The organism is Tunturiibacter psychrotolerans, assembly GCF_051013365.1.
Classification (GTDB): Bacteria; Acidobacteriota; Terriglobia; order Terriglobales; family Acidobacteriaceae; genus Edaphobacter; species Edaphobacter psychrotolerans_A.
This window is the reverse complement of the sequence record NZ_CP132941.1, coordinates 2705731-2763401: the sequence shown is the minus strand read 5'-3', so window position 1 is coordinate 2763401 and position 57671 is coordinate 2705731. Positions and strand designations below refer to the sequence as shown.

Annotated in this window: 49 protein-coding genes (2 of these 49 only partly in view); 28 read left to right on the top strand and 21 right to left on the bottom strand. The window is 58.7% G+C overall.

Annotation, left to right across the window (positions count from 1 at the left end):
- A protein-coding gene (locus tag RBB76_RS11690; RefSeq protein WP_429632703.1) for a substrate-binding domain-containing protein crosses the window boundary here: on the bottom strand, positions 1 to 421 show its start. The gene continues 572 nt to the left of window position 1, outside the view; the window shows 421 of its 993 coding nt (coding positions 1-421); the start codon lies at positions 419 to 421; its stop codon lies beyond the left edge, outside the window.
- A 231-nt stretch (positions 422 to 652) separates the two neighbouring features.
- On the opposite strand from RBB76_RS11690, the gene RBB76_RS11685 reads away from it, so the two are divergent.
- Together RBB76_RS11685 and mfd are read left to right on the top strand one after the other, a co-directional pair.
- On the top strand, positions 653 to 1969 hold the full coding sequence (locus RBB76_RS11685) for a glycoside hydrolase family 18 protein (RefSeq protein ID WP_429632701.1): 1317 nt from the start codon (positions 653 to 655) through the stop codon (positions 1967 to 1969).
- Between the two features lie 12 nt (positions 1970 to 1981).
- The gene (gene mfd, locus RBB76_RS11680; RefSeq protein ID WP_429632699.1) at positions 1982 to 5701 is read left to right on the top strand and encodes a transcription-repair coupling factor; all 3720 of its coding nucleotides are present in this window, start codon (positions 1982 to 1984) and stop codon (positions 5699 to 5701) included.
- Here mfd and RBB76_RS11675 read toward each other — a convergent pair.
- Complete coding sequence (locus RBB76_RS11675) at positions 5691 to 6551, bottom strand: hypothetical protein (RefSeq protein WP_429632697.1); 861 nt, start codon at positions 6549 to 6551, stop codon at positions 5691 to 5693. The genes mfd and RBB76_RS11675 overlap by 11 nt on opposite strands.
- A gap of 321 nt (positions 6552 to 6872) precedes the next feature.
- Between RBB76_RS11675 and RBB76_RS11670 the strand changes: the two genes are divergently transcribed.
- The 5 genes from RBB76_RS11670 (at position 6873) to RBB76_RS11650 (ending at position 11273) form a co-directional block, all read left to right on the top strand.
- Positions 6873 to 7346, top strand: coding sequence for a cupin domain-containing protein (locus RBB76_RS11670; protein ID WP_429632695.1), 474 nt, complete (start codon positions 6873 to 6875; stop codon positions 7344 to 7346).
- Between the two features lie 14 nt (positions 7347 to 7360).
- On the top strand, positions 7361 to 9139 hold the full coding sequence (locus RBB76_RS11665; RefSeq protein WP_429632693.1) for a DUF885 domain-containing protein: 1779 nt from the start codon (positions 7361 to 7363) through the stop codon (positions 9137 to 9139).
- Between the two features lie 165 nt (positions 9140 to 9304).
- Entirely contained in the window at positions 9305 to 10192 is an 888-nt protein-coding gene (galU, locus tag RBB76_RS11660; RefSeq protein WP_429632691.1) for a UTP--glucose-1-phosphate uridylyltransferase GalU, read from the top strand.
- A 235-nt stretch (positions 10193 to 10427) separates the two neighbouring features.
- A complete protein-coding gene (locus RBB76_RS11655) occupies positions 10428 to 10907 on the top strand; it encodes a ferritin-like domain-containing protein (protein ID WP_429632689.1) in 480 nt (159 codons plus the stop codon).
- Between the two features lie 123 nt (positions 10908 to 11030).
- Positions 11031 to 11273: a hypothetical protein gene (locus RBB76_RS11650; RefSeq protein WP_429632687.1), complete on the top strand. Its 243-nt coding sequence runs from the start codon at positions 11031 to 11033 to the stop codon at positions 11271 to 11273.
- A 49-nt stretch (positions 11274 to 11322) separates the two neighbouring features.
- Here RBB76_RS11650 and RBB76_RS11645 read toward each other — a convergent pair whose 3' ends face one another.
- The gene (locus RBB76_RS11645) at positions 11323 to 11709 is read right to left on the bottom strand and encodes a carboxypeptidase-like regulatory domain-containing protein (protein WP_429632685.1); all 387 of its coding nucleotides are present in this window, start codon (positions 11707 to 11709) and stop codon (positions 11323 to 11325) included.
- 39 nt (positions 11710 to 11748) lie between these two features.
- The gene (locus tag RBB76_RS11640) at positions 11749 to 11949 is read right to left on the bottom strand and encodes a hypothetical protein (RefSeq protein WP_429632683.1); all 201 of its coding nucleotides are present in this window, start codon (positions 11947 to 11949) and stop codon (positions 11749 to 11751) included.
- Positions 11950 to 12104: 155 nt separating this feature from the next.
- On the opposite strand from RBB76_RS11640, the gene RBB76_RS11635 reads away from it, so the two are divergent.
- Together RBB76_RS11635 and RBB76_RS11630 are read left to right on the top strand one after the other, a co-directional pair.
- Positions 12105 to 13679, top strand: a complete 1575-nt coding sequence (locus RBB76_RS11635; protein ID WP_429632681.1) for a M28 family metallopeptidase — start codon at positions 12105 to 12107, stop codon at positions 13677 to 13679.
- Positions 13680 to 13989: 310 nt separating this feature from the next.
- Positions 13990 to 14817, top strand: coding sequence for a rhomboid family intramembrane serine protease (locus RBB76_RS11630; RefSeq protein WP_429632679.1), 828 nt, complete (start codon positions 13990 to 13992; stop codon positions 14815 to 14817).
- 348 nt (positions 14818 to 15165) lie between these two features.
- Here the strand turns inward: RBB76_RS11630 and RBB76_RS11625 are convergent, their stop codons facing one another.
- Together RBB76_RS11625 and RBB76_RS11620 are read right to left on the bottom strand one after the other, a co-directional pair.
- Positions 15166 to 15741 (bottom strand): hypothetical protein, encoded by a 576-nt coding sequence (locus RBB76_RS11625; protein WP_429632677.1) that lies wholly within the window; start codon positions 15739 to 15741, stop codon positions 15166 to 15168.
- Positions 15742 to 15899: 158 nt separating this feature from the next.
- A complete protein-coding gene (locus RBB76_RS11620) occupies positions 15900 to 18677 on the bottom strand; it encodes an MGH1-like glycoside hydrolase domain-containing protein (protein ID WP_429632675.1) in 2778 nt (925 codons plus the stop codon).
- A gap of 515 nt (positions 18678 to 19192) precedes the next feature.
- Between RBB76_RS11620 and RBB76_RS11615 the strand changes: the two genes are divergently transcribed.
- The gene (locus tag RBB76_RS11615) at positions 19193 to 19672 is read left to right on the top strand and encodes a hypothetical protein (RefSeq protein WP_429632673.1); all 480 of its coding nucleotides are present in this window, start codon (positions 19193 to 19195) and stop codon (positions 19670 to 19672) included.
- Between the two features lie 158 nt (positions 19673 to 19830).
- On the opposite strand, the gene aspS is transcribed toward RBB76_RS11615, so the two are convergent.
- From aspS to RBB76_RS11600, 3 genes are read right to left on the bottom strand one after another with little or no spacing between them, the layout of a single operon-like run.
- Positions 19831 to 21687 (bottom strand): aspartate--tRNA ligase, encoded by a 1857-nt coding sequence (gene aspS / locus RBB76_RS11610; protein WP_429632671.1) that lies wholly within the window; start codon positions 21685 to 21687, stop codon positions 19831 to 19833.
- Between the two features lie 59 nt (positions 21688 to 21746).
- Positions 21747 to 23039 carry a histidine--tRNA ligase gene (gene hisS, locus RBB76_RS11605; RefSeq protein ID WP_429632669.1) on the bottom strand — a complete coding sequence of 431 codons (1293 nt, stop codon included), beginning with the start codon at positions 23037 to 23039 and terminating at the stop codon, positions 21747 to 21749.
- A gap of 30 nt (positions 23040 to 23069) precedes the next feature.
- A complete protein-coding gene (locus RBB76_RS11600; RefSeq protein ID WP_429632667.1) occupies positions 23070 to 23480 on the bottom strand; it encodes a gamma carbonic anhydrase family protein in 411 nt (136 codons plus the stop codon).
- 264 nt (positions 23481 to 23744) lie between these two features.
- Here RBB76_RS11600 and rpsU point away from each other — a divergent pair, with 264 nt between their 5' ends.
- Both rpsU and RBB76_RS11590 read left to right on the top strand, forming a co-directional pair.
- A complete protein-coding gene (gene rpsU / locus RBB76_RS11595) occupies positions 23745 to 23942 on the top strand; it encodes a 30S ribosomal protein S21 (protein WP_014267628.1) in 198 nt (65 codons plus the stop codon).
- 285 nt (positions 23943 to 24227) lie between these two features.
- Positions 24228 to 24641 (top strand): zinc-ribbon domain containing protein, encoded by a 414-nt coding sequence (locus tag RBB76_RS11590; RefSeq protein WP_429632664.1) that lies wholly within the window; start codon positions 24228 to 24230, stop codon positions 24639 to 24641.
- Between the two features lie 179 nt (positions 24642 to 24820).
- On the opposite strand, the gene rpmA is transcribed toward RBB76_RS11590, so the two are convergent.
- From rpmA to RBB76_RS11575, 3 genes are all read right to left on the bottom strand, one after another.
- On the bottom strand, positions 24821 to 25096 hold the full coding sequence (rpmA, locus tag RBB76_RS11585) for a 50S ribosomal protein L27 (RefSeq protein WP_179580270.1): 276 nt from the start codon (positions 25094 to 25096) through the stop codon (positions 24821 to 24823).
- A gap of 85 nt (positions 25097 to 25181) precedes the next feature.
- Positions 25182 to 25508, bottom strand: coding sequence for a 50S ribosomal protein L21 (rplU, locus tag RBB76_RS11580; RefSeq protein WP_183974659.1), 327 nt, complete (start codon positions 25506 to 25508; stop codon positions 25182 to 25184).
- Positions 25509 to 26201: 693 nt separating this feature from the next.
- A complete protein-coding gene (locus RBB76_RS11575) occupies positions 26202 to 26453 on the bottom strand; it encodes a hypothetical protein (protein WP_429632662.1) in 252 nt (83 codons plus the stop codon).
- A 111-nt stretch (positions 26454 to 26564) separates the two neighbouring features.
- Here RBB76_RS11575 and RBB76_RS11570 point away from each other — a divergent pair, with 111 nt between their 5' ends.
- Positions 26565 to 27335 (top strand): SDR family NAD(P)-dependent oxidoreductase, encoded by a 771-nt coding sequence (locus RBB76_RS11570; RefSeq protein ID WP_429632660.1) that lies wholly within the window; start codon positions 26565 to 26567, stop codon positions 27333 to 27335.
- Positions 27336 to 27547: 212 nt separating this feature from the next.
- Here RBB76_RS11570 and RBB76_RS11565 read toward each other — a convergent pair whose 3' ends face one another.
- On the bottom strand, positions 27548 to 28009 hold the full coding sequence (locus RBB76_RS11565; RefSeq protein ID WP_429632658.1) for a hypothetical protein: 462 nt from the start codon (positions 28007 to 28009) through the stop codon (positions 27548 to 27550).
- A 218-nt stretch (positions 28010 to 28227) separates the two neighbouring features.
- On the opposite strand from RBB76_RS11565, the gene dut reads away from it, so the two are divergent.
- The 5 genes from dut to RBB76_RS11540 all read left to right on the top strand — a co-directional run bounded on the left by dut (position 28228) and on the right by RBB76_RS11540 (position 34401).
- Positions 28228 to 28680, top strand: a complete 453-nt coding sequence (dut, locus tag RBB76_RS11560) for a dUTP diphosphatase (RefSeq protein ID WP_429632656.1) — start codon at positions 28228 to 28230, stop codon at positions 28678 to 28680.
- A 50-nt stretch (positions 28681 to 28730) separates the two neighbouring features.
- Positions 28731 to 29627, top strand: a complete 897-nt coding sequence (locus RBB76_RS11555; protein ID WP_429632654.1) for a DUF5996 family protein — start codon at positions 28731 to 28733, stop codon at positions 29625 to 29627.
- 44 nt (positions 29628 to 29671) lie between these two features.
- On the top strand, positions 29672 to 32191 hold the full coding sequence (gene purL / locus RBB76_RS11550; RefSeq protein ID WP_429632652.1) for a phosphoribosylformylglycinamidine synthase subunit PurL: 2520 nt from the start codon (positions 29672 to 29674) through the stop codon (positions 32189 to 32191).
- 257 nt (positions 32192 to 32448) lie between these two features.
- Positions 32449 to 33852: an amidophosphoribosyltransferase gene (purF, locus tag RBB76_RS11545; RefSeq protein WP_429632757.1), complete on the top strand. Its 1404-nt coding sequence runs from the start codon at positions 32449 to 32451 to the stop codon at positions 33850 to 33852.
- Positions 33853 to 33975: 123 nt separating this feature from the next.
- Positions 33976 to 34401, top strand: a complete 426-nt coding sequence (locus RBB76_RS11540) for a MerC domain-containing protein (protein WP_429632650.1) — start codon at positions 33976 to 33978, stop codon at positions 34399 to 34401.
- A gap of 15 nt (positions 34402 to 34416) precedes the next feature.
- Here RBB76_RS11540 and RBB76_RS11535 read toward each other — a convergent pair whose 3' ends face one another.
- From RBB76_RS11535 to purD, 5 genes are all read right to left on the bottom strand, one after another.
- A complete protein-coding gene (locus tag RBB76_RS11535; protein WP_429632648.1) occupies positions 34417 to 35277 on the bottom strand; it encodes a sugar phosphate isomerase/epimerase family protein in 861 nt (286 codons plus the stop codon).
- Positions 35278 to 35314: 37 nt separating this feature from the next.
- Positions 35315 to 36226 (bottom strand): VOC family protein, encoded by a 912-nt coding sequence (locus tag RBB76_RS11530; protein ID WP_429632646.1) that lies wholly within the window; start codon positions 36224 to 36226, stop codon positions 35315 to 35317.
- A 50-nt stretch (positions 36227 to 36276) separates the two neighbouring features.
- Positions 36277 to 36771 carry a DinB family protein gene (locus RBB76_RS11525; RefSeq protein ID WP_429632644.1) on the bottom strand — a complete coding sequence of 165 codons (495 nt, stop codon included), beginning with the start codon at positions 36769 to 36771 and terminating at the stop codon, positions 36277 to 36279.
- Between the two features lie 136 nt (positions 36772 to 36907).
- On the bottom strand, positions 36908 to 37858 hold the full coding sequence (locus RBB76_RS11520; RefSeq protein WP_429632642.1) for an aldo/keto reductase: 951 nt from the start codon (positions 37856 to 37858) through the stop codon (positions 36908 to 36910).
- Positions 37859 to 37932: 74 nt separating this feature from the next.
- Positions 37933 to 39222, bottom strand: coding sequence for a phosphoribosylamine--glycine ligase (gene purD, locus RBB76_RS11515; RefSeq protein WP_429632640.1), 1290 nt, complete (start codon positions 39220 to 39222; stop codon positions 37933 to 37935).
- Between the two features lie 126 nt (positions 39223 to 39348).
- On the opposite strand from purD, the gene RBB76_RS11510 reads away from it, so the two are divergent.
- Positions 39349 to 39951 carry a hypothetical protein gene (locus RBB76_RS11510; RefSeq protein WP_429632638.1) on the top strand — a complete coding sequence of 201 codons (603 nt, stop codon included), beginning with the start codon at positions 39349 to 39351 and terminating at the stop codon, positions 39949 to 39951.
- Positions 39952 to 40018: 67 nt separating this feature from the next.
- On the opposite strand, the gene RBB76_RS11505 is transcribed toward RBB76_RS11510, so the two are convergent.
- On the bottom strand, positions 40019 to 41701 hold the full coding sequence (locus RBB76_RS11505; RefSeq protein ID WP_429632636.1) for a hypothetical protein: 1683 nt from the start codon (positions 41699 to 41701) through the stop codon (positions 40019 to 40021).
- A 418-nt stretch (positions 41702 to 42119) separates the two neighbouring features.
- Here RBB76_RS11505 and RBB76_RS11500 point away from each other — a divergent pair, with 418 nt between their 5' ends.
- Positions 42120 to 45026: an aconitate hydratase gene (locus tag RBB76_RS11500; protein ID WP_429632634.1), complete on the top strand. Its 2907-nt coding sequence runs from the start codon at positions 42120 to 42122 to the stop codon at positions 45024 to 45026.
- Positions 45027 to 45134: 108 nt separating this feature from the next.
- On the opposite strand, the gene RBB76_RS11495 is transcribed toward RBB76_RS11500, so the two are convergent.
- Positions 45135 to 46919, bottom strand: coding sequence for a carboxypeptidase regulatory-like domain-containing protein (locus RBB76_RS11495; RefSeq protein WP_429632632.1), 1785 nt, complete (start codon positions 46917 to 46919; stop codon positions 45135 to 45137).
- A 228-nt stretch (positions 46920 to 47147) separates the two neighbouring features.
- Complete coding sequence (locus tag RBB76_RS11490) at positions 47148 to 47558, bottom strand: TOBE domain-containing protein (RefSeq protein WP_429632630.1); 411 nt, start codon at positions 47556 to 47558, stop codon at positions 47148 to 47150.
- Positions 47559 to 47786: 228 nt separating this feature from the next.
- Between RBB76_RS11490 and RBB76_RS11485 the strand changes: the two genes are divergently transcribed.
- The 8 genes from RBB76_RS11485 to RBB76_RS11450 form a co-directional block, all read left to right on the top strand.
- Positions 47787 to 49187, top strand: a complete 1401-nt coding sequence (locus RBB76_RS11485; protein WP_429632628.1) for a sensor histidine kinase — start codon at positions 47787 to 47789, stop codon at positions 49185 to 49187.
- A 132-nt stretch (positions 49188 to 49319) separates the two neighbouring features.
- On the top strand, positions 49320 to 51800 hold the full coding sequence (locus tag RBB76_RS11480; protein ID WP_429632626.1) for a RelA/SpoT family protein: 2481 nt from the start codon (positions 49320 to 49322) through the stop codon (positions 51798 to 51800).
- 238 nt (positions 51801 to 52038) lie between these two features.
- Complete coding sequence (gene trpB / locus RBB76_RS11475) at positions 52039 to 53277, top strand: tryptophan synthase subunit beta (RefSeq protein WP_429632624.1); 1239 nt, start codon at positions 52039 to 52041, stop codon at positions 53275 to 53277.
- Positions 53278 to 53287: 10 nt separating this feature from the next.
- Positions 53288 to 54049 carry a tryptophan synthase subunit alpha gene (gene trpA, locus RBB76_RS11470; protein ID WP_429632622.1) on the top strand — a complete coding sequence of 254 codons (762 nt, stop codon included), beginning with the start codon at positions 53288 to 53290 and terminating at the stop codon, positions 54047 to 54049.
- A gap of 130 nt (positions 54050 to 54179) precedes the next feature.
- Positions 54180 to 54443: a chorismate mutase gene (locus RBB76_RS11465; protein ID WP_429632621.1), complete on the top strand. Its 264-nt coding sequence runs from the start codon at positions 54180 to 54182 to the stop codon at positions 54441 to 54443.
- Between the two features lie 79 nt (positions 54444 to 54522).
- Positions 54523 to 55542, top strand: a complete 1020-nt coding sequence (gene aroF, locus RBB76_RS11460; protein WP_429632619.1) for a 3-deoxy-7-phosphoheptulonate synthase — start codon at positions 54523 to 54525, stop codon at positions 55540 to 55542.
- Positions 55543 to 55560: 18 nt separating this feature from the next.
- Positions 55561 to 56415 carry a prephenate dehydrogenase gene (locus RBB76_RS11455; RefSeq protein WP_429632617.1) on the top strand — a complete coding sequence of 285 codons (855 nt, stop codon included), beginning with the start codon at positions 55561 to 55563 and terminating at the stop codon, positions 56413 to 56415.
- A 59-nt stretch (positions 56416 to 56474) separates the two neighbouring features.
- Positions 56475 to 57671, top strand: the 5' portion of a protein-coding gene (locus tag RBB76_RS11450) for a threonine ammonia-lyase (protein ID WP_429632615.1). The gene runs 36 nt beyond the window's last position; only the first 1197 of its 1233 coding nucleotides appear in the window; the start codon lies at positions 56475 to 56477; the stop codon falls past the right edge of the window.

The following is a 57671-nucleotide window of genomic DNA, read 5'->3' as shown; positions in this document are numbered from 1 at the left end:
CTAATCGTCCAGCCTCCAGATTATTAGTCCCAATAAAGTACAGCCGCTTGCTCTCCGGCGAATCCGAGTCGATCGTAATTACCGGGATCCCCGCTGCTATAGCCGCATCAATCGCTGGGGCCATCAACTGCGTGCTCGCAACCGATACGAGAATCCCCGCAGGCTTCCTCGCCACCATCGCATTGAATTCGTCGACCTCTGCCTGTGGGTTCAGACCGGCTGGCCCACGCGTATCGACCGAAACCCCATACTGCAAGCCAGCTGCCGCAAATCCGTTCGCAGCCGCCTTCCAATAGGGCACCGCTGTATTCGTTGCGATCAGGTAATACTGCTCGCTTTTGCTGTGACGGGTGCATCCCGCGATCAGTGGAAGCACCACCGCTAAAAGCGCAAAAAGATACCGCTTCCTCAAAATATTCATAGCTGTCCTCCGGCTCATTCTGTCCGATGTCGAAAATGTCGAAATCGGGCAGCAGCGCAGGATATATTTCCTGCGGGTGCCAGATACTACTCCAAATCACGCTGCACAGTAAACTCTGGGGGATCAACCTCTCCAACTCACTTTGGCCGGTAACCTACTCCATTCATTGATGTCGTCGCGCACAGTCTCGAATACCTGAAGCGTTTCCCTCCGCGCTTCGTCTGTCAGAGTGTGCAGACGTTCTTACAAAGAGCCCGCCTCCTCCTGCTCCTCACCCTGGCGGTGCTCGCCTCTCAGCCCAACTTTGCGCACGCACAATCCGATGCGAAAATCGCTCCTCTACAAGCCCTGAAATCGGCTTCTCCACCAGCTGCTAAACCAGCACTCATCGGCTACTTCCCGCAATGGGGCATCTACAATCAGCCGCAGTATCTCGTCAAAAACCTCGCCACAGGCGCCTCTCCCTTGGTCGATCAGATCAACTATGCACAGGGCTTCGTCACCAACGGCCACTGCTCAATCGCCGACCCCAACGCCGATCTCAACTACACCTTTACCGCCGAACAAAGCGTCGACGGAGTGCCGGATACCACCACACAAACCTTCCGCGGCAACCTCCACCAGCTTCAGAAACTCAAGCGCAAGTTCCCCAACCTCCGCATCCTCATCTCCCTCGAAGGCCACTCCACCGACTTCGCCGACGACGCCCAACCCGCAAACCGCGCAGCCTTCGTCTCCTCTTGCATCGACACCTTCCTCAAAGGCCAGTTCGCGCCCGGAATCACCATCCCCAATCTCTTCGACGGCATCGACATCGACTGGGAATATCCCCATCAGCCCGACGCCGCCAACTATGTCGCGCTCCTCAAAGAGTTCCGCCGACAAATGGACACCGTTCGCCCCGGCCTTCTCCTCAACGTCGCCGTCGGCCCCAGTCCCCGCATGTACGAAGGCACCGACATGGCCGAGATCGCCCGCCTCGTCGACCGCATCGGCCTCATGACCTATGACATGAGCGGCCCATGGAGCGAAACCACAGGCTTTATCGCCCCGCTCACCGCAGGGCCCAACTACAACGGCGGCACCGTCGCCCACTCCGTCGAGGCCTACCTCCAAGCCGGCGTCCCCGCCGAAAAACTCCTCATGGGAGTGCCCTTCTACGGCTACGGCTGGCATCAGGTCCCTGAAGACGACAACGGACTCGCCCAGGAGGGTTCCCCCATCCACGGCGATCGCCCCTACAGCTACATCGCCTCTGTCATCCCCACCTCCACCGTCTACCGCGATCCCGACTCGCAGACCCCCTGGCTCTTCGACGGTGACATCTTCTGGACCTACGACGACCCGCTCTCTATCAGCCACAAAGCTCACTACGCGCTCGACCATCAGCTCGGCGGTCTCATGATCTGGGAGCTCGGCGAAGACAACGCCGCATCCGATCTCCTCCACGCCGCCCACGAATCGTTACAGACTCCACCTCAACCGGCACTCTCGAACGCCGAGGAGCCATCTGAAGGCGATTCTGCTCCACCCGCGCCTTCACGATAAACTCAGTACAGTATGGTCCTACCCTTCGTCCGCGAGCTCCTCGCAGACCTGGAGCACTCTGAAGCATTCGAGCGTGTACGCCGCCACCTGAGCGGAGGCACGGGGCGCAGACGTGTCTCTGGACTCACCTTCACCGCCCGCGCCCTCTATCTCCCCTTCTTCGTCCGCGCCGCCCAGGCCCCCTGCGTCATCATCGTGGCCGACAACAAAGCGGCCGAAGCACTCCAGGCCGCCGTCATCAGCGCCTGCGAGCTCACCGGAGCGCTCTCCGCCGACTCCGTCCTTCGCCTCCCCGCACACGACGTCCTCCCCTTCGAAAATCTCTCGCCACATCCCGAAATTCAAGAGACCCGCGCCGCGACACTCTGGAAAATCGCCACAGGCCAGGCCAAACTCGTCATCGCGCCAGTCGAAGCCGCCTGCATGCGTCTCTTCCCCCGCGACTACTACCGCGCTCTCACCCTCCAACTCAAAGTCGGCGAAGAGTACATGCCCGACATGCTCGTCGAGCACCTCCTCTCCGTCGGCTACACCAAAGTCGACGTCGTCGAGATGCCCGGACAGGTCACCCTCCGCGGCGGCATCCTCGACGTCTACTCGCCCGAGATGGACCGTCCCGTCCGCATCGACTTCTTCGGCGACGAGATCGAATCCATCCGCCGCTTCGACCCCGACACCCAGCGCTCCGCCTCCACCCTCGACAACGCTCTTCTCCTGCCACTCACCGAAACCCCCGTCACAGACCGCCTCCTCACCGCCATCAACGCCCGCCTCACCCGCGCGGGCACCGCAGGCGCAGCCCTCGAAGGCGGCGAAGAACCCACCGAACTCCTAACCCACGTCAGCACACGCACAGGCGAAGCCACCATCTTCCCCGGATGGGAGTTCTTCGCTCCAGTAGCCGGAGCCAACCTCACCCTCCTCGATCTCCTCAGTGCATCCAGCCCCACCGCCCCCCGCGTCTTCCTCGAAGAACCCGCCATGATCAAAAATCAAGGCGAACGCTGGTGGAACAAAATCGAGCAGCGCCACGAGCGCTCCGGCATCGGAAACCTCGTTCGTCCCGAGGACATCTACCTCTCCCCCTGGGACCTCGACGACCGCCTCCACAAGTTCTCCGGCATTGAGCTCGACCAGCTAGGCGCAGTCGATATCCTCGACGCCGACCGCAGCGACCTCTCTGAAGTCGACTTCGCCACCCGCCCCACCATGCGCTTTCACGGCTCCATTCCAGCGCTGATCGACAACCTCAACTCGCTCATCAAACAGGAAGCCCGCATCCTCCTCACCGCCCCCAATCAAGGCGAAGTCGAACGCCTCGCCGGCCTCCTGCAGGAGTACCAACTCCCCTATCGCCTCGGCTCCCGCAACGAAGCCCCCGGCAGCTCCACCGTCTACACCGAGTCCAGCTATCTCGGCGGCAACACCATCGATCTCCGCACCCCCGTCATCGTCAAAACCCCCATCGCCGCCGGCGTTCAGATCCTCGACCTCGATAAAGCCACCGCCCGCCAGATCGTCATCTTCGGCGCACAAGACCTCACCGACGACGCCGACGTAACCACCCGCCCCGTGCGCCGCGGCAAATCCAAAGCCGCCGCCTTCATCTCCGACTTCCGCGACCTAGCCGTCGGCGACTACGTCGTCCACGTAGAGCACGGCATCTCCCGCTACTGCGGCCTCCGCGTCATCGAAGAGAACGATCAACCCCCACTCGAACTCATGATCCTCGAGTTCGCCGACGAAGCAAAACTCTACGTCCCCCTCACGCGCCTCGACCTCATCCAGAAGTACCGCTCCAGCGAAACCGGGCCCCCACCGGAACTAAACAAACTCGGCACCCAGTCCTGGCAGAAGACCAAAGCCCGCGTAAAAAAGGCGATGGCCGACATGACCGCCGAGCTGCTCAAGCTCTACGCGCAGCGTCAGGCCGCCGTCGGCACGCCCTTCTCACCCGACACCAACATGCAGCACGAGTTCGAAGACGCCTTCGACTTCAACGAGACCGACGACCAACTCACCGCCATCGCCGACATCAAGGCCGACATGGAATCCACCCGCCCCATGGACCGTCTCCTCTGCGGCGACGTCGGTTACGGCAAAACCGAAGTCGCCATGCGCGCCGCATTCAAAGCCGTCCAAGACAGCAAACAAGTAGCAGTCCTAACGCCAACAACAGTCCTAAGCTTCCAGCACTTCGAGTCCTTCAAAAAACGCTTCGCCAACTTCCCCGTCAACATCGAGATGATCTCCCGCTTCCGCACCGCCAAAGAAAAAAAGATCATCCTCGAAAAGGCCGAAGCCGGCAAAATCGACATCCTCATCGGCACCCACGCCGTCCTCTCCAAAGACTTAAAGTTCCAGGACCTCGGCCTCCTCATCGTCGACGAAGAACAGCGCTTCGGCGTCCGTCACAAAGAGCGCCTCAAACAGATGCGCGCTCAAATCGACGTCCTCTCCATGTCCGCCACGCCCATCCCGCGCACCCTCCACATGTCCCTCATCGGCCTGCGCGACATGTCCGTCATCGAGACTCCCCCCAAAGACCGCATGGCCATCCAGACCATCGTCGCCAAGTTCGACGAAAAACTCATCCGCACCGCAATCGAGATGGAGCTCGAACGCGGCGGCCAGATCTACTTCGTCCACAACCGCGTAGAAACCATCTACGACCTCGCCTCAAAAATCCGCGAACTAGTCCCGCAGGCCCGCATCGTCATCGGCCACGGCCAGCTCCCCGAAGCCGAGCTCGAGCGCGTCATGCTCGCCTTCATGAACCACGAGTACGACGTCCTCGTCGCCACTAGCATCATCGAAAACGGCCTCGACATCCCCCTCGCGAACACCATCATCATCAACCGCGCCGATCGCCACGGCCTCAGCGAGCTCTATCAGCTCCGCGGCCGCGTAGGCCGAAGCAATCGCCGCGCCTATTCGTACCTGCTCATCCCACCCGAAACCGAATTAACCGAAATCGCCCGCCGCCGCCTGGCCGCATTAAAAGAATTCTCCGACCTCGGAGCAGGCTTCAAGATCGCCGCACTCGATCTCGAGCTACGCGGCGCAGGCAACATGCTAGGCGGCGAACAATCCGGCCACATCGAAGCCATCGGCTTCGAGATGTACACCACCATGCTCGAAGAGGCCGTCCGCAAGATGAAGGGCGAAGAAGATAAACCAGCCCACGCTAACACCGTCATCAATCTCGGCATCTCCGTCCGCATCGACAGCGACTACATCCCCGAAGAAAACCAGCGCCTCCGCATGTACAAGCGCATCGCCGGCGCACAAACGCAAGCCGACCTCACCGACGTCCGCGCTGAACTACAAGACCGCTACGGCACCCCACCCGAAACCGTCCTCAATCTCTTAGCCGCAGGTGAAATCCGCCTCCACTGCGAACAACTCGGCATCTCCCAGCTCGACCGCAAGCGCACGCAGGTCGAACTCCCCAATCCAAACGGCAACAAGAAGCAGCCCATCAAGACCTTCGTCGAGATGCTCCACGTAAAATTCGCCGCCGTCAACGCCGACCCCTCGCACTTCACCAACGGCAACAACAAAACCGTAGATCCCGGCACCCTCATGAAGCTAGTCAGCCGCAACACCAAGCGCGGCGCGCAATTCAGTCCGAACGGCACCTTACGCTGGCCCCTACCCACCGCCAAAGCCGAAGACGTCCTCTCCGAAACCCGGGCCCTTCTCGACGCCCTCGACGTCCCTACCGCTTAGACCCGATCACAACCAGCTGCGGAGGCCTTCCCTGCTCAACATAGGGTTGGGCATAGACGGAATAGCTTCCCCCAGGCACCGAAACGTCCACCCCCAACTCCAGCCGTGTCACATCCGCGGGCAGGTTCACAGTCAGGACGTAATAACCATATCCGTCGTGCAGGGCATCGTGAATCGCCCCTCTCAAAGTTCGTTCCTCACTCTCGCGACCTCGCACTCTTTGAAACACAGGTGCTCCTGAGCCTCCAGCCACACTGCTCACCGCCTCGTTCGAGGAAGTAGAAGAAAGAAAGCTGCTGCCAGCGTCATAGGCCCCGGCAGCGCGCACCTGGTTCCAGGGATCTCCTCCTGCGTGATACACCGAGATCCCCGGCAACAACGCCTCAGCAAGTGTTCCGGCGCCTAGTGGTACGCCAGGCTCTGTCACCAAAAACACAACGCGTCGTCCAGAGAACCGCGTCAACCTCGCCGCAGCTAGATTAATACTGCGATGCACCTGTCCCTGGTGAGCGAGTTCCTTCTTGAGCTCCACGGAAGAGGAGACATAAGGCGTCTGAACGCCCTTTCCATCCGACACGCTCACCTTCCAGTCCGCCTTCCACAACTCTTCCAGCTTGTCCGGCAACTGGCGAACCGCCTCAGCGTCAGTCGTCAAAAGCACCACCAGCAGCTTCGTCGGAACTCCAGTCCCATGACTGCTCTGATCCCGGACGCCCTCTACTTTCACCTGTGTACCAGTCGAGCTGCCTCCCGCCACAACCTTCACTCGAAAATTTCGGGCCTCAAGCCTCCTCACCGGCTCTCCCGCCGTATCCCGCACCTGCACCGCGATATGCGCCTCCCTCGCCACGGGAAGCCGAAGCTACACTTCCCACCTGTCCCCACATCGAAGGCAGTCCCAGAACCCAAAGCCCAACCAGACAGAACGCGCTCGCTCGCACGATACCCTCCCGATCCCCGGCAATTCGGCGCTCAGAGAATAGCATCTGGATTTATCGTTATGCCTCGTCGATCGGTTCGTAGCGCCAAATCCCAGACATCAGCCGCTGCAGCTCTATCAGCAACTAGATAGACGACCTCACTCGCTCTCCGTAACTTTTTCCTCCACTCCGTGTCATAACAAGTGGTCACCGAAGCCGTATTCCTTGCAACGAGACGGGAAAGGGGTCTTATGCATCAGCCCATCCAGATCGGCAAACTCAGCATCACCTTTCTCCAGAGCCGTCACCAGACCCAAGGTACCGCTGACCTCTTCGAGCTCCTCATCCCCCCACACGCTCATCTCAACATCCCGCACCTGCATCGCGTCTCCGACGAAACCGTCCTTGGCATGAACGGCATCACCACCTGGACCGTCGATGAGCGTCGCATCACCCTTCACCCGGGCCAGCACCTCCAAATCCCGCACGGCACCGTCCACTCCTGCCTCAACGACCAGCAGACCACCGCTCGCATCATCTGCCTGCTCACCCCAGGTCTCCTCGGTCCCGAGTACTTCCGCGAACTCGCCGCCGCGATCCGCGCCGAAGACCCTCCCAACCTCGCCTATATCGGCAGCGTCATGGCGCGCTACGACATCATCCCGTCCGCCGTTCCATCCCCATCCCACCCAGACAAAGGAGCAGTCCTCTTCGCTCTGCCGTAAACTGGTCGCACCATATGGCCAGCCGCATCTTCACCCCCAAAGCCCTCTTCGTCGCCGCTCTCGCCCTCCTCCCCGGCATGCGGCCCGCGCACGCCCAGCACGTCTCCGCCGACGGCGGCGTCCAGACCTTCAACTACCTCTCCGACCAGTACTTCTCCGACGTCTACTTCCACTTCACCCCCACCAACGGCACCGCCAACGGCCTCCACCAGTACGACACTCAGCTCGAAGACTACTCCGCCGCCAACATTCAAAAACAAATCGCCGCTCTCCATGCCTACGAGAAGAAGGTCGAAGCCATCGACCCCTCCGCCCTCGACGCCTCCGTAGCCGGCGACCGCGCCATCCTCCTCAACAGCATCCGCAGCACCCTCCTCTCTCTCGAAGTTATTCGCCCCTGGGAGAAGAATCCCGATAACTACTCCTCCGGCATCACCGCCTCCGCCTTCGTCATCATGGAGCGTCCCTACGCCCCCGCCGACACGCGTCTCAAATCCTTGGTCGAGCGCGAAAAGCAGATGCCGCAAGTTCTTCTCGAAGCCCGCAAGAACCTCAAGAACCCCCCGCACATCTACACCGAAATTGCCCTCGAACAACTCGACGGCGACATCAGCTTCTTTCAGAACGACGTCCCCTCCGCCTTCACCGACGCCACCGACGCCGACACCAAAGCCGCCTTCGCTAAATCGAACGCCGCCGTCATCGAAGCCCTCCAATCCTACGAGGCCTGGCTCAAATCCGATCTCCTCCCTCGCTCCAACGGCGACTACAAACTCGGTGCCGACACCTTCGCCAAAAAACTCGCCTACGACGAGATGGTCGACATCCCCCTCGATCACCTCCTCGACATCGCCTACGCCGACCTGCACAAAAATCAGGCCGAGTTCGCCCGCGTCGCCAAAGAAGTCGACCCCACCAAAACCCCGCAGCAGGTCCTCGCCGAACTAGCCACCATCCACCCCGCACCCGACAAGCTCCTCAGCACCTTCAACGACACCTTCGCCAGCCTCATCGACTTCATCAACACCCACCACATCATCACCATCCCCTCCAAGGTCGAACCCACCCTCGAAGAGACCCCTCCCTTCGAGCGCGCCACAACCTCTGCCTCCATGGACCCTCCGGGCCCCTTCGAGACCCACTCCACCAAGGCCTACTTCAACGTCACGCTGCCTGAAAAAACCTGGACACCCGAACACATCGCCGAACACATGTCCGAGTTCAACGTCGGCACCATCATCTCCACCAGCGTCCACGAGGCCTACCCCGGCCACTACATCCAGTTCCTCTGGACCCCGCAGTTCCCCTCCACCGTCCGCAAGGTCCTCGGCGCCAACACCAACATCGAAGGCTGGGCTCACTACACCGAGCAGATGATGCTCGACCAGGGCTACGGCCAACCCGGCGCAGGAGCACAAAACGAGCGCGAAGCCAAACTCATCCGCCTCGGCCAGATCCAGGACGCGCTCCTCCGCGACGCCCGTTTCGTCAACTCCATCAAGCTCCACACAGGACAGTTCACCTTCGATCAAGCCGTCAACTTCTTCGTCACCGACGGCTACCAGTCGCACTCCGTCGGCCTCGTCGAAACCAAACGCGGCACCGCCGACGCCACCTACCTCTACTACACGTTAGGCAAGCTCGAGATCATGAAGCTCCGCGCCGACATGATGAAGAAACAAGGCGCAGCCTTCAACCTCCAAACCTTCCACGACGACTTCATGCGCCAGGGCTTCGCCCCCATCAAAATCGTCCGCAAAGCCATGCTCCACGACGACTCACCCGTCCTGTGACGAACAGGCAACTCCATATGTGCGGTGGACAACATGGCCTGGCACTCTATGTCTCCATCTTCACCGTCTAATGTAGGTCGTTCTACTCAATCACATCGTGTCATCCAAGTCTTGATCTTGCCCTGCTAGCATTTCTTGTAACCCTGAAATGCATCCAAGGAACTAATGACCCTAAACAAGACTCAAAAAATCCGCAAAGCAGTCTTCCCTGCCGCAGGAATGGGCACGCGCTTCCTCCCCGCCACCAAGGCCATGCCCAAGGAGATGCTCTGCCTCGTCGACAAGCCCCTCATCCAGTACGGCGTCGAAGAGGCCGTAGCCGCCGGATGCACCGAGATCATCATCATCACCGGCCGCGGCAAATCCACCATGGAAGACCACTTCGACCGCAGCCCCGAGCTCGAAGCCTCCCTCGCCGCAAAAAATAAAACCGCACTCCTCGAGATCGCTCGCTCCGTCTCCAAGCTCGCGAAGATCACCTACACCCGCCAGCCCGAACCCCTCGGCCTCGGCCACGCCGTCCTCATGGCCAAAGAGCTCGTCGGCGACGAACCCTTCGCCGTCCTCCTCCCCGACGACATCGTTGACGCCACCATCCCCTGCATGAAGCAGATGGTCGAAGCCTTCAACGAAATCCAATCCAGCATCCTCGGCTCCGAGATCGTCGAAGGCGCAGCCATCCAGAACTACGGCTGCCTCGACTGCACTCCCGACCCCAAAAATCCGCGTCTTCTAGCCGTCAAAGACCTCGTCGAAAAACCCAAACCCGAAAACGCCCCCTCGCAAAACGCCATCATCGGCCGCTACATCCTCACCCCGCGCATCTTCGACATGCTTGAGCACATCACCCCCGGCGCAGGTGGCGAACTGCAACTCACCGACGGCATCAAAGCCCTCCTCCAGCACGAAAAGGTGTACGGCTTCGTCTACGAAGGCACCCGCCACGACGCCGGTGACAAGCAAGGCTTCCTCCGCGCCACCGTCGAATTCGCCCTCAAAAACAAAGACCTCGGCCCAAGCTTCCGAGCCTGGCTAAAATCCCTCCCGCTCTAGCCATCCACTCCTGACTACCGCCATCTCGACCGAAGCGGCTCACGTGAGCCGCAACGGTAGCAAAGCCCTCGCACCTGCCGCTTAGCTCGTCATTCCGACTGAAGCGAAGCGTAGTGGAGGAACCTGCTGTTCGCCCTGAGCTGCGTTTATCTCCACATCATTCCGTCACAAACTCCAGAGATCGTTTCTGCATCTCAAACCGAAGACCGCGCACCACAGAAATCCTGGAGAACAAATGTCCGACAAAAAAGAAAGCGCACCCGCCGCCACCCTCACCCGCGAAAAACTAATCGATTATCTCAACGAAGACCTCTCGCGCGAGTACCAGGCCATCATCGCCTACGTCAATTACTCGCAGGTCCTCAAGGGCGCGCAGTACATGAATATCGCTGACGAACTCGCCATCCACGCCACCGAAGAGCTCGCCCACGCCATCGCCATCGCGAATCACATCGACTATCTCGGCGGCATGCCCACCGCCACCCCCAAGCCCGTCAAAACCTCCGAAAAGAACGAAGAAATGCTCCGCTTCGACCTCGAAAACGAGACGGTAACCATCGCCAACTATCGCCGCCGCATCAAGCAGTGCGACGAACTCAACGAGTACGCCATCGGCGAATCCATCCGCGAGATCCTCATGCAGGAGCAGGACCATCTCATCGCTCTCGCCACCGCCCTCGGCATCGACCCACCCAACCCCGGCATCGCCGACTAAGCACGCTTCACCAAAATATCGGTATCCTGATCCTGAGAGTAGTCGAAGGAGAAGAATCACTGTGTTTGCTTCACCGTGAATCGCATCGACGGCTTTGAACAACCGAAAATTGGAGGAAAGCAAATGAACGAAGAAGCGATGAAGGCGGAACTCGAGCGCCTCAGGGCCGAAAACGCCCAACTCAAGACCAAAGAAAAAGCCGGTATCAGCCTCAAGGTAAGCGACAAGGGCGCAGTGTCGCTCTACGGCATGGGCCGTTTTCCGGTCACTCTCTACAAAGAACAGTGGCTCCGCGTCCTCGCCAACGCGCCTCAAATCGAAGCATTCATCCACGAGAACGACGCGAAGCTCAAGACGAAGGAGTAGCAGCTCGATATCGCGGAAGCGGCTTATTCAGCTTCCGCGGGCCGCTTTTCTACTTCCCGATCTTCAAATCGATATAAAACTGGTTCTTATTATCGAACGAGCTGATCGTCTTCACCGGGCTCTTCTTCCCGTTGCTCTCAGCCCAGATCTCATAGTCCGTGTTCTGAGCCAGCTGCCCAAACCGATATTCACCCGCATCATCGGAAAAGTAGCTCTTCACCGCAAGGCTATGGTCGTCCTTCAAATACACCACCGCGCCCTTCACAATCGCCCCACCGCCATCCGTGACTTTACCCTGAACCACCCGCTGCACAGGCCCACGCTGCTCCGCAACCGCAGACACAGCCCGCACACCGACAGCCAGAATCACCACCGAACAAGACGCGAGAATCACCTTACCGGCAAACGAGCGGACCAAGCGATCAATACTCTTCATATTCTTTCAGTATACGGCTATCTCCATCCAGACCAGCCGTTACTCCTCTTCTTCGTCACCGGTATGCGTCACATCCTCATCGTCATAACCAGCATCGTCAATAGCCGCCAGCTCCAGAGGATCTACCGAAATCACCTCGAGGTCGATTCCGCACTCTTCGCACTGAACCGTCTCGCCCTCCTCCACTTCATCGGCGTCCACCACAATCGGGTTATCGCACTCCGGACAAACAACAGCCATGATCTTGCCTCCAGGGTCTTTGAGCCCACTCGCTCGTCTATAGGATTATAGGAACATCCCAACGGACGCCCTCGTTATTTATTTAGCGACCGTCCCGCCCATTCGTCAAGCATACGATTCAGTTGCCGCTTCGGTTTTGCACAAGGAGAAATTTCGTGACCGCTGCACCTTACCGCCCCGCACGCCCGGCCCTCACCATCCTCGCAACTACCGCCATCCTCTCCTGCACCCTTCTCCATGCCCAGCCAGCCCAGCAGGCCCAACAACCCCTCACCACCGGCCGCCCCATCACCGCCGCCCCAGCCGACCCCGCCATCGCCGCCGCCCTCGCCCAGGTCTCCCCCGACCACATCAAAGCCACCATCACCAAACTCGTCTCCTTCAACAACCGAAGCACCCTCTCCAGCATGGACACCGACCTCGCCCCCAACACCGGTGTCAACGCCGCCTCCGACTGGATCGAGTCCGAATTCAAATCCATCTCCTCCGCCTGCAACAACTGCCTCGAAGTAAAGCGCGACACCTTCACCGAACCCGCCAGCACCGCACCCAACGCCCGCATCACCAAACCCACCAAAATCAGCAACGTCTACGCCGTCCTCCGCGGCACCGACCCCGCCCAGGCCGCCCGTATGGTCCTCGTCACCGGACACTACGACTCCCGCAACTCCACCAACGCCAACACCCACGACCCCGCCCCCGGCGCCAACGACGACGCCAGCGGAGTCGCCGTCTCCCTCGAATCCGCCCGTGTCCTCTCCAAACTCAAATTCCCCAGCACCATCGTCTTCGTTGCCGTAGCCGGAGAAGAACAAGGCCTCAACGGCAGCGCCCACCTCGCCAAGCTCGCCCACGATGAAAACTGGCAGCTCGAAGCCGTCCTCAACAACGACATCGTCGGCGGCGACACCACCCCCGGCAACACCACACCCCCCAACATCCAGGACAAGACCACCGTCCGCGTCTTCTCCGAAGGCATACCCGCCAACACCACTCCCGACCAACTCCGCGCAATCCAAACCCTCGGTGCCGAAGGCGACTCCCCCTCCCGCGAACTCGCCCGCGCCATCGTCGACGTCGGCGCCACCTACTTCCACCCCACCTCGCAACACTCACCCATCCCCCCAGGCAGCCGCGTTCACAACAACCTCATGCGCATGATCCCTGCCTTCCACCCCGTCCTCATCTTCCGTCGCGACCGCTTCCTCCGCGGCGGCGACCACACCTCCTTCAATCAGGAAGGCTTCGCCGCCGTCCGCTTCACCGAGTGGGCCGAGAACTTCGATCACCAGCACCAGAACGTCCGCGTAGAAAACGGCACCCAGTTCGGCGACCTCCTCCAGTACGTCGACTTCAACTACGTCGCCAACGTAACCCGCCTCAACGCCGCCACCCTCGCCACTCTCGCCTCCGCCCCAGGCCAGCCGCAAAACGTCCACATCCTCACCACGGCCCTCGACAACAACACCGAGCTCACCTGGCAGCCTCCCGCCGGCGCCCCAGCCAGCACCACGTACGAGGTCGTCTGGCGCGAAACCGACCAGCCAACCTGGACCGACTCCGCCAGCGCAGGCGCCGCCCTCACCCTCAAGCTCGCCGTCTCCAAAGACAACGTAGTCTTCGCCGTCCGCTCCGTCGATCCCGCCGGCCATCGCAGCATCGCCGTCCTCCCGACTCCCGAACGCGGCCAGCGTCCACCAACTCCAACGCCACGCCCAGCGAACCAATAACAGATCCTTCCATCACCCATCGGGAACCTAAAGCGGCAAATGCCGTCATGTCCTGCCGGACGGGCCCACTGCGCGTGGAGCGGGCATTTCATGCCTTCTTAACTTGTCTCGGCAGATCCAGAGACAAAACTCCTCCCGCTGGTCGGCACAGAATCTCACCGCGACCAACGGGAGCGTCAACCGAAGGGGATACACACGCCACGAAGTGGCCGCCCCGCGCGTAGCGGGCCCGTCCGGCAGGACACCTTATTTAAACAAGCCACGCGGTATGTCTTTTCATCTCCAACGCCTATGATCAAATAAGAAAAGCATGCCCCGATCCGGCCCCATCTCGCTTGCGCTCCCCGCCTTCGAAGGCACCACCCGCAAACTCATCCTTCTGAACGTCGGCGCCTTCTTCGGCCTGCTGATCCTCCGCTGGCTCGCCCCGCAACTCGAAGCGGTCCTCCACAGCCATCTGATCCTCGAGCCCCTCGCCGTCGTCCACGGCGAAATCTGGCAGCTCCTCACCTACTCCTTCGTCGAACAGGGCATCCTCGGCATCCTCTTCGGCATGCTCACCCTCTGGTTCACCGGATCCCTCCTCGAACCCTCCTTCGGCGGCCGCTGGCTGGCTGAGCTCTACCTCACCTCGGTCATCGGCGGCGCCATCCTCGCCTCCGCCATCTCCTTCACCCACATCCTCGGCCTGCGTCCCGACGTAGGTGCCGCTGGGGCCTGGTCAGGCATCTTCGGCCTCATGGTCGCCATCGCCATGATCTTCGGCGACCAGGAGTTTCTCCTCTGGTTCGTCCTCCGCATCAAGGCCAAGTACATGGTCGCGATCTACATCCTCATCGCGGTCGCTCTCCTGCTCAAACAGGCCGACACCTTCAACGCCCTCATCCAGCTCTCCGGCGCCCTCTTCGGCGCGCTCTACGTCAAATTCGCTCCCCGCCGCGGCCTCGCCTTCGGCCTCTCCGAGCAGTACTTTGGCGTTCGCAACCGCTACTACCGATGGAAGCGCCGCCGCGCCGCCCGCAAGTTCGAGGTCTACATGCGCAAGCAAAACCGCGAGGTCCACTTCGACAAGGACGGCCGCTACGTCGACCCCGACGAACTCCGCAAGAACCCAAACGACAAGCGCTGGATGAACTAAGACACCGCCGTATAGAAGGAATCCGTCTCGCCTTGCCTGATCCAACTACTGCGTTTGCAGTCTCGCCTTTTGCAGTTGTCTGTTCTTTTGTTGTCATCCCGTAGGGATCTGCTTTTGCATTCCCCACCCAGGCAAACGCCCCAGAGTGCCCATCCATCGCGGTCTACGAGACGGGTGGGAATGTAGAACTCTTCCCAACCAGCCGTTGCTCTTGCAGTTTCTAGATCCAATCCAACCACAGAGAGTCGTCATCTAGACCGGAGCGGCGGACAGTCCCTCCGTCCGCCGTGCAGTGGAGAGACCCCCGTATTTGGCCGTTGCCTGCTTTAAATGGCCTTCAGGCAAGCTCTAAGGCGTCCTCAAATCAGCGACCGTCAAACTACCGAACGCCTGTTGATAGTTGGCACTCCAAACCCCATCCACATCCCCGCTCGACAGATACACCCGCTTCTCCCCGGCAAACTCCGGTGCAAACTCCACCGCAAGCTTCACCGTCAAAGTCTTCCCCGAAACCTGCGACGAAGCCCCCGCTGCCAACACCATGCACTGCGAGTTCTGCAACGTCGCAGAACTCCCCGCCTTCGCCGCATGCGTCCCATACATACCACCCACGTTCGGCACCAAAGAAATCTCCTGTGCCAGCACGTCGTACTTCATCAAACACTCGTTCGCGGACCACTTCTTCCGCTCACCCGGCCGCAGCCCACCAGACATCACCGACAAGGTAACCTCGCCTATGTGCGACCCGCCCTTCGGGTCCTGAAACGTCGCCGTAAACCTCTGCCCACGCCCACCATCCGGCGAAATCGCAACCGCCACCGGAACCGACGAATCCATCCTCATCGGCGCAACCCGTCTGCACCCAACCAGCAGCCCCACAAAGACAATCGAAACCGCAACGAAACTCCGATGCCGCATCGTCATCCCCCCAGCTCGACCATTAAATTCTTATATCGAAGCGCCCTTAGCTCTGCCTACGCCGCACGTACGAATTCCTACGGATTTTTTTCAAGGCAGCGAACGTGCAACAGCCCTAACCACGTTGACGAAACAAACCGCCTACTTAAAAAATCCCGACCCACCTACTTCGTGGCCGCCGCAACCACCGCCGCTGCTACATCCTTCTCGCCCAGCCCAAGCTTGACGGCCTTCTCCTCGACGTTTTTGTCCGCGAGATCCTTGACCTCAAACGCCCCGTTCGCCTGAATAATCCGCGCAATGCATCCCGTCCAACCCGTCTGGTGACTGGCTCCCACCCCCGCCCCGGTATCACCATGGAAGTACTCATAGAAAAGAACATTGTCCTGCCAAAGCGGATCCGTCTGAAACTTCTCCGCACTCCCAAACACCGGCCGTCTCCCCGTGCTGTCCTTGGTAAACGTGCTGATCAGCCGCTCTCCCAGCACTTGTGCCACCTCAAACAGATTCATCTCCTTCCCCGATCCCGTCGGGCACTCAACCTTGAACGCGTCCCCGTAGTACGCTCCCAGCCGCATCAGCGACACATACAACAAGAAGTTCACCGGCATCCACACCGGCCCCCTCCAGTTCGAGTTCCCTCCAAACATCCCGCTATCCGAATCCCCCGGCACATACGAAACCTGAGACTCATGCCCCCCCAGACTGAACTTATACGGATGATCCACGTGATACCGCGACAACGCCCGAATCCCATGCGGACCAAAGAACTCATTCTCGTCCAGCATCTTCGTCAGAATCCGCCGTAGCTTGTCTTCATTCACCGTCGCCAGCAGCCGACGCCCCGCCAATCCCGGCGTCCCCGGCATATGCAGATTCTCCGCCAGCTCCGGATGCCGCGCCAGAAACTGCTGCGCATGCTTCCGGAACGTCGGCAGCTTCTCCATCAGGTCTTCTTCGAAGATCGCCACCGCCGTCAACGGCAACAGCCCCACCATCGACCTCACCTTCATCCGAAACGCCTCGCCATTCGGCAGCCGCAGCACGTCGTAGAAGAATCCATCTTCGTCATCCCACATCGTGTCCTGCTGTTTCCCCATCCGATCCATCGCACCCGCAATCCACATCGTGTGCTCGAAGAACTTCACCACGAACTCCTCATACACCGGGTAGTTCAACGCCAGCTCCACCGCAATCCGCAGCATCTGCTGGCTGAAAAACACCATCCACGCCGTTCCATCCGCCTGCTCCAGATACCCGCCATTCGGCAGCGGCGCACTTCGGTCGAACACCCCAATGTTGTCCAGCCCCAGAAATCCACCCTCAAACAAATTATTCCCCGACCGATCCTTCCGATTCAGCCACCACGTAAAGTTCACCAGCAGCTTCGAGAACGCATACGACAGAAACTCCAGATCCCCCTTCCCGCCATTCCGCTCTTTATCGCTCATGTAAATCTGAATCGTCGCATACGCATGCACCGGCGGATTCGTATCCCCGAAGTTCCACTCATACGCCGGAATCTGCCCATTCGGGTGCTGATAATCATTCCGCAGAATCAGCTCCAGCTGTGCCTTCGCAAAGTCGGAGTCCACAGCCTGAAACGCCAGCATATGAAACGCCAGGTCCCACGCCGCATACCATGGATACTCCCACTTATCCGGCATCGAAATAATGTCGTCGTTGTACATATGAAACCACTCGCCGTTGCGCACCTTCTGCCGCGTCTCCGGCGTGCACCACGGCCCCACCTTGTGTTCCCTCAACCACAAATTCAGGTCGTAATAAAAATACTGTTTGCTCCACAACATCCCCGCTATCGCCTGCCGCATCACCAGAGCGCGATCCGGATCCCGGTTCACCTTATCCGGCGTAATCGACTCGTAGAACGCATCCGCCTCTTTCAGCCGCGTCGCAAACACCTGATCGAAGTCCTTGAACGGCTTCGCATCCAACTCCGCACCCGTCTGCTTCAACCGCAACCGCAACACCTTCGTCTCGCCCGCACCCACCTTCAGCACATAGTAAGGAGCCGCCTTCGTCCCCACCATCGCCGAATTCACCGCACCCTTCTCTCCATCGATCACGTAGTGATGAAAACCATCCTTCACATAAGGCGAACCGTTCTCCGTCCCAAAAAGTTTTTTGTTGTTGCTCTCATTCTCCGTAAACAGCAGCGGAGCATCCCCCTCGCAATACAGCGTGTAATCCGGCAGCGACTCCTGAAAGATCGGATCCGTATGGTGCGCCGAGATCGCACCATATCCCTTCCCCTGCACTCCCTTCAACTCCGGCTTCCCGCCATGATCCGACCACATCCACGTATTCCGAAACCAAACCGTCGGCAGCACATGCAACACCGCCTCCTCCGGCCCGCGATTCGTAACGCTGATCTTGATCCCCAGATCCTCCGCCCCCGCCTTCGCATACTCCACAAACACATCGAAGTACCGGTCCTCGTGGAACACACCGGTGTCCAGCAGTTCATACTCCGCACCCGCACGCCCACGCTCCCGATTCGTCTTCACCAGATCGTCATACGGATAAGCAGCCTGCGGATACTTGTACAGATACTTCATGTACGAGTGCGTAGGCGTGCTATCCAGATAAAAGTAGTACTCCTTCACATCCTCGCCGTGATTGCCCTCGCTGTTCGTCAACCCAAACAGCCGCTCCTTCAAAATCGGATCCTTGCCATTCCACAACGCCAGCGCGAAACACAGCACCTGGTGATCGTCGCTCACACCCGCAAGTCCATCCTCGCCCCACCGATACGCCCGAGACCTCGCCTGATCATGCGTAAAGTAATCCCACGCATTTCCATCCGCACTGTAGTCTTCCCGCACCGTCCCCCACTGCCGCTCACTCAAGTAAGGGCCCCACTTCTTCCACGGGATGGCTTTCGCTTTAGCCTCGACAAGTCTGCTCTGCTCTTCGGTCATAATCCCCTCCGGTTGATCTCTACACAAAGCGGGGCCCACCTGCGATGAATCGAGCACTCATCTTAGATCTGGGTCGTTACAAACAGAAGCGTATCCCTGCAAATTTCCCTCCCCAATAACTTATGTCCTAACAACCTTGAAAACTTTGTCATTTCGACCGAAGCGGCTCACAGTCTCACCGTGAGCCGCGCAGTGGAGAAACCCGCTTCTCATCCGCGCCAACCAAAAATCTTGTCAACCCCCCAACTGCCTCAAACCCGCGCCAATCAAGGGGATTCGCGTGGCGTATTAGTTCCGCCCCATCAGCTAAACTAGATGTAGAGATCACAAGAGAACCCCTGCACAGGCTGGGGTTTTTCGTTTTAACCAGCAACGTCGGCTAAGTCCTTTGCTGGCACGAATTTGGACGCAACTCCTTTGGTTGCACGAATTTAGCGGCCACGGCTGTCGCTATCTCACTGCAACTATAGGACTTACACGCAGGCAATAGGGGGGGTACCCCCGTGGGAGAACGCATGCAATACACACTCTGCCGCCATGTCAAAACAAACGGAACTCGATGCCAGGCTCCATCGCTCACCGATGGCATCTGGTGCTACTTTCACTCGCGCCTCCACCAGCGCCACGCAGCGTATCGCACTACCGAAGCCTCACGCGGCTACCTGGTCCCCGGCCAGCACATCGAGCTCACCGCCCTCGAAGATCGCGAGTCCGTACAGGTCGCTCTGTCCGTCGTCGTCAATGCCCTTGCTACTGGAAAGCTTGATACCCGCCGCGCCACGGCGCTGCTCTACGGCCTTCAGCTGGCATCGCACAATGCCACAAGCCTCAATACCAAACCCTACGCGCCCAAAATCGTCCGCGACGTCGAATCAAGCCCAGAAGGTTTGGACGTTGCACAACCGGGCGAAACCGTGGAGATCAACAATCACTACGATGAAAAAGCCGACTTCGCCCTCGATGACGACGAAGAAGAAGAGATCGAAGGATATTAGAACGCCCTGCGCGGGCAGCGGTCACTTCGTGACGCGTATATCGGCTTCGCCAAGAGCCTCCCGCTGGTCGGCAGCAAATACTCTCATCCCGACCAACGGGAGGGCCACCCAAAGGGGTATACAAGTCACGAAGTGACCGCCCCACGCGAAGTGGGCAGTTAGCTTCTAACCACAGTCTTCAAATGCAGTTCCCGCATCTGCTGATCGCTCACCGGCGTAGGCGCATCGACCATCAGGTCGATCGCCTTCGCCGTCTTCGGAAACGCAATCACCTCACGGAGGCTAGTCGCACCAGCAAGAATCATCACAATCCGATCCAGTCCCAACGCAATGCCGCCATGCGGAGGTGTGCCATACTCCAGCGCATCCAGGAAGAAGCCAAACCGCTCCTTCGCCTCTGCATCCGACATGCCCAGCGACCGGAAGATCTCCGCCTGCACATCCTGCCGGTGGATACGAATCGAGCCCGAACCAAGCTCCGTTCCATTCAGCACGATGTCGTAAGCAAGCGCCCGCACAGCTCCCTTGTCGTTCGTCAGCCGCCCCGCCTTGATGTCCTCTTCATGCGGCGACGTAAACGGATGATGCGCAGCATTCCAAACCTTGGTCTCCTCATCCCACTCATACATCGGGAAGTCGGTGACCCAAAGAAACTTGTAGTCAGCCTCAGTACCAGTCTTCACAAACCGTCCATGCTTGTCGGCAAACTTAGCAGCAAGCTGCAACCGCAACGCACCAACCCGCTTATAGATCCACTGCGGATCAAAGTTCCACTTAGCCGGAGTACCAATCTTGGGAGTTACTACAATGACTAAATCAGCGGCATCCACCTGGCTGGAAGCACCTTCGAACCGAGTCTGCTCCTCCGAAAGCTTCGCCTCAATCGTAGAAGCCAACGGAGCAAACGACTCATTCGTCTTCAACCGAGCCACATCCAAAAAGTCCAAGCCGGAGTCGCCAAACGTAGCCCGAATCTCCTCCACCAACGCACGCTTCTGTGTTCCGCTCAGCGCACCCGCCCTGGGAATCACGAACCCAAGCACCGGCAGCTCCTTCTCAATCTTCAACGTCTCGCGCAACTCAGCAGTCAACTCATCCGTCAGCGACACCATCGCCGGCAGCCGCATATCCGGCTTGTCGATCCCATAGTTCTTGATCGCATCGTCATAAGTCATCTGCACAAAAGGAGTCGTCAACGAGATCGAAGCCGTCTTGAACGCAGCAGTCAGAAAACCTTCAACCACGCGAAAAACCTTCTCCTGCTGGGGAAAGCTCATCTCAAGGTCGATCTGCGTAAACTCTGGCTGCCGGTCCGCACGAAGATCCTCATCGCGGAAGCATCGAGCAATCTGAAAGTACTTATCGAACCCCGAGATCATCAGGATCTGTTTGAAGATCTGCGGCGACTGCGGCAGCGCATAAAAGCTTCCCGCGTGCACCCGGCTCGGCACCAGATAATCACGCGCTCCCTCAGGCGTAGATCGCGTCATGAAAGGAGTTTCAATCTCAAGAAAACCCTGTTCAACAAGGTAGTTGCGAATCGCCATCGCAACCCTGCTGCGCAGCGCGAAGTTATGTTGCATCTCCGTCCGCCGCAAATCAAGATAGCGATACTTCAACCGAACCTCTTCATTCGCAATCGCGTCATCGGCTGGAGAAAACGGAGGAGTCTTCGCCTCATTGAGCAGCAGCAGTTCGCTAGCCACAACCTCGATCGCGCCGGTAGGCATATTCGGGTTCTCAAGGCCCGCACCGCGCCGCCGAACCTTACCCTTCACCGCAACCACGTACTCCGACCGCGCAGCCTCAGCCTTAGCATGCGCCTCGCCGGACACCTCTTTATCGAGCACGACCTGAGTAATCCCACTCCGGTCCCGCACATCGAGAAAGATCAGGTTCCCATGGTCCCGCCGGCGATTCACCCAACCCATCAACACCACCGGCTGCCCATCCTGCTCCACGCGAAGCTCGCCACACATATGGGTCCGCTGCAAACTACCTAAAAAATCCAACATGATCTCATCACTTTCAAAATCGAAGTCGCTCGCAAGGAGCTAATCAGGAAGCAGATTCACTAAGCGCGCAGAAAATCCGCAAGTTCAGCTCGAGGAACCTTCGTCTGATCTCCAGCACTAAAGTCTTTAACCGTCAGAATACCCGATGAAACCTCATCTTCGCCGACAATCACCATTCTCCGAGCGAGCTTATCGGCAGCTTCGAAGGACTTCTTCAGGCGGAAACTTCCATCTCCAACCTCAACCGAAAGTCCTGCTCGACGAAGCTCCTGAGCAAGCGCAAGCGCAGCAGCATTCCGTTCAACTCCCATCGGAGCAACGAACGCATCGAGCTTCTGCTCCTTCGTCCCAGCTTCCTGAGCCTGAAGCGTAAGGATCAACCGATCTTCCCCAATTGCGAACCCAATTCCAGGAGCCTTCGGACCACCAAGCAACTCCGACAATCCGTCATATCTTCCACCACCAAGCAGAGCGTTCTGAGTTCCCAAACCGCTTCCATCAGGCACAGTGAACTCGAACGTCGTCCGCGTGTAGTAGTCCAAACCGCGCACCAACCGCGGATTCACCGTATAAGCAACTCCACAAGCATCAAGCGCAGCAAGCACCTGCGCAAAGTGCTCCTTGCTCGCATCATCCAGGAAGTCAGCGATCTTCGGCAGACCATCGATGATCTCCTGATCGCCAGCATCCTTCGAGTCCAGCACACGCAACGGATTCGTCTCTGCTCGACGCTGGTTATCCGCACTCATCTTGTCCTTCACCGGAGCCAAAGCTTCCCGCAACGCAGCGATGTACTTCGGCCGATCGGTCGACGAACCAACCGAGTTCACCTCCAGCTTCCATCCCTTCACACCAAGCTCATTCAGGAAGGTAGAAAGCATCTCCAGAACCTCAGCATCGCGCAGCGCACTATCAGCACCCGACCAAGCCGGTCCAAGCACCTCAGCCCCAATCTGCCAGAACTGCCGATATCTTCCACGTTGCGGTCGCTCGCGCCGGAACTGCGGTCCGATGTAGAACAGCTTCTGCAGCATTCCAGTATCAGCAAGCTTGTGCTCGATGTACGCGCGTACAACGCCAGCCGTATTCTCCGGCCTTAGCGTCAGGCTCTGCGCACTATCGCTATCAGCGCGAGTGCGATCTTGCCACGTGTACATCTCCTTGGAGACAATATCAGTCTCTTCGCCAACACCACGCGCAAACAGCGCCGTATCCTCAAAGACCGGTGTCCGAATCTCCCCAAACCCATAACGTGCGAAGACGGCTCTGGCCGTAGCTTCCACATAGTTCCAAAGCGCAGTCTCCGGAGGTAACAGATCCCGAGTCCCGCGTACTGCCTTCAAAGTAGCCATCACATCCAGTGTAGCGAACCAACGCCTGGTTTACTCACCGGCTGCTTCTGCCAGATAGATCGCCGTGTAGTCCAGGTAGTTCTGCGCGTACTTCAGGATCAACTCCCGATCCGCATCGCCAAGCGTTCGTCGCACCTTGCCCGGTACACCAGCGACCAGCGAGTTCGGCGGGATCACCGTATGCTCCGGAATGACCGCTCCTGCCGCGATGATGGAGCCCTCGCCAATCCTCGCGTCATTGAGTACTGTCGCGCCTATGCCGATGAGGACTGCGTCCTCAAGCACACAGCCGTGCACGGTGGCGTTGTGGCCGATCGTGACCATCTCGCCAACTATGACCGGGTATAAATTGCGCATGCCGTGTAAGACAGCGCAATCCTGCACATTGCTGCGGGCGCCAATACGGATCGAGTTGACATCTCCACGTAGGACCGCGTTCATCCAAACGCTGGCTTGCTCTGCGAGTATTACGTCGCCGATTATCTGAGCTGAAGGATCGATGTAGCAGCTGGTAGAAATTACCGGTTTAATTCCTTGAAACGCTCGGATCATGGAAGAGATTTTACGCTGTGCCTGCAAAACTATTCAGTGCAAGACATAAGACGGTACTCGCCTCTGAATTACCAACGATTTATGTGATTTTCTCTGAAAAGACGAGTATTCTAGAAGATATCCCCATTGGGACTGGTTGGAGGTGTATTTTTCTTGGCAGAGGTTCGAGTACAAGAAGGCGAACCCCTTGAGAATGCCCTGCGGCGCTTCAAGCGCAAAGTGCAGACAGAAGACATCATCAAGGAAGTCAAGCGTCACTCTTTTTATCTAAAACCAGGTGAGAAGAAACGTGTGAAAGAAGCGCTTGCACGCAAGCGTAATCGCAAGAAGGTCCGTAAGGAGCAGGATTAGTTTCAGCTCCGTAACCATAGTGGGCCGTCTCCTTCTCTGATGAGGAGTTTGACGAGACGGCCCACCCAATCGCTAGAGATGGACTCCCGCTATCATCTAGCCCCGGCAGAGAGAGCTTATTCATAAGCTCACATTGACCGGCAAACGAGATGTTTCCACGAACGTGTAGTTCTGGGCCCCTTCAAATCCAAAAAGTAACGATCTTCACTAAAGGTAGACCCCTCGGCGGTGTCAGCCACGATCGACCTCCTGAGTGTTCTTCCTCCGTAGGACGGGAGAAGCGGCATGGAATTTCTGGATCGGCTATTAACCTGTGCAGACTGCGGCGGCGAGTTCATCTTCACCGCTGGGGAACAACTTTTTTTCTTCGACAAACAATTCAAGAACGACCCAAAGCGTTGTAAGCCGTGCAAGTCCAAACGCTCAGGGGTCGGATTGAAGGCGGGTACCGGGCCGGCGGCGGCAGGCCTGTCGCGGACCGAGACTCGCACCGAGTGCTCAGAGTGCGGGATTGAGACCACCGTGCCATTCAAGCCGACGCAGGGGCGCCCGGTGCTTTGCCGGCAGTGCTTCCAGAGCAAGCGAGTTCCTACGACTGGGGCGCTTGTTACCGCGGCGGCGACAGCAGAGATGGTTGCCGGCTCTCCTGGAGAGCGTATTCCGGCGAGCATCGAGTTGTTGGCGGCTTCACGAGTCTAGTCTGTGCGGTTGTCCATCGCCCTCATGATATGAGGTGGGTCGGGGTGTGCGCAGATTTTGTGACTTCGAACTTACAGTGATCTCTGAAATGCGAAAACCCTGCCTAGGCAGGGTTTCTTGATGCAAATTTGTGGTGACTACGTGGTAACTGATGGTCAGTTGCTGGTGAACTGTGGTGCTTAGACGGGAACTGAGGTCAGCTCTGCAGGATCGACGTTGACGAAGCGGCCGTGCTGGCCCTTGTCCTGGAAGCGGACGATGCCGTCGACCTTGGCGAAGAGGGTGTCATCCTTGCCGCGACCGACGTTGGCACCGGGCTTGAGCGGGGTGCCACGCTGACGGACGATTATGCCGCCGCCGAGGATCGTCTGACCACCGAATACCTTGACTCCGAGCCGCTGGGCGTTTGAGTCGCGGCCGTTTTTAGAAGAACCTAAACCTTTTTTATGTGCCATTCGATTGCCTCTTTCGCGCTGCCCTCTGGGCCTTTGCGCTCACTGAATCTTGAATTCCAAAAACTAAACTTGGGGAAGCTTTGTCTTACGCTTCTTTGAAGCTCTTGCCGTTGACGAGGATCTCGTTGATCTTGACCTCGACGAAGTTCTGGCGGTGCCCCTGCATCTTCTTGTACTGCTTCTTGCGCTTTAGCTTGAAGACGAGGATCTTTTCGCCGCGGCCGTGGGCGACGACGGAGGCGAGAACCTTGGCGCCGGTGAGGTCGGACTCGAACTTGCCCTCTTCGCCGCTGACGGCGAGGATGTCGGAAAATTCGATGTTGCCGTTCTCGTGGGCGGTTGTTTCAATCTTCAACTTCTCGCCAGGGGAGACCAGATACTGTTTGCCGCCGGTGCGGATGACTGCGTACATGACTAGAACCTCAAGCGGGGTCGCGTGATGCTGACCGCTTTCTTCAGAAAATAGATTGTGCTGCATGGGCGCATACAGGAGCACTACAGTAAGCCAACCGGTCAAGCCATCGCAGTCTGTACTTTCAATGACCGCCGGGCCTAAGCCTGTCGTCCCTGCAACCCTTGAGATGAAGACACATGGGTTGCAGCGCCAAACTTAATGAGTGTATCGCGTTCCTGAAGGGGGGTCAACGATAGGTGCTCTAATTTCCTTCTTTCCATTGATATCGGCCAGCCCCCTCCCCCCCCTTGCCTCGGGGGTATTTTGCAAGTAAGTCTATTGTTTTGATTAGCTTACAAGGGGGTGATGTCTGCAAAATACTGATTCTAGATATTTTACGCGCAAAATACTTGTTTTGTTGAAGTTGCGGCTGCTCTACCCTGAGCGGCCGGCTCTCTTTGCAACGAGGTTTGTTCTTTAATTGTACCGCGTTGGAAGGGGGTAATGCGCCACCTCAAAAACCGCGACTGGAGCGGGTTTTCGTATGTTTGGGGCTTGACGGGATCTGCGGTGGTGGGGAGATCATCGAATTTTACAGAGCGAAGTAATAGTGATCCTTCCCATTTGGCTAACGCTCAGGGGCAGGATGGCGAAAAAAAAAGAGCAGCGACAACAGCAGCAACAGATCGATAGCGGACAGATCGGACTTGGTTAGAGCCTCATCCACCCAAAAGCTGCCCTAATCAGAAAGCCCATCCCGCAAAGGATCGCCAAAACCATCTCAGCAATTCCAATTTTCTTCGTAAGAGATATGTATTTCGGGCCAGATAACCATTTCATCCCGAAGCGTACATTGATCCTGGCAAAAAACTCAGGGCGGCGGAACATTAGGAACCCCCAGCCACCAACCCAAATCACTCCGACTGCGGTGAAGATGGCTTCAAGATGGGGACTCTGCATCATTCGAGAGACATCTTCTCATGCGAAGTGCTCAAACTGGCCAACTAACAGCAGATCCCCGTCGGGGATGACACCAAAAAAGCAAGCGATGGCAAGGTCAACTAAGCTTGGAGCATGAAAGTTGCGATTGTTACTGGGGCGGCGCAGGGGATTGGACGTCGGGCTGCGGAGGTCCTCGCGGCGGCTGGGTATGGGTTGTTGCTGATGGATCTGCAGGCTTGTGAAGCTACGGTGGAGGCGGTGAAGAAGGCGGGCGTTGTCGTCGAGCAGGTGTTGGGGGATATTTCGGATGAGGCGGTGGTGAAGCGTGCGGTGGAAGTGGCGCGCTCGCGGTGGGGTCGCGTGGACGTGTTGGTGAATAATGCGGGCATCAGCTTTATTGCTCCGGCGGAGACTGTGGAAGGCGAAGCGTTTCTGCGGGTGTTGAAGGTGAACCTGCTTGCTCCGTTTCTGCTGGCGAAGGCGTTTGGCGCGATGATGCTGGAGCAGAAGAGCGGGAGCATCGTGAATGTGGCTTCGATTGCGGGGTTGGTGGGGATTGGGGATCGGTCGGCGTATAACGCCTCGAAGCATGGGCTGATTGGGTTGACGCGGACGCTGGCGGCGGAGTGGGGTGGGCGTGGCGTGCGGTGTAACGCAGTGTGTCCGGGGTGGGTGAAGACGGAGATGGATGTGGCGGATCAGGTGGGTGGTGGCTATAACGATGCGGATATCGAGGGCGCGAATCCTATGGGGCGGTTTGCGTCGCCGGAGGATATTGCGCAGGCGATTTTGTTTCTGGCAGAGCCTGAGCGGAGTGGGTTTGTGAATGGGCAGGCGCTTGCGGTGGATGGCGGGTGGACTGTTGATGGGAGTTGGCAGAGTCTGCGGATGCGGAAGCGATAGGCGGTAGCGTCGAGTTTTGGCGATGAAGTTCAGTCACGCTCAAGTTGCGGAATGATCAAAAAAAGGAAGGAACTGCGACGAAGCAGCAGCAGCCGGTGGAAAACGAAATACGGGGGGTCTGTCCACTGCGCAGTGGACGGTGAGACTGTCCGCTGCTTCGGTCGAGATGACAAATCTCAGAAAAACTCGACTGCAAGGACGGTAACGCTGCTTCAGGCTGCTAGTTCGAGGGTTTGGTAGTGGAGGTCTTCGAGCCAGTGGGCCAGGTCGAGTTTGCGGCTGGTGAGGTCGCGGGAGGCGATGAGGCTGAGGACGGCGTCCTGGAGCTCGGAGGGGAGTTCGGTGAAGGAGTAGTTGGTGCGGGTGCGGGTGATGATTTCGATCTCGTCGAGACCGAGGCGGTAGTCAAAGGCGATGGGGGGCGCGGGGGCGTCGGGTGGGGCTGAAGCGGCGCTGGTGACGAGGGTCGCGTCGAGGCGGGAGGCGGCATAGTAGGAGCCGGAATGGGAGAGGAGCAGGGTGATCGCCTGAAGGGTGGCGAACTGGGTGGGGTTGAGGTTCTGGGGGATGTAAAGGGTGCCGCTGTCGATGAGGCGCTTCAGCCAGATGGTTGGGGAAGGGTCAGTGGTACGGCGTAGAGGAGCTACAGTCATCTGTTCGGTATTGATGGCCACGATACGACTCTCCTGTTGGTTCGGGCACTGCATAGGTAGACGTCCCTCGTTAGTGATTTGACTCCGAGAAGGCGAGGAAAAGCCGAAAAATGAGCACGTGGTTCTCCCCCAAAGGTGGGATACAAAATCGGTTAGATGCTGTGGAGATGTGGATAAAAGGGACGTAATTCTGGCTTGGGCGAGAATAGTGTCTTCGGAATGATTCTTTTGGAGGATTGATGGGGTTGGGAGCGGAGGATTTGGTGCGGATTCGGGTGGTGAAGTTGCAGCCTGAGGCTCAGTTGCCACGGTATGCGCATACGGGGGAGTTTGGGGACCTGGCGGCGGACCTTTATGCAGTGGCGGGGACGACGATTGAGGCTGGGGCGACGGTGGCGGTGGCTACGGGCGTGGCGATGGAGTTTCCTTCGACGCATGGAGCGCTGGTGGAGGACCGGTCGGGGCTGGCGGTGCGCGGGGTAACGACGCTGGCTGGGGTGATCGATCCGGGGTATCGGGGGGAGATCAAGGTGGTGATGACGAATTTGAGCATGGCGGCGGTGGAGATCAAGGCCGGGGACCGGATTGCTCAGCTGCGGATTGTGCGCAGGATCGAGGCGGCGTTTGAAGAGGTGAGTGAGTTGGTGGAGGCTCCGCGGGGCGTGAAGGGGTTTGGGAGTACGGGGAGCTAGGTTTTTCGCTGCGGCGTATGCTTTCGGCTTGTGAGTGTTTGGGAGGTGTTATGAGCGGAGCTTCGCAGTGGCCTGAGCTGGCGTGGGGGGACTGGGCGGCGACGGCAGATACGCTGCATATGTGGACGCAGATAGTGGGTAAGACGCGGCTGGCGTTGACTCCGCTGCAGAACCACTGGTGGAATGTGCCGCTGTATGTGACGGCGCGGGGGTTGGGGACCTCGGCGATGAACTATGGGGACGACGTGCTGGATATTGAGTTTGATTTTGTGGCGCATGAGCTGCATTTGCGGATGGGGTCGGGTGGGTCTCAGGGGATGAAGCTGAAGGCGCGGACGGTGGCGGATTTTTATAAGGAATATCTCGGGTGCCTGGAGGTGCTTGGGGTTTCGGTGAAGATCAATCCGATGCCGGTGGAGGTGGCGCATCCGGTGCGGTTCGATATCGATACGGAGCATAAGTCGTATGACCCGGAGTATGTGCACCGATTTTGGCAGGTGCTGGTGCATGCGGAGAAGGTGTTTCGTGCGTGGGGGACGGGGTTTCTGGGGAAGGTGAGCCCGGTGCATTTTTTCTGGGGGAGCTTTGATCTGGCGGTGACGCGGTTTTCTGGACGGGTTGCGCCTCCGCGGCCGGGGGCGGACATGATTCAGCGGGAGGCTTATTCGCATGAGGTGATCTCGGCGGGGTTCTGGCCGGGGAACGGTGGGTATGGGGCGGCGGCGTTTTACTGCTATGCGGCTCCGGTGCCGGCGGGGCTGTCGGAGGCGACGATTCGGCCTGGTGAGGCCGGGTGGGATAAGGCATTGGGGGAGTTTGTGTTCAAGTACGACTTGGTGCGGGCGTTGGCGGCTCCGGAGAAGGCGCTGATGGAGTTTCTGGAGAGCGCGTATGGGGCTGCCGCGGATGTGGCGAAGTGGGATCGGGCGGCGCTGGAGCGGAGGTGAGGTGCAGCAGGGGGCTTAGCGTGCGACAATCTTAATAGCGAGCCATGCCAAATTTGCAAGCCCAGCAAGCCAAAGTCCCCTCTCCAGCCACCATTACTCCGGAGCTGCTCAAGCAGCACAGTATCACTCCGGAGGAGTACACGCGCATTGAAACGGCGCTTGGACGCACCCCTTCCCTGACTGAGTTGGGGATTTTTTCTGTGATGTGGTCGGAGCACTGCTCTTATAAGTCTTCGCGGGTGCATTTGAAGCGTCTGCCTACGAAGGGTGAACGCAAGACCGGGCCGGGGAGCGTGGTGCAGGGGCCGGGGGAGAACGCCGGGATCATCGATGTGGGTGATGGGTGGGCTTGTGCGTTCAAGATCGAGTCGCACAATCATCCGAGCTACATTGAGCCTTACCAGGGTGCCGCTACGGGTGTGGGTGGGATTCTGCGGGACATCTTTACGATGAATGCGCGGCCGCTGGCGGTGATGGATTCGCTGAGGTTTGGGCCTTTGGATGAGGCTGAAGCGGATGAGTCGCTGCGGAGGCGGAATCACCAGATCGCGACAGGCGTGGTGCATGGCGTGGCTGGGTATGGGAACTGTTTTGGTGTTCCGAATGTTGGCGGAGAGACGCGATTCGAGGCTTGTTATTCGGGCAATCCGCTGTTGAATGCCTTTGCGCTGGGGCTGGTACGCAGCGATGAGATTTTTTATGCGAAGGCTACGGGCGTTGGGAATCCTGTGATCTATGTGGGCGCGAAGACAGGCCGCGATGGGATTCATGGGGCTACGATGGCTTCTGAGGAGTTTACGGAGGGCTCAGAACAGAAGCGGCCAAATGTGCAGATGGGCGATCCGTTTCTGGAGAAGCTGTTGCTGGAGGCTTGCCTGGAGGCGATGGCTACTGGCGCGGTGCTTGGGATTCAGGATATGGGTGCGGCTGGTTTGACGTGCTCGACTTGCGAGATGGGCGCGCGTGGGGATCTTGGGTTGACGGTGGAGCTGGATCTGGTGCCGCAGCGCGAGACGAAGATGTCGAGCTACGAGATCATGTTGAGCGAGAGCCAGGAGCGGATGCTGCTGGTGGCCGATAAGGCGCGAGCGCAGGAGGTTCTGGATGTGTTCGCGAAGTGGGGACTGGATGCTTCGATCGTCGGGGTGGTGACGGAGAAGCCGAATATGGTGATCACGCAGCATGGGGAGCTGGTGGCGGATATTCCGAACAGGAGCTTGACCGATGACGCTCCGGTGTATCACCGGCCTGTGGGAGTTTGGAAGGCTCCGGTGCCGCTGGATCCGCCGGCGCATGTGCTGGAAGAGTTGAAGAGGCCGCGGGACCTGACGGCAGATTTGAAGTTGCTGCTGGCGAGCTCTAATGTCTGCGATAAGCGTTGGGTGTATGAGCAGTATGACTCGATGGTGCAGACCAACACGGTGCAGGGACCGGGTGGTGAGGCAGGCGTGATCCGTATCAAGGGCACGGGGAAGACAACAGGAGCCGCGCGTCATCGTGGCTTGCTGGGAAAACTGGCGGACCTGGTAGCTTCGTCGACTCCGCAGGGCGAGGCCACGCTTGCGACCGATAGCCTGGACTCAACGAATCCGGTGGTTTTGCCGGATGATTCGCATGAGTTTACCGAAGCGGAGAAGGGCGATCGCGGATTGGCGATGGCGCTGGCGGGCAACGGGCGATGGACGTATCTCGATCCGAAGCTTGGCGCGATGCATGCTGTCGCTGAGGCGGCGCGAAAGGTTGCGTGTACTGGTGCGATGCCGGTGTCGGCTACGAACTGTTTGAACTTCGGGAATCCGGAGAAGCCGGAGATTATGGCGCAGCTTTCGCAGGCGATCGATGGAATTGCCGAGGCTTGTATTGCGCTGGGAACGCCGGTGACGGGTGGAAATGTTTCGCTCTACAACGAGACGAAAGGCGAGGGGATTTATCCTACGCCGGTGCTTGGGATCGTTGGGATTATCGATGATGTGACCAAGGCTGTGCCTTCTGCGTTTCGCAAAGCGGGCGATGTGATTCTGTTCCTTTCGGCGTTTCAAGGCGAGGGGCGGAAGATCGAACGGGAGTTTGGATCGACCGAGTATGCGAAGACGGTGATGCATGAGCTTTGGGGCGCTCCGCCGCTGCTGAATCTCGAGGAAGAGGCTGCGCTGCATAAGGCGCTTGCCGCGCTTGCGGAGAAGCGTTTGCTGGTTTCAGCGATGGACATCTCGGATGGTGGCTCGGCGGTTGCGTTTGCGAAGGCTTGCTTTCCGCGAGAGTTGGGAGTTCGCGTGGCGATGAATGTCTCTGAGAGCGAGCCGTTTGCGTTGAAGGAACGTTTCTTCAGCGAGATTGGTTCGTCGGTTATTGTCTCTGCCGAGGCGAGCAACGTGGAAGCGATTCGGACTTTGCTTGCTGAGCATCCCAAGATGTGGATGGCGCCGCTCGGCGAGGTGACTGCAGGCAACTACGAGTGTTCGATCAATGGAAAGAAACTGATTGATGAACCGATCGCTGCGTTGAAGGCGGCGTGGACGGGCGCGCTGGAAGAACAGTTGGCCGCAGAGGTGGTGACGGCATGAGCGATCTTCTGGTTGAGGACGAGTTGGTGGCTGACGAGCTTGTCACAGCAGATTCTTCCGCTGCGACTTCGCTCAAAGTGCAGAGTGACAGGCAAAGAACGGACAACGACGGAATACAGGGATCCTTCGCTTCACTCAGGATGACGACTTCGAGGGGGGCCGGCGGGGACTTGAACGGAGTGGGTGCCGACTTGGACGCTGAAGACGAAGTGGAAGATGAGACGCCGTTCGATAAGCTGCGCGAAGAGTGTGGAGTGATGGCGATCTATAACCATCCTGACGCGGCTCGGATGACTTACTGGGGTTTGTATTCGCTGCAGCATCGTGGGCAGGAGTCGGCGGGGATTGCCAGCGCGGATGGGCAGCAGGTGAACGACATCAAGGGCATGGGGCTGGTGTCGGAGATCTTTACCGACGATGTGTTGGGGAAGCTGCCAGGGCATATTGCGATTGGACATACGCGCTACTCAACGACGGGAGATTCGGCGCTGCTGAATGCGCAGCCGATTTCGGTCGAGAGCACGAAGGGACTGATCGCGATTGCGCATAACGGCAACCTGATTAACCTGGGGACGGCGAGGGAGCGGCTGGAGCGCGATGGTGCGATCTTTCAGACGACGTCGGACTCAGAGATCATTATTCAGTTGATTGCGCACTCGACGAAGAACACGCTGATCGACTGCATGGCAGAGGCTCTGAACCAGGTGCAGGGGGCGTTTTCGATTGTGATGATGACGCGGAATCGCATCTTTGCTGCGCGTGATCCGCATGGGTTTCGGCCGCTGGCGATGGGACGAATTGAAGGCAAGGACGGAGCTCCGGATACGTTTTGTTTTGCGAGCGAGACGTGCGCGTTCGACCTGCTGCATGCAAAGTATGAGCGCGACGTGAAGCCGGGTGAGTTGGTGATGGTGTCGGAGGAGGGCGTGACGAGCCGCTACTTCAACACGACGACAGAACAGGCGAGCTGTGTGTTTGAGCATGTTTATTTTGCGCGGCCGGACTCGAAGATCTTTGGGCGGTGGGTGCAACAGTCGCGCGAAGAGATGGGGCGGCAGTTGGCGCGGGAGTCGGGTGTGCCAGCGGATTTGATTGTGCCGGTGCCGGACTCGGGTGTGACGGCGGCGATTGGATATGCGGCGGAGTCGGGGATTCCGTTTAACTTTGGGCTGATTCGAAATCACTATGTGGGACGGACGTTTATACAGCCGGAGCAGCGGGTGAGGGACTTCGGCGTGAGGATGAAGCTGAACCCGATGCGGAATTTGCTGGAAGGTAAGCGCGTGGTGCTGATCGATGACTCGATCATTCGCGGGACGACGTCGAGGAAGATTGTAAGGATGGTGAGGGCTGCGGGGGCAACCGAGGTGCATCTGCGGATCTCTTGTCCACCGACGATTTCGCCTTGTTTTTATGGGGTGGATACGCCTTCGAAGAAAGATTTGATTGCGGCGAACAAGTCTGTTGCGGAGATCTGCGAATTTGTCGAAGCGGATTCGCTGGCGTATCTGAGCCTGGTGGGGCTGACGCACGCTTGTACGAAGGGGGAGCCGGTGGATGGGTTGTCGCCGGGGAGCTTCTGCACGGCTTGCTATACGGGGGACTATCCGACGCAGTGGGTGGATGTGTCGGAGATTCTGCCTGCGGTGACTACGGCTTAGGCTTTCTTCTTCTGATGTGATGCCTGTGGGGAGGAGACTTAACCACGTTAATGATAATAGAATATCAATAGCGAATAGGTTGATGGAATCAGCCTTTCATTTCTTTGTGGAAAGAGTTTGAAAATGAGTGTTTCTTTGCGGGCTTCGAGTTTTTCTGCCGATGATTTGGGGGTGTGTGCTTCTGCGCTCTGCTTGGTGCATTGCGTAGTGACGCCGGTGTTGGTGTCGATGTCGGTGGTGATGGCGCGTTTTATTCCTGGCGAGGAGAGGACGCATCGTGCGCTGGCGGTGGGGGTGGCAGCGCTGGGTGCGATGGCGCTGGTGAAGGGGTTTCGGACGCATGGACGGCGGCGAATTCTTGGGCTGATGGCGCTGGGGCTGGGGTTTATTTTTGCGGGTGCGTTCTTTGGCGGGAGGCTGCCGTCGCATGGGTATGAGGTCGCCGTGACGATGACGGGGAGCGTGCTGATGATCTGCGCTCACCGGATGAACCATACGTTCTGCAGCGAGTGCAGACGATGCTCGCACTCCGAGACGGGAGTTTGTTGACGCGCGAGGTACGCTCTAGGCCTTGATGGTTTGGAGGTAGGCGAAGTTTTCTTTGAGGCTTTCGAGGATGGGGAGCGCGGTGTCGTCCTGGTCGACGTAGGCGTAGCGGATGCCCTGCTTGTGCGCCTGAGCGAAGATGGCGGGCCAGTTGAGGGTTCCCTTGCCTAGTTCGGTGATGTGCTTTGCCTCGGGGCCCATGATGAAGCCAGTGGGCGCGTTGGCGATGCGGTCTTTGAGGTGGAGGAGACGGACGCGGTTGGCGTAGCGGGTGAGCATGGTGAGCGGGTCCTGACCGGCCTGGGCGAGCCAGTACATGTCGAGCTCGAGTTTTACGTAGGCGGGGTCGGTGTGCTTCATGAGCTCGTCGAAGCCTGTGGTGAGGCCCTGGGGGGCCCACTCGTAGCAGTGGTTGTGAAAGGCGAACTGCATGCCGGCGGCGTGGACGCTTTGGCCCCAGGTGGTGAAGTCGGCAGCGGCTTTGCGGAAGCCATCGAGGTTCCATTGGTCTTTGGGGATCATGGGGCAGACCATGTATTCGAGGCCGAGTTGGTGGGCGTACTCGATTTTGGTGGGGACGCTGGCGTAGTCGAAGTGGGCGGAGACGAGGCCTAGGCCGGAGTCGGCGACGATCTTGCGGAGTTCAGGCGCGGGGTGGGTGTAGACGAGGGGAAAGAGCTCGATCTGGGTGTAGCCGATCTGCTGAATGGATTGGAGGATGCCGGCGAGATCCTGCGGGGCCTGCTTGCGGACCATGTAGAGTTGGACGCCATAGTTGAACGGGGCGCCGGCGGCGAAGGCGAAGCTGCTGCGGCCGAGGGTGCAGCCGGCAGCTGTGGCGAGGGCGGAGAGACGGAGGAAGTCGCGGCGGGTGGGCATGGTCGATGCTCCTGATTTCTGGCTGGCTGCGGAGGCGCTAACGGTTTTCGGTCTCGGTGGGCGGCTTGCCGAGGATGGGGGAGCAGCAGGGCGTGCCGGAGGGTTGGAACTCCATGTATTCGACGCGGGTGAGATCGGGGTCGAAGAGGTTGAGCTGGACCTTGCCGTCTTTGCCCATCTGGGATTTGGTGCAGTTGGGGCCTTCGCACTGGTTGCGGGCGAGGGCTGCGATGACGTCGGGCATGTGGGGGGTGCCGAGGGAGAAGTGGTTGAGGACGCCGAGGGTTTTGGCTGAGGGGTTGGGGCCGCCTTCGAGCATGTACTCGAGCCAGTCGGTGCCGTCGGGAACCTGCTGGCTGATCCAGTCGGTCTTGTCTTCTTTCATACCGCCGTGCCAGTAGGGGCGAAAGCCGAGGAGGTCACGGTAGAAGCGGTTTTCGGCGTCGGCATCTTTGACGAGGAAGCCGACGTGGATGATTCGGTGCGAGGGCGCGTTGGGTGAGGCGACGGGGAGGCCGGGAACTTTGGTTCCCTCCTGGACGAAGTAGATCAGGTTGCCTTCGGGGTCGTGGACGGCGAAGGCTCCGTGCGAGAGAGGATGCTCGATGGCGATGTTGTGGGCTTCGAGATAACGCTGTAGGGTTGCGGCGTCACGGGTGGTGAAGGCTACCGCGGCGAGGCGGCTAGTGGGCGCCGGGGTGGGGAGAGCTTCTACTTCAAGCCATTGCAGATCGTTGACGGAGTAGTGTGTGATGCCGTTGCTTTCGGCGTGTCCGTAGCCGAGAGTTTTGCCGTAGAAGGCTGCGGAGGCTGTGGGGTCGGCGGTGTACATGCGGACGAAGGCGATGCCGGTGATGGCGGGACGCTGCTGAGCACGCGTAAAGCTTGAGAGGGAGAGGAGGAGGCAAACTACCGTCAGCAGCGGGACAAAGGGCCTGGCTCTGCGCATGGGAGACAACTTTAGTTGGTGGTCCGACCTTTTGTCAAAACTGTGCTGGATCAGACGGCCTCGAGGTTCATGAGGAGATAGTCCATTCCCCAGTCGGGCTTGATGCCTTGCTGACGGGCGAGGGTGGCGAGTTGTGCGTAGTGGCGAATGCTGTGCAGGAGGAGGTGAAACAGAATGGTTTTCGGAGTGGAACGGGCTGGCCCCATGACTCGGGTAGAAAACTCGATGGGTTGATCCCAGTTCATCTCGGAGGCGAGAAGTTTGTGGACGAGTGCGAAGGCGTGGTCGTGGGTCGCGTATATCTTTTCGACTGAGTCGTAGGGGATGTTGGCGTAGTCGGACGCGGGGAGATCGGATAGGCGCTCGGCGAAGCGAAGCTCAACGGCGACGATGTGCTGCAGGAACTGGGCGACGGATTGAACGTTGTTGACGTCGCAGGGCACAGCGAGCAGTTCTGGGCGTGCGGCTAGGAGGTTGCGCCAGCCGGTGGATGTTTTTTCAACCCAGGCTATAAGTTCCTGAGCGGTGAGTGCGGGTTGGGTCACGGTCTTCTCCTTCTTTTTTATTTACGAAAGATGCCATAAGAATGTTCGGGCGTGACGTGGATTTGAGAACTGGTCGCGACAGGGCTGCGGCATTCGAGCTTGTTTAGTTGCTGCAGCCCTGTCTCGATGTTTGGGTCTATGGATGCGCGGCGAGGAATGCGTTGATCTCCGCGTACTCGGCTTCGGTGAGACGGAAGTTGATTGCGGGGATGACGCCTTCAACCTGATGGGCGTTACGGCCTCCGACGATGGCTGCGGTGATGGCGGGATTGTGGAGCGTCCAGGCGATCGCTACGACTCCCGCAGTGACGTTGTGACGGATGCCGACGGTTTTGAGGAAGTCGGCGACGGCGAGGTTGCGGGAGAGCAGCGGCTCCTGGTAGTTCTTTGCGTTGCGGCGGAAGTCGTCCTTGGGAAGAGAGGCGACGCGCTCTTTGGTCATGGCTCCGGTGAGAAGCCCGGAGTGCATGGGGGCGTAGTTGATGGTGCCGATGTTGTGCTTGTGGGTGAAGGGGAGGATCTCGGCTTCGACGGTTCGGTTGAGCATGGAGTAAGGCGGCTGATTGGAGGTGATGGGAGCGATTTTGAGGGCGCGCTCCATCTGCGAGACGCTGAAGTTGGAGACGCCGATCCAGCGGACTTTTCCTTCGCGCTGCAGGTCGGCCATTACGGTCCAGCCTTCTTCGATGTCTTCATCGGGCTTGGGCCAGTGAACCTGGTAGAGGTCGATGGCTTCGACCTGGAGGCGACGGAGGCTGTCTTCACACTCGCGGCGGATTTGCTTCAGGTTGTTAGTGATCTCGCGTTTGTCGTCCCAGACCATGGAGCTTTTGGTGAAGAGGTAGGGCTTTTGCGAGGCGGATTTGACGGCTTTGCCGACGATCTCTTCCGAGTGGCCGAGGCCGTAGACGGCAGCGGTGTCGATCCAGTTGATGCCGAGGTCGATGGCTTTGTGGATTGCAGCGATGGAGTCGTTATCGTCCTGAGGGCCCCAGGAGAAGGCCCAGTCGCCGCCGCCGATGGCCCATGCGCCGAAGCCGATGGGGGAGAGAAGGAGATCAGAGTTGCCTAATTGTTTCTTATCCATACTCGATTGGACGTGTCTCGAGGTGTGGAGGCTTCAACGATTCAACGAGCAGCAATGGCAGAATGAAACGAAAGCTAGGGTATTGGTTGTTTGCTCAGCGCGCGGTGGCCTATGTCTCGGCGGAACTGCATGCCTTCGAAGGAGATCTTTGCGAGTTCGGCGTAGGCCTTGTCGAGAGCGGTCTGGAGATCGGGGGCTGCGGCGGAGATGGCGAGGACGCGGCCTCCTGCGGTGACGATCTTTCCGTCTTTGAGGGCTGTGCCGGAGTGGAAGATGACTACGTCTTCGGTGGGTTGATCGTTGGCTGTCGGGAGGCCGGAGATGGGTTTGCCTGACGCGTATTTGCCAGGGTAGCCGCCGCTGGCTGCGATGACGCAGACGCTGGCTCCGGGGCGCATGTTGATGGTGAGTTCGTTGGCGGTGCCGTCGATGGAGGCGTTGAAGAGATCGACGATGTCGGTTTCGAGGCGGAGAAGGATGGCTTCTGTTTCGGGGTCGCCGAAGCGCGTGTTGAACTCTAGGACCATGGGGCCGCGAGGGGACATCATGATGCCGCAGAAGAGAATGCCTTTGAAGGGTTCGCCTTCGGAGCGCATGCCGTCGACGACTTTTTGCGCAACGTTGTGGAGGAGCCAGCTGCGCATGGCCGGGGTGGCGATGCCGTCGGTGGAGTAAGCACCCATGCCGCCGGTGTTGAGGCCGGTGTCGCCTTCGCCGACTCGCTTGTGGTCTTGCGCGGAGGCGATCTCGATGGCGTGGATGCCGTCGCAGAGTGCGAAGAAGGAGAGCTCTTCGCCGGTGAGGAACTCTTCGAGGACGACGGCCTCTTCTGTGGTGCCGAGGAGGGAGCCGCTGAACATTTCGGCTGCGGCGGTTTCGGCTTGAAGGTGAGTTTCGCAGATGACGACGCCTTTGCCGGCGGCGAGGCCGGAGGCTTTCACGACGATGGGGACGGAGAAGCGGGGGAGCTCTTCGCGAACCTGGTCGAGTGTGGTGCAGATGCCGTACTCGGCGGTGGGAAGGTCGTGGCGCTGCATGAACTCTTTGGCGAAGGCTTTGCTGGACTCGAGCTGGGCTGCGGCCTGGGTGGGGCCGAAGACGCGGTGGCCGCGTTTGGTGAGCTCGTCGACGAGGCCAAGGGAGAGAGGGACCTCGGGGCCGATGACGGTGAGGGCGGGCTGCTCGATGGTGACGATGTTGATGAGTTCGTGGAGGTTGGCAGCGTCGCAGGGGATGCATCGGGCGATGGCTGCGATACCGCCGTTGCCGGGAGCGCAGAGGATCTCTGTGACTTGAGACGATTTGCGCAGCGCCCATACGATGGCGTGCTCGCGGCCACCACCACCGATTACCAGAACCTTCATTCGCTTACCTGCATTTTCGTGACGTGCTCCTGTGGGATGCGAATTTGGTTCGCTACTTCGAGGCTAGGCATGGTCGCGGGTGAAGTCAAACCGAGACGCGATAAGCTGTTGAGCGGGAGATAGAGAATGATTGGCGATGCGGCGCAGTATCAGGAGTTGATGACGCTTTATGCGAGCTATGGCGATGATGAGTTGGTGGCGCTGGCTCGCGGGATGAGTGACCTGACGGAGATGGCGCAGGAGGCTTTGCGGGGGGAGATTTCGCGGCGTGGGTTGAAGGTTTCGGCGACGCCGGAGCGCTCGGAGGCGAGAGTGCTGAGTGAAGATGATCTGGCGGATCTGCGGGCCTTTGCTGCGCTGGCTCCGGCGGAGTGCGTCTTCGAATATGAGGATGGGCATGGTGCTTCGGCGGCTTCGCTTGCGCTGCGTGAGGCGGGGATTGAGTCGGTGGTTTTACAGCAGGATGGATCGCGGATGGATGTGCGTGGGATTCGGGTTGTGGTGGCTCCTGAGGATGCGGAAGAGGCGGCTCGAGTGTTGTCGCAGCCGCTGGCTGAGAGGTTCAGGAGAGAGGTTGAGGAGGCCGTGCCGGAAGAGTTTGCTTTACCGCAGTGTCCGAAGTGCGGGGGCAATGAGACCTTGCTGGAGGCGGTGGAACCGGCCAACCAGTGGCACTGCGATGATTGCGGACATGACTGGCTGGAGGAGGATCTTTCGCCGGAGGGTTGAGGGCATTTCTTTGAAGCATAAAAAGACCCGCTTGGAAGCGGGTCTTCGTCTCTGTTGTGAAGTGAGATTAGTGGTGTCCTTCTGAATGAGGCTCTGGGTGAGACTGTGGCTGCGGTCTTGGTTGCGAGACCTGCTTTGGTTGGGGCTGAGGACGCGGTTGGCTTTGCGGCGCCGGACGGGACTGAGGCTGCGGCGCCGGACGCGATTGAGGTTGAGGGGCAGGACGTTGCTGGGGTTGCGGCGAGGGACGCTGGAACTCCTGAGGCCGCGGTTGCGGTTGCGGACGGGTGTCTACCGCTGGACGGTTTTGTGGCTGCTCGGGACGGACCTGCGGTTGGACTGGACGCGTCTGCGGTTGCGGCTGAGGCTGGACCGGACGAGTTTCGGGCTGGGCCGGGCGCTGCTGGGGTTGACTGGGTCGGACCTCAGGTTGAGTGGGCCGCGCTTCGGGCTGAGTTGGGCGAGTCTGAGGCTGGCCTGGACGGTTTTCGGGTTGGCCTGGACGAGTCGGTTGAACGGCGGGTTGGCCTGGGCGATTGTCGGGATGAATCGTAGGGTTTGGTTGACCTGGACGGGTTTCGGGCTGGCCCGGCCGGGTAGGCTGAACCGCGGGCTGGCCAGGACGATTGACCTCTCCTGGGCGAGCAGGTTGTACGGCTGGTTGGCCTGGACGAGTTTCAGGTTGGCCTGGGCGGGTCGGTTGGACCGCGGGCTGGCCAGGGCGATTGACGGGCTGCACTGCAGGGCGAGCGACGGCTGCGATGGGACGCGGTGAGGCGACCAAGGCGGGACGGCCCTTGTTCACGTTGTAGAACTGCTGGCGATTTTGAGCGGCCTCGCGCTGGTTCTGATACTGCGTGGACATGGGTGGGACGCGTGGGCCGCGGTTGGCTGCGATCTCGGCGGGTTGAGGGCGAACGTTGATGCCGCCGCGACCGCCGTTGTAGGAGACGCGGTTGATGGTGGTGTTGTTGACGACGACCGTGCGGTTATAGACGTTGGTGATGCGCGTGGTGTTGATGTTGTTGACTGAGCGGTTGTAGTAGAAGTTGCGGCCCTGCCAGTAGCCGCCGTGATAGCCGCTGCCGGTGTAGCCGAAGCCGTAGTTCACACCGCCGTAGAAGCCGATGTGCGGGCCCCAGAAGCCTCGGTGGAAGAGATAGCGGTTGCCGAAGAAGCCCCAGTAGCCGGGGGTCCAGAGAGCACCGTAGAAGGGCGGCGCGCACCAGGCTCCGGGGACCCAGTAGTAGCCGACGGGGGCGTATCCCCAGTAGCCGGGGGTCCAGAGATAGTTGGGCGCGGGGGCTTCGGGCTGTTGATATTCGGGGAGTGGCGGCGGGGGCTGGTTGGCCTCTTCGAGGGCCTGCTGACCCGCGTCTATTTGCGACTCATCGTAGTTGGTGGGGGCGTTGTAGTCGTAGTTCTGGTCGTAGTTCTGGTCAGAGGGCTGCGCGGTCTGGGCGGCGGTGATCGCCTCGTTTTGCGTTGGGGCGGGCTGCTGAGGGTATTGCTCGGAGCTTTGCTCGGGAGTGGACTGGGAGCGGATGCCGAGGACTCTGGCTGGTTGGGGGGCAGGCGCGGGCTGCGTGCCGCTGACGGGCGCCATGTTGGCATCGGCTGGGTCGGGGCCGGAGTTGTCGGGGATAGCTGCGGGCTCGACGCCTTTGTGACAGCCTGAGAGTGTCACCGTGGCAAGTGATGCAGTACCAAGTGCCAGACCTAGAAAAAACTTGGGAAATGATTTGTACATACTGCCAGTCTCCTCGTACCTGCTGCTGGTATAAACACGAACTTATTGAATGAGATGCATTTTTCTGCAAATTGCCGTTTCCGCGGGCGAGGACGACGTCGCCAATGGAGGGATTCTGTTGTGGTGTATGCGGTTACGGTGATTCGAGAGTGTTTAAGCCACGTATGCAATGACCCATCGGTGGGATGGTGGGCGCTTTACTGCGAGGGGCTGAAACGCAGTAAAATTATTTTGATGGCAGGCTGCCTTCCCAACACGAAGCGCTTTCGCCACGGTCGCCCTGACCGCGGACGCTGCTGCTAGTTCGACCCCTCCCCTGAAAACTTGATAGGCTTCAGCCGTTGCCGTCTGCGGTTCGAAGATGTGACCACGGCCCCAACCATCGCGCTACCTAAGAGCGCGCCTCGGAGAAGATACCATGCCGACTCAATCGCATCCTGATTCGTTTAAGAGCTTGTCTACCCTGTCTGTGGGAAAGACCACGTACGATCTGTTTCGTCTGAAAGCGTTGGAAGGAACGGGTGTCGACCTCGGACGACTTCCCTTCTCGCTGCGAATTCTGCTGGAGAATCTGTTGCGGCATGAAGATGGCCGTACGGTGACCGCGGAGGATATTCAGTTTCTGGCTTGTTGGGATCCAAATGCAGAGCCTTCGCGCGAGATTGCGTATATGCCGGCGCGAGTGTTGATGCAGGATTTTACCGGCGTGCCTGCGGTGGTCGATCTTGCTGCGATGCGCGATGCGATGAAGGCTCTAGGCGGCGATCCGGAGAAGATTAATCCGCTGCAGCCGGCGGAGCTGGTGATCGATCACTCGGTGCAGGTGGATGAGTTTGGCACGCAACGGGCTTATGACCTGAATGCGGCGCTGGAGTTTCAGCGGAACCGGGAGCGGTATGCGTTTTTGAAGTGGGGACAGACGGCGTTCAACAATTTTTCTGCGGTGCCGCCGGGGATGGGGATCTGTCACCAGGTGAATTTGGAATATCTCGCTCGAGTGGTGTTTACGACGACGCCTGATGCTCAGGGGAAGGTGTTCGCTTATCCGGATACGCTGGTGGGGACTGACTCGCACACGACGATGGTGAATGGTTTGGGCGTGCTGGGCTGGGGTGTGGGTGGAATTGAGGCCGAGGCCGCCATGCTGGGTCAGCCAGTGAGCATGCTGGTGCCGCAGGTGGTTGGGTTCAAGCTGACGGGCAAGCTGAGGGAAGGCACGACTGCTACGGATCTGGTGCTGACCGTGACCGAGATGCTGCGCAAGCTGGGCGTTGTCGGTAAGTTTGTGGAGTTCTACGGTTCGGGTATCACTGAGCTGCCGTTGGCTGATCGGGCGACGATTGCGAACATGGCTCCGGAGTATGGGGCGACTTGCGGAATCTTTCCGGTGGATGCGGAGACGTTGAAGTATCTGCGGCTGACAGGGCGTAGCGAAGAGCAGATTGAGCTGGTGGAGGCTTACTACCGCGAGCAAGGACTGTTTCATACGGCGGATGCCAAGGAGGCTGTCTACTCGGCGACGATTTCGCTGGATCTGGCGACGGTGGAGTCGAGTGTTGCGGGACCGAAGAGACCGCAGGATCGGGTTGCGTTGTCCGGTGCGGCGGCAAGCTTCAAGGAGCAGCTGCCGTCACTGCTTGGGCCGAATGGGAATAAGCAGGTGATTCGGCAGATGGTGCGCTGGGAGGGTGAAGGTGGGACGGCATCGGATTCCGGCGATTTGAGTAGCAGTGTGGGGGCTTCGGCGCCGGTTGTGGAGGCTCCAGTGGTGCCTGTGATCACGATCAGCGACGAGAAGTTGCCACAGCTCGAGGCTCCGCACGTATCGATTCGCACTCGATTTGGAGTGGATCCGGAGCAGTATCTCGATCATGGATCGATTGTGATTGCGGCGATTACTTCCTGCACGAATACTTCGAACCCCTACGTGATGATGGCGGCGGGTCTGCTTGCGAAGAAGGCGGTGGAGAAGGGATTGAGCACTCCGCCGTGGGTAAAGACATCGTTGGCGCCGGGTTCGCGCGTGGTGACGGACTACTACGTGAAGGCTGGGTTGATGCCTTATCTCGATAAGCTACGGTTTCAGGTGGTGGGGTACGGATGTACGACGTGCATTGGAAACTCGGGGCCTCTGCCCACAGATGTTTCGAAGACGATTGAAGACCATGGACTGGTCGCTGTGTCGGTGCTGTCGGGCAACCGGAACTTTGAGGGACGGATTTCGCCGGAGGTGAGGGCGAACTACCTGATGAGTCCACCGCTGGTGGTTGCGTATGCGCTGGCAGGGCACATTACCCATGATTTCGAGAAGGAAGCGTTGGGGCGCGATCTGGATGGCAAGCCTGTTTTCCTACGGGACATCTGGCCGACGCAGGAAGAGGTTTCGTCGGCGGTGAATTCGTCGATCGATTCGGAGATGTTCCGGCGTCAGTACAGCACGGTTTCGGATGGCGATAACAATTGGAAGAGCCTGAAGGTTCCGGATGGGGAGACATATGGATGGGAGCGGGATTCGACTTATATTCGCAAGGCTCCGTACTTCGATGGGATGCCGGCTACGCCTGCTGCAGTCGAGGATATTCATGGTGCGCGGGTGCTTGCGGTGTTGGGCGATTCTGTGACGACAGATCATATTTCGCCGGCGGGTTCGATCAAACAGAATGGGCCTGCGGGAAAATATCTGACCGAGCATGGAGTGAAGCCTTCGGACTTCAACAGCTATGGTTCGCGGCGCGGCAACCATGAGGTGATGGTGCGAGGGACGTTTGCGAATGTGCGGCTTCGGAATAAGCTCGCTCCCGGGACTGAGGGTGGGGTGACGCGGCTGTTGCCGGATGATGTGCCGATGTCGATCTATGACGCCAGTGTGGAGTATGCGAAGCGCAAGACGCCGCTGGCGATTCTGGCGGGTAAGGAATATGGGTCGGGGTCTTCGCGCGACTGGGCGGCGAAGGGGCCGCGGTTGCTCGGGATCAAGTTTGTGATTGCGGAGAGCTATGAGCGGATTCACCGCTCGAACCTTGTTGGGATGGGGATTCTGCCGCTGCAGTTTTTGCCGGGGCAGAATGTGGAGTCGCTGCGCCTGACGGGTGAGGAAGTGTTTGCGATTGGGGCTGCGCCGGGACAGTTGAAGGCGATGCTCGAGAGCAAGTTCGCCGATGGCAAGGTGGTGACGGTGTTTGCGGAGTCGGACCTGGGGAAGACGATCGAGTTTTCGGCGACAGTGAGAATCGATACGCCGCAGGAGGTTCTGTACTACCAGAACGGCGGGATTCTGCAGTATGTGCTGCGGCAGTTGGCCGGGAAAGATACTGCTTCTGCCTAGCGATTGTTTCAATTGTTCTTTTTTGTCCAGAACTCCGGAGTCGGCAGGGGTTCCCTCGAAGGAAGTCTATCCGCGGCGGGCTCTTGATTGAGCCCACCGCGGGAGTGATCAAAAGGCGAAACGACCACCGATTGTAGGAGCGAGGTTGTCGTCGTAGTGATAGGGGACGCCCGGGCCATGAGGAATGGCGATGGCCATACCGCCGCTCACGTAGGAATATGCTATTCCGGCAAAGGCGTCGAAACGCTTGGTGAAGCGATGATCCACGTAGCCCGACACCTCGTTGAGGGTACCTGCGCAGGAAGCGCGGAAACCGGCTACGGCATCGCATTCCTTCGGAACACGGAAGTCGTTCTGCCGCTGTTGATACCAGGCAAAAGTAAAGTCGGTTTTGCTACGGTAGGTGTACTTCACGCCCGCCCACCAAAGATTCAGCAATCTTTCAGAATCAAGATTGTTGTCTTCGACCCCGCTCAGGATGTAGCCGCCCTGATCCGAGGCGCCCACGCCCAACGGGTCCCTCGGGTTATTCAGCCAAATGTATTCGTAGCCGGCATAGAACTTGAATGGATTCCACGCATACTTCACAGCGCCAATAACGCCGTTGTTGTCGGTCACGATGCCATATAGTGTGTTGCTCGTGCTGATCAAATTAACCCCGGTGATGGGGTTTGTATTGATGCTGTTTGTGGTCGACTGATAGGGCTGCGTCGGACTCTGAGGCCCCAGCAAGGGGTTCAGTACGCTGATCGCCTGGTTGTAGTGTTGAAAGAGGAGGTCGGCAGAGAGCTTGCCGTGCTCTCCACCGAGGTCGAATCCATAGGCGTTGTTATGCGCTGACTCCGGGGTACAGGTGGCGGCAGTCCAGGTTGCAGAGGCTGAAAAGCAGCCGCCAGAGCCGTCGGCGAATTTATACATTGCGCCAAAATGGGCCGGGCCATAGGTGAGGCGATACTTCAGGGCGGAGTCCCAGCGGCTGTCCTCGGTGTCGCCGCCGCCGGCCATCGTGCCGTTGTAGCCGATGTACGAAAAGGCATAGCCGCCGTTGCCTGGATCGTACTGGAGCATCGCATCGGTACCAAGCGCGCGCTGACGACCGAAGGTCAGCGTGCCGAAGTGCGTGGACGATATGCCGCCATAGATTTCATCATTGAAGGGTTGGCCCGCGCGGGCGCCGTCGATGGTGTACGAATAACTCGCCCTGGGAAGACCGTTGTTAATGATCTGCGTCTTCGACGCGTCGGCAAGCAGGCCGGACTGCGGATTGATGCCAGTTGACGCGTTGAACACAACGAACCAGCCAGGCAGAAACTCTTCTTTGCCCCTGATGCCCAGACCCGTCTGCTGCAGGTTGTTCGGCGCGATGAGGAATCGATGTTGATAGCCGTTTCGGTTTACCAGAGAGGCGCCTTCATAGTTATAGCCGTTCTCCGGTAATCCGTGGCTGACCCAGCCGCCGCCAATGTCATACGCACCGTACAGCGTTATGCCGTGCCATGTCAGCGCGCAATCGGTGGCGGCGAACTCGCGGCCGGTCGCGCAGGCGTCGGAGCCGTTGAGCCGCATCTGAAGGTCGACCGCTGCATCCTGGCCAGCGGACACACTGATTCCTGTGCGCGTTCCATCGGCGAAGCCTTGCTTTGTGGCGCGGACCTCATAACGTCCGACCGGAACCGCAACGATCTCATACTGCCCGACCGGGCTTGTGACGGCACTTCGCGAGACTCCTGTCTCAACGTCCTTTGCTGTCACAGACGCGCCAGCAACGACACCGCCAGTTGAATCGGTGACCCTGCCGGACAAGGTCCCTGATGTCTGCGCTTCTGCAGGAACGGAACACAGCCACCACAGGCATGGAAGTAGTAGGAAAGAGCGGAAGACTGTAAGTTTCATTGCGGCCTCGTCGAGTGGAACAAGCGAATCTTGCGGTTCCTTACGCCTGGCGTTTTACGCGCATCAGCGCGCAAAACATTGAATAGCCAATGCGTTCTTGAACAGAGAAAGTGCTGAGTTGGATTGCGAGTCCTTCCCGGCTGGGAAGGCAGGAAGGAGTCTTCGGTTCACGCCGTAGCGGGAGCATTCTTCGATCTAAACGAATTAAACCGTTATTGTCAATCGGATCTATTCGGGTAGAACGATCATTACTTCAGTGGATTTGATTAGAGCAATAGCGAGCTGCCCGCTCTTCAGGCGCAATTCCCGCACGGCATCAGCTGTGATAATCGAAGTAATTCGCTGATCGCCCACTGCAAGTGTGATCTGTGCGAGCAGACCGCTAATCTTGATATCGGTGATTCGTCCGGTCAGCTGGTTTCGGCCGCTAACACGTCGAAACATGCGACGCGTCTTCTCAGGTTTTCCTTTGACGGAAGACCGAGGCAGCAGGCGGTCGATTTCAGCTTCGGTGATTCGATGGTGTCCCCCGGGGGTTTGGACACTCTTTAGTTTTCCGTTGTAGATCCACTGTTTCAGCGATGGGTAGCTGACACCCAGCACTTGAGCTGCCTCACGAGGAGTATAGAGCTTGGGCATGGTCTTCCTGCAGAGGATAGTTCGGTCGGAAGGCTACCGCAAGTCATAAGTTCATTAGCCCGTTGAGCGCTGATCTGCTGAGCAGTCCTTTGTGCGCCCCAAGGGGGTCCGGTCCTCGACTCTCTTCAAGTCCGATCATAAGATTTTTCCTGATTCGGACGAGTCCCATCAAGTCCGTGCTCACTCTGATAAATGTTGTCGGGAGCAATCTGCTCTAAGGAGGGTTGTATGCCCGTGATAGCACATGATCTTATCGATCGACTGGCGCAGCACAGAACCCTGAGCGGAGCGCCTCGGACCGAGCTGGAGTGGCTGGCAGCGCACGGGTCCATTCGAAATCTGAATGCTGGAGAAGCATTAAGTAGGAAGGACCGCCCGGTGGAGGGCCTGTTCCTTATTCTCTCCGGACGACTGGCTGTGTTTGTCGATCGTGCGGACGGGCCGAGCAAATTCGTTGAATGGCATGAAGGAGATGTCACGGGTGTTTTGCCGTATTCGCGGATGGTGAATCCGCCCGGAGATGTAAGCGCCCTGGAACCGGTGGAGGTTTTCGCGATTCCCCGCGAGCATCTCAGGTCGATGACGCGAGAATGTCACGAAATTACTACGATTTTGGTGCATAAGATGCTTGATCGCGCCCGGCTTTTTACTTCAAGTGAATTGCAAAACGAAAAGATGATCTCGCTGGGGAAACTGTCGGCGGGTTTGGCGCATGAACTCAATAATCCTGCCTCGGCGATCGAGCGTTGCGCGGCGATGCTTGAGAATCGTCTGAAAGACTCCGAAGAGGCTACACGCGATCTGGCTGCGGAGACACTGAGCGATGAGCAGATTGCCACCGTGGAGGCAGTTCGCAGGGCCTGCACGGCGAAAAGGATCCATGAGGCGCGGTCTACGCTGGAACAATGTGATCGCGAAGAGGCGATTGAAGGGTGGCTTGCCAGGCACGGACTGGACACGGCGAACGCACAGATGCTCGCCGATACCGAGGTGACGTTTGAGGTGCTGGAAGTGTTGGCTGCCGGGGTGGAGCGACCGGCTTTGAACGCGGTGTTGCGGTGGGCAGCCGCCGGCTGTGCAGTGCGGAATCTGACTTCGAAGATTCAGGAATCGGCGACGCGCGTCTTGAACCTGGTGAATGCGGTGAAGGGATTTACCCACATGGACCAGGCGAACGTGGCGGAGCCAGTGGATCTGGGGACTTGCTTGGCGAACACAGTGGCGGTACTTCAGTCGAAGGCGCGTGAGAAGTTGGTGGATGTGACGCTCGAGCTAGAGGCCGAGGTGCCAAAGGTTCGTGGCTTTGCAGCCGAATTGAATCAGGTGTGGGGGAATCTGATCGACAACGCATTGGACGCCGCAGACAATGGAGGCCGGGTGCAGGTCCTTGCGAATCGAGAGGACCAAAGTGTTGTGGTGCGGATTCTCGATGACGGTGCCGGGATTCCGCACGAGATTCGCGACCGAATCTTCGATCCATTCTTCACAACCAAACCGATGGGACAGGGAACCGGCCTCGGGCTTGATATCGCCCGGCGCCTGGTCCGCCATAATGAGGGTGCGATCGCTTTCGAATCGCAGCCAGGCCGGACGGAGTTTCGAGTCACCCTGCCGATGGCGGAGACCTAGCCGGACGGAGGTGTGCGATCACTGGATTATCGGCGATTCGGAACATGGTGGCAGGGTTGATGTGAATTCGAGCCTGAGTAGCCTTCTTTCGCTATGACTGTAAAGGGTTGACGGTTCAGCCTATAATGAACTATGGCAATCGCTCCTCCAGCCGCTTCGCAGGCTGGCCCGCAGCCGAAGCCGAACGACGAACCGAAGAGCCAGCCGGATGTGGAACATACCGAGACGGGAATCGAGCTGGAGGCAGCTCTTCCTGTCGCGGAGCCACCGGCGGCATCGGACACGATCCCTCGCGTGAAACGAAAGAAGCAGGCGGTAACGCCTGACACGTCCGCTCTTGTGATTGCGGGTGTGGACGAGTCTTCGGCGAGCCATCTGCCGGGTAGTTCGGCGAAGGATATTCACGCGGTGGATGCGAAGTTTCATCGCTTGCTGGAGACGGTGCATGAGAACCGACCGGCGGATGACCTGGAGATTATTCGCAAGGCGTGGGCGTTCTGCCTGCAACAACATGAGGGACAGAAGCGGGCCAGTGGCGAGCCATACATCATTCATCCGCTCGAAGTGGCGCAGGTGCTGGCTGAGTTGAAGATGGATTCGACGGCAATTGCGGCGGGGTTGCTGCATGATGCGGTGGAAGATACGGATGTGACTTCAGCTGAGATTGCGAAGAGGTTTGGGGATCAGGTAGCGCACATCGTTGAGGGTGTGACGAAGCTGGAGAAGATCAAGTTTGCCAATCGCGAAGACCATCAGGCGGAGAACATTCGCAAGATGCTGCTGGCGATGGTGACCGATGTTCGCGTGGTGATTATTAAGCTCGCGGACCGGTTACATAATATGCGGACGCTGGAGCATCTGAAGCCGGAGAAGCAGCAAAAGATCGCACGGGAGACGCTGGATATCTACGCTCCGCTGGCGCACCGGCTGGGCATGGGCAAGCTGCGCGGCGAGCTGGAGGATCTTGCGTTTCGGTATACCGATCCTTATGCGTATGAGCAAGTGTCGACCGAAGTGGAGGCGCTGCGCGGGGCGGGTGAAGAGTTTTTGCAGAAGATCGTGAAGCAGCTTGAGGCGAAGCTGAAGGAGTTCAAGATCGAGGGGCGGGTGGAGTCGCGAATCAAGCGGCTGTATTCGATTCAACAGAAGCTCGTGGACCAGAAGATTCCTGTGGATCAGGTCTATGATCTGTTGGCGATTCGCGTGATTTGTAACTCGGTGCAGGATTGTTATGCGCTGTTGGGTCTGCTGCACTCGATCTGGCGGCCTGTGCCGGGAAGGATTAAGGACTTCATCGCGATGCCTCGGCCGAATCTTTACCAGTCGCTGCATACGACGCTGATTGCAGAGGGTGGGCATCAGTTTGAGGTGCAGATTCGTACAGAGGATATGCATCGCGTCGCGGAGGAAGGGATTGCGGCGCACTGGAAGTACAAGGCCTCAGACAATGTAAGCGCGAAGGATGAGCAGCGGCTGGCGTGGGTGCGGCAGTTGATGGAATGGCAGCGGGAGATGACCGATCCCAACGAGTTCATGTCGACGCTGAAGATCGATTTGTATCCGGAGGAGGTTTACACCTTTACTCCCAAGGGCAAAGTGGTGGTGTTGCCGAAGGATGCGAGTCCGATCGATTTTGCTTACACGATTCATACCGAGGTCGGGAATACGACGGTTGGCGCGAAGGTGAATGGGCGGATCGTGCCACTGAGGACGAAGCTGCGTAACGGAGATATTGTTGAGATTTCGACGCAGACAGGACATGCTCCTAGCCGCGACTGGCTCAGCTTTACGAAGAGCTCGCGGGCACGGAACAAGATCAAGCATTGGCTGAATGAACACCAGCGTGAGCGAGCGATTGAGATTGGCAAGAAGCTGCTGGATCGCGAGGCGAGGAAGTACAAGCTGTCGCTGGGTAAGTTCCACGAGGCCGACTACGACAAGGTTGCCAGTGAGTATGGGTTGGGGACGCAGGCGGAGTTGCTGGCGGGCGTGGGGTTTGGGAAGTTTTCGGCGCGGCAGGTGCTGAATAAGTTGGAGCCTGGTTCGACGATGTCGGCTGAGCCTGTGTTGCCCGAGGGTGGAGTCGGCAATACGATTGGGCAGATGTCGGAGGCGGTGAAGCGGGTCTTCTTCGGGAAGGGATCGGACTCGCTGCAGGTGGAGGGGCAGGACGATCTGCTGGTGTACCGGGCGCGCTGTTGTAACCCAATTCGTGGTGAAGAGATTGTCGGGTATGTGACGCGGGGTAAGGGCGTGGCAGTGCATGCCAGAAGCTGTCCTAATGTACAGAATTTGCTGTATGAGTCGGATAGAAGGATCCAGGTGGAGTGGTCGCCTGCGCCGACGGAGCCAGGAACAACGAAGGCACAAACTTATCCGGTGAAGCTGACGGTACTGTGCGACGACCGATCGGGGATGCTGAAGGAGTTTACGGCGATCATCTCGGACGACGGGACGAACATTCGCAGCGTGGATACGAAGCCGATGCCAGATGGTCAAGTTGTCGTGGACTTTGTGGTGGAGACGGTGGATGTGCGGCATCTGAATAAGCTGGTGCAGAATCTGCGGAAGGTCCCTGGGGTGCGGGATGTTCAGCGAGTGCAGAAGATCTAGATTTGACAATTGGTGGGTTGCAGAGCGAACGAGCAGGATGTATGGTTGATACCAAGATGATTCTTCAGTCCAGCCGAATTTCGTTTATTCTCCGCTATTGGCGCACAATAGCGGCATCGGCGGAGTAGCTTCATCTGAGAGATAGTAATAGCTTCAGTTGATTCGACATCCATACGAGCCGCGACCCTTCCGAGTCGCGGCTTTTGTTTTGTGTAAGGCGAGATTGCAGGAGTGACCGATGAGTGCGAGTTCAACGATAGGTGTGACGGCGGCGGTAGCGGGGCGATTTGGCGCGTACGGCGGGAGATATGTTCCGGAGACGCTGATGGCTGCATTGGAGGAGCTGGAACAGGCGTATGCCGTGGCACAGAAAGACGCAGCGTTTCAGGCGGAGCTGGATGACCTGTTGCATCACTACTGCGGAAGGCCCACTGCTCTGTATTTTGCAAAGCGACTGACGGAGCAGCTGGGTGGGGCGAAGATTTATTTGAAGCGGGAAGATCTGCTGCACACCGGAGCGCACAAGATCAACAATGCGCTGGGGCAAGGGCTGCTGGCGCGGCGGATGGGAAAGCAGAGGATTATCGCCGAGACTGGGGCGGGGCAACATGGGGTCGCGACGGCGACGGTTTGCGCGCTGCTGGGACTGGAGTGCGTTGTCTACATGGGCGAAGAGGATATGCGGCGGCAGGAGTTGAATGTGTACCGCATGCGGCTGCTGGGCGCGGAGGTACGCGGAGTTTCGGCTGGGTCTGCGACGCTCAAGGACGCGATCAATGAAGCGATGCGGGATTGGGTGACGAATGTTCGGACTACCTATTACATTCTCGGGAGTGCGCTGGGCGCGCATCCTTATCCGACGATGGTGCGGGATTTTCATCGTGTGATCAGCCGTGAAGCGCGGGCGCAGATGCTGGAGCAGGAGGGTAAACTGCCGACTGCGATTGTGGCTTGTGTGGGAGGCGGGTCCAATGCAATTGGCGCATTTTATGAGTTTTTGCCGGATGCGAATGTGCAACTGATTGGCGTTGAAGCAGGTGGGCGCGGGACGGCGTTAGGTGAGCATGCGGCGCGATTCCAGAAGGTTGGGGGCGGCTTGCCGGGCGTGCTGCAGGGTACGTACTCATATGTGTTACAAAATGATGCCGGACAGGTTAGCAGCACTCATTCTGTTTCTGCCGGGTTGGACTATGCGAGTGTGGGGCCGGAGCATGCGATGCTGCATGATTCGGGACGGGCGAGCTACGTTTCCTGCTCGGACGATGATGCGTTGAAGGCTACGGTGACGCTATCGCGAACCGAGGGGATTTTGCCAGCGCTTGAGAGCGCTCATGCGGTGGCAGAGGCGGTTCGACTGGCTCCGACGATGGCGAAGACGGATGTGTTGATGGTGAACCTGTCGGGGCGCGGCGATAAGGATATGGGGATCCTGGCGAGGGAGCTTGATTTGAAGGGCAGCGAGAGAGCGAAAGGCTAAGTACAGAACGATGGCGATTGAATTTAGAAAGAAGCCGGGGATTGTTGCTTATTTGACTGCGGGCGATCCGGACCTGGCGACGACCAAGGATACTGCGCTGGCTGCGATCGATAACGGCGCTGATGTTATTGAGCTGGGCGTTCCGTTCAGCGATCCCCTGGCGGATGGTCCGGTGATCCAGCGGGCGAGTGAGCGGGCCGTAGCGCGCGGAGTGAGGCTGACCGATGTGCTCGAACTGGCGAAGGAGCTGCGTGCGGCAAGACCGGCGGCGGGGCTGGTGCTGTTTTCTTATCTCAACCCAGTAGTGCGGATGGGGATGCAGACCTTCTGTGCGCGGGCTGCCGAGGCTGGCGCTGACGGAGTGTTGTTGACCGATATGATCGTAGAGGAAGCGAGCGAGTACTTGGCGGAGATGAATGCCCATGGGCTGTCGCCAATCTTCTTGGCGGCGCCGACGAGTCCCGATGCTCGTCTGAGGGCTATTGCGGGGGTGTCGCAGGGGTTTGTGTATGCGATCTCACGGGTTGGGATTACCGGGACGCAGCAGAAGGTGGCCGGAGATGCTTCGGAGTTGGTGACGCGACTGCGGCAGTTTACGAAGCTGCCGATTGCAGTGGGATTCGGCATCTCCAATGCAGAGCACGTGAGGGCGGTGGGTGAGTTTGCGGACGCGGCGATCATCGGCAGCGCGCTGGTAGCGCTGATCGAGAAAAGTCCGGCGAAGGAAGCAGCGACTGCTATTGGGCAGTTCATCGCGGGGTTGCGAACATGAACGCTGGCAGGAAGGCAGGGCGAAGCGGCACGATGCGGCGTTTATCATTGTCTATACAGGATGGCTCTGTACAAAATTGTCTGCAACGAACTGCGCTTGCGTGGGTGCCGTTGCATTGCGAGGAGAATAGATGGATATCTCCGACTGGAGACAGAAGATTGATGAGCTGGATGTCGAAATCGTTCGGCTCATCAACAAACGTGCGGAAGCTGCGCGTGCGATTGGAGAGCTCAAGAAGACGGCAGATTTGCCAGTCTATGAACCGCGCCGCGAGCAGGAGGTCTTCGATCGCGTTCGCGAGGCGAATCCTGGACCATTGGCCGACGCTGAGCTGCTTCACGTTTATGAGCGAATTATCGACGTAATGCGAACGCTGCAGCGAAGGGATCTATAGCATTCCGAGTCGACCGGAATAGGTGATCTTTTGGTTTTTGTATCTAATTTGGTTACGTAAAGAGAGTGACGCGAAGACGATGATAGTTGCGATGCATGGCGAGGCGACGGAAGAAAACATACAACAGGTGATCGAACGCATGGTGGAGCTTGGCTTCAACGTTCACCGGACGACAGGGGCGGCACAGACGATTCTCGCCGGGGTCGGGACCCCGGAACATTTTGAGGTTGCCGAGTTCAAGGTGTTGGCCGGCGTTTACGATGCGTATCGAATCTCGTCGCCGTACAAACTGGCGGGGCGAAGCTTCAGGCCGGGGGGGACGACAATTACGTTTCCGAACGGAGTGGTGGTTGGCGGAGAGGAAGTTGTGGTGATGGCGGGTCCCTGCTCGGTGGAGTCGCGGGAGCAGATTCTGACCAGCGCGAAACAAGTTGCCGCAGCGGGGGCAAAGTTTTTGCGGGGGGGAGCGTTTAAACCTCGCAGCTCGCCTTATAGCTTTCAGGGCATGGGGCTTGATGGCCTGAAGTTGCTGCGTGAGGTCTCCGATGAGACGGGTCTTTTGGTTATCACCGAGGTGATGGAGATCTCGCAGATCGAGTTGATGCTGCCCTACATCGATTGCTTCCAGGTGGGTGCGCGGAATATGCAGAACTTCAATCTGCTGCGCGAACTTGGACATGTGAGAAAGCCGGTGCTGATGAAGCGGGGAATCTCGGCGACGATCGAAGAGGTGCTGTTGAGCGCGGAGTATATTCTGTCGGGCGGTAACTACAACCTGATGCTGTGTGAGCGGGGGATTCGGACGTATGAGACGTATACGCGGAATACGATGGATATCTCGGCGATTCCAGTGTTGAAGAAGCTAACGCATCTGCCGGTGCTGGGCGATCCCTCGCATGGTGTCGGGATTCGAGATCTGGTGCCTCCGATGGCGCTGGCGAGTGTGGCTGCTGGTGCGGATGGATTGTTGATGGAGATGCATCCGAATCCGGATAAGGCGATGAGCGACGGAGCACAGAGTTTGTATCCGGAACAGCTACAAAAGCTGATGGCGCAACTGAAGCTGCTGGCACCGGTAGTGAACAGAGTGATGGCTTAGGACGAGGATTCCGACATAATGGAGCGGGTTTTCATCATCGGGACGGGATTGATTGGGGCCTCTACGGGCCTGGCGTTGCGTGCGGCTGGATTTGGCGGGCGCATCGATGGGTGGGATGCGAGCCAACTTGAGATGGCTTCTGCGGTACAGATGGGGGCGATTGACGGCAGAGCTGCGAGTCGCGAGAACGCTCTCGAACTGGCGCGGCTGGCAGATGTAACCGTGCTGGCAGTTCCGGTGCTTGCGATCAAAGACTGGATGCAGCAGCTTGCGCCAGTGCTCGGTGCGGGACAACTTGTGACCGATGTTGGGAGCACTAAGCTTGAGATAGTAGAGTTGGCACGGCAGCTGTTTGCTGGAGATACGACCGCTGTCTTCCTGCCTGGGCATCCGATGGCGGGTAAGGAATCAGGCGGCGCGCTGCTCGCGGAAGCAGGGCTCTTTGATGGCGCGATGTGGTTGTTCACGCCTGTATCTGTCGAAATGGCAGCGATTGAGAAAGACTGGCGTGGGTGGGTTGGTTGTTTTGGTTCGCGCATGCTGGACATGGATGCCGCGCGGCATGATGAGCTGTGCGCGTGGGTGAGCCACCTCCCACAGATGCTTTCGACTGCACTGGCCGCGCTGCTTGAGGAGAAGTTTGGCGATGCTCCGGAGATTGCTGCGATTGGAGGACGGGCGTTGCGGGAGACTACGCGACTTGGAGCCAGCCCTTACAGCATGTGGAGAGACGTAGCGATGACGAACACCGGGCCGGTCTCGGACACTCTGTTGGCGTTGGAGCAACGGCTGCAGCACGTGCGGGAGAATCTGCGAACGCCGGAGTTGCGGGATGAGTTTGTGCTGGCGAATCGATTTCGTCAGCGGCGTTGATTCGTGTGGTTGAGAAAGAAATTGAAGTCTTGTGAATTGGAAGAGAGATCGTGAGGCCTGTGAAGGATTCGATAAGCCAACTGAGTATCAGCCTTGATGATGTCGCTGCTGCGCGAGAGCGGGTTCGTGGAACGATCTACTATTCGCCTTGCCCGCATTCACAGATGCTGTCAGCACTGACGGGGCAGCAGGTGTATTTGAAACTCGAAAATCTGCAGATGACCGGCTCGTTCAAAGAGCGCGGTGCGTTGAATCGGATTGCTATGTTGACACCGGAGCAGGCTGCACGGGGCGTGGTTGCGGCGAGCGCGGGGAACCATGCGCAAGGTGTGGCGTACCACGCGACGAAGCGGGGGATTCGGGCGTTGATTGTGATGCCTCTGGCGACACCGCTGGTGAAGGTGACGGCGACGCGGGGATTTGGCGCGGAGGTGGTGCTGTACGGCGCGAACTACGACGAGGCTTGCGAGGAGGCTACGCGGCTTTGCGAGGCGGAGGGGATGACGTTTATTCATCCGTTCGACGATGCGATGGTGATGGCCGGGCAGGGTACGATCGGGCTTGAACTTTTGGAGCAGGTGCCTCGGCTGGAGGCCGTGGTGGTTCCGATTGGGGGCGGCGGGTTGATTGGCGGCGTTGCCTGCGCGATCAAAGAGTCGCGGCCGGATGTTCGTGTGATTGGAGTGCAGACCTCGAGGCTGCCTTCGATGGTGGCAGCGCGAACGGTTGGACATCCGGTGACGTTGGAGCCTTCGACGACGATCGCAGATGGTATTGCGGTGCGGCGTGCGGGGGATACGACCTTTCCGGTGGTCGAACGCTATGTCGATGAGATTGTGACCGTCGATGAAGATGAGATTGCTTCGGCGATTCTTGTTCTGTTGGAGCGGGAGAAGACGCTTGCTGAAGGTGCGGGGGCGGCAGCACTGGCCGCGTTACTGCAGAAGAAGACTTCACTGGACGGGGCGCATACCGCAGTGATGGTGTGCGGTGGAAATATTGACGTGACCTTGTTGAGCAGAATCATCGAGCGCGGTCTGGTGCAGGATGGAAGGATGATCCGGTTGCGGATTCATCTGCTGGATAAGCCCGGGGCGCTTGCCGAGCTGACGCTGCTGATTGCGAAGTATCGGGCAAACATCGTGGATACGCTTTATAACCGGGCGTATTACGGTGTGAACCTGGGCGATACGACGATCGACATTACTATGGAGACGCGTGGGCGAGAGCAGGTTGAGGAGTTGCTGGCAGCGATG

Coding starts and splice junctions, on each gene's coding strand:
- RBB76_RS11480 (WP_429632626.1), top strand. CDS start 49,320: ATGGCAATCGCTCCTCCAGCCGCTTCGCAGGCTGGCCCGCAGCCGAAG.
- RBB76_RS11535 (WP_429632648.1), bottom strand. CDS start 35,277: ATGCCCACCCGCCGCGACTTCCTCCGTCTCTCCGCCCTCGCCACAGCT.
- RBB76_RS11505 (WP_429632636.1), bottom strand. CDS start 41,701: ATGTACAAATCATTTCCCAAGTTTTTTCTAGGTCTGGCACTTGGTACT.
- RBB76_RS11645 (WP_429632685.1), bottom strand. CDS start 11,709: ATGAAGAGTATTGATCGCTTGGTCCGCTCGTTTGCCGGTAAGGTGATT.
- RBB76_RS11510 (WP_429632638.1), top strand. CDS start 39,349: ATGATTGGCGATGCGGCGCAGTATCAGGAGTTGATGACGCTTTATGCG.
- RBB76_RS11590 (WP_429632664.1), top strand. CDS start 24,228: ATGGAATTTCTGGATCGGCTATTAACCTGTGCAGACTGCGGCGGCGAG.
- RBB76_RS11575 (WP_429632662.1), bottom strand. CDS start 26,453: ATGATGCAGAGTCCCCATCTTGAAGCCATCTTCACCGCAGTCGGAGTG.
- galU (WP_429632691.1), top strand. CDS start 9,305: ATGACCCTAAACAAGACTCAAAAAATCCGCAAAGCAGTCTTCCCTGCC.
- RBB76_RS11670 (WP_429632695.1), top strand. CDS start 6,873: ATGCATCAGCCCATCCAGATCGGCAAACTCAGCATCACCTTTCTCCAG.
- purL (WP_429632652.1), top strand. CDS start 29,672: ATGCCAAATTTGCAAGCCCAGCAAGCCAAAGTCCCCTCTCCAGCCACC.
- RBB76_RS11655 (WP_429632689.1), top strand. CDS start 10,428: ATGTCCGACAAAAAAGAAAGCGCACCCGCCGCCACCCTCACCCGCGAA.
- trpB (WP_429632624.1), top strand. CDS start 52,039: ATGAGTGCGAGTTCAACGATAGGTGTGACGGCGGCGGTAGCGGGGCGA.
- RBB76_RS11600 (WP_429632667.1), bottom strand. CDS start 23,480: ATGAACGCGGTCCTACGTGGAGATGTCAACTCGATCCGTATTGGCGCC.
- RBB76_RS11495 (WP_429632632.1), bottom strand. CDS start 46,919: ATGAAACTTACAGTCTTCCGCTCTTTCCTACTACTTCCATGCCTGTGG.
- RBB76_RS11570 (WP_429632660.1), top strand. CDS start 26,565: ATGAAAGTTGCGATTGTTACTGGGGCGGCGCAGGGGATTGGACGTCGG.
- RBB76_RS11485 (WP_429632628.1), top strand. CDS start 47,787: ATGCCCGTGATAGCACATGATCTTATCGATCGACTGGCGCAGCACAGA.
- aspS (WP_429632671.1), bottom strand. CDS start 21,687: ATGTTGGATTTTTTAGGTAGTTTGCAGCGGACCCATATGTGTGGCGAG.
- RBB76_RS11540 (WP_429632650.1), top strand. CDS start 33,976: ATGAGTGTTTCTTTGCGGGCTTCGAGTTTTTCTGCCGATGATTTGGGG.
- RBB76_RS11490 (WP_429632630.1), bottom strand. CDS start 47,558: ATGCCCAAGCTCTATACTCCTCGTGAGGCAGCTCAAGTGCTGGGTGTC.
- RBB76_RS11455 (WP_429632617.1), top strand. CDS start 55,561: ATGGAGCGGGTTTTCATCATCGGGACGGGATTGATTGGGGCCTCTACG.
- RBB76_RS11625 (WP_429632677.1), bottom strand. CDS start 15,741: ATGACGATGCGGCATCGGAGTTTCGTTGCGGTTTCGATTGTCTTTGTG.
- RBB76_RS11555 (WP_429632654.1), top strand. CDS start 28,731: ATGAGCGGAGCTTCGCAGTGGCCTGAGCTGGCGTGGGGGGACTGGGCG.
- hisS (WP_429632669.1), bottom strand. CDS start 23,039: ATGGCTACTTTGAAGGCAGTACGCGGGACTCGGGATCTGTTACCTCCG.
- RBB76_RS11500 (WP_429632634.1), top strand. CDS start 42,120: ATGCCGACTCAATCGCATCCTGATTCGTTTAAGAGCTTGTCTACCCTG.
- rplU (WP_183974659.1), bottom strand. CDS start 25,508: ATGTACGCAGTCATCCGCACCGGCGGCAAACAGTATCTGGTCTCCCCT.
- rpmA (WP_179580270.1), bottom strand. CDS start 25,096: ATGGCACATAAAAAAGGTTTAGGTTCTTCTAAAAACGGCCGCGACTCA.
- RBB76_RS11665 (WP_429632693.1), top strand. CDS start 7,361: ATGGCCAGCCGCATCTTCACCCCCAAAGCCCTCTTCGTCGCCGCTCTC.
- RBB76_RS11650 (WP_429632687.1), top strand. CDS start 11,031: ATGAACGAAGAAGCGATGAAGGCGGAACTCGAGCGCCTCAGGGCCGAA.
- RBB76_RS11615 (WP_429632673.1), top strand. CDS start 19,193: ATGCAATACACACTCTGCCGCCATGTCAAAACAAACGGAACTCGATGC.
- RBB76_RS11630 (WP_429632679.1), top strand. CDS start 13,990: ATGCCCCGATCCGGCCCCATCTCGCTTGCGCTCCCCGCCTTCGAAGGC.
- trpA (WP_429632622.1), top strand. CDS start 53,288: ATGGCGATTGAATTTAGAAAGAAGCCGGGGATTGTTGCTTATTTGACT.
- RBB76_RS11620 (WP_429632675.1), bottom strand. CDS start 18,677: ATGACCGAAGAGCAGAGCAGACTTGTCGAGGCTAAAGCGAAAGCCATC.
- dut (WP_429632656.1), top strand. CDS start 28,228: ATGGGGTTGGGAGCGGAGGATTTGGTGCGGATTCGGGTGGTGAAGTTG.
- mfd (WP_429632699.1), top strand. CDS start 1,982: ATGGTCCTACCCTTCGTCCGCGAGCTCCTCGCAGACCTGGAGCACTCT.
- RBB76_RS11520 (WP_429632642.1), bottom strand. CDS start 37,858: ATGGATAAGAAACAATTAGGCAACTCTGATCTCCTTCTCTCCCCCATC.
- aroF (WP_429632619.1), top strand. CDS start 54,523: ATGATAGTTGCGATGCATGGCGAGGCGACGGAAGAAAACATACAACAG.
- purD (WP_429632640.1), bottom strand. CDS start 39,222: ATGAAGGTTCTGGTAATCGGTGGTGGTGGCCGCGAGCACGCCATCGTA.
- RBB76_RS11640 (WP_429632683.1), bottom strand. CDS start 11,949: ATGGCTGTTGTTTGTCCGGAGTGCGATAACCCGATTGTGGTGGACGCC.
- RBB76_RS11530 (WP_429632646.1), bottom strand. CDS start 36,226: ATGCGCAGAGCCAGGCCCTTTGTCCCGCTGCTGACGGTAGTTTGCCTC.
- purF (WP_429632757.1), top strand. CDS start 32,449: ATGGCGATCTATAACCATCCTGACGCGGCTCGGATGACTTACTGGGGT.
- RBB76_RS11465 (WP_429632621.1), top strand. CDS start 54,180: ATGGATATCTCCGACTGGAGACAGAAGATTGATGAGCTGGATGTCGAA.